This window comes from Bradyrhizobium sp. F1.13.3 (genome assembly GCF_040548265.1).
GTDB lineage: Bacteria > Pseudomonadota > Alphaproteobacteria > Rhizobiales > Xanthobacteraceae > Bradyrhizobium.
In genome coordinates this window covers 55924-112849 of the sequence record NZ_JBEPRI010000012.1, presented here as the reverse complement: position 1 = coordinate 112849, position 56926 = coordinate 55924, and the positions used below count along the sequence as shown (strand labels likewise).

The following is a 56926-nucleotide window of genomic DNA, read 5'->3' as shown; positions in this document are numbered from 1 at the left end:
CCTTCGAACTGTGCGAGGCGCCGCTCGAGTTCCGCGACGCGCTCCTTGGCGCGCTCTTCCTCGCGATCGAGCAGCTCGCGGGCGTTGGTCAGGCGCTGCAGCCCCGCCGCGGCGCGCGCTTCGGCATCGCGCAGCGCCGGCATTTCGGCGGCGCGAATCGCCTGGATGCGAGCGGCCTCGGCCTGGTGCTGGGTACGCTCGGCCATCTCACGGACCGCAAGATCGTGGGTCTGGCCGGACTCGTTGACGTCCGCATGGGCGCCGATCCAGCGCAGGTGGAACAGGGTGGCTTCCGCCTTGCGGACCTTGGCCGCGACCTCGCGATAGCGCACGGCCTGGCGGGCCTGCTTCTTCAGGCCTTCCATCTGCCCGGCGAGCTGGCCGATCACGTCCTCGACGCGGGTGAGGTTGGTTTCGGCCGCCTTGAGCCGCAGCTCGGCTTCGTGGCGGCGGGCGTGCAGGCCGGCGACGCCGGCGGCGTCTTCCAGCACGCGGCGGCGCTGCTCGGGCTTGGCCTGAATGATTTCGCCGATCTTGCCCTGGTGGACGAGGGCGGGCGAGCGCGCGCCGGTGGCGGCGTCGGCGAATAGAATCTGCACGTCGCGGGCGCGCACGTCGCGACCGTTGATGCGGTAGACCGAGCCGGCCTCGCGCTCGATGCGGCGGGAAATTTCCAGAAGCTGGCTGTCGTTCATCGCCGCCGGCGCGGTGCGATCGGAATTGTCGATCGTCATCGTCACTTCGGCGTGGTTGCGCGCGGGACGATTGCCGGAGCCGGCGAAGATCACCGCGTCCATGTCAGCGGCGCGCAACGACTTGTAGGAGGTCTCGCCCATTGCCCAGCGCAGTGCCTCGACGAGATTCGACTTGCCGCAGCCGTTGGGGCCGACCACGCCGGTCAGGCCGGGCTCAATGACGAAGTCGGTGGCCTCAACGAAGGACTTGAAGCCGTGGAGGCGCAGGCGGGTGATTTTCATAAGCACGCATCTCTGTTGGCAGGCGCGAATCCCCCTGCCGGGACAATACCATGGAAGGCAGTGTCGCTATCCGGGCGAGTCGCGCGAGGGCGCCTCATGCGGTCGGACAATGGCCGCGGTGCGCCGCGAGGGCAACCGGCGAAAGCCGTTTTTCCCAAGGGATTTATGCCGGGAAAGATACGGCTATCGAGATGCGAATCAGGATTGTGCCGTGCGAATCAGCTCTTGAGCAGCGGATTGATCTTCTTGGCGAATTCCTCGAACGAGGTCTCGCCCTTGATCTTCTCGCCGTTGACGAAGAACGTCGGCGTCGAATCGACCTTCAGAACGTCGCTGGCATATTTCTGGTCGGCGGCGATCTTGTCGAGCAGCGCCTGGTCCTTCAGGCAGGCCTCGACCTGCTGCTGGGTGAGACCGGCCTGCTTGCCGATCCGCGTCAGGGTCTCCGTGGTGTTCTTCATCACCCAGTCGTTCTGCTGGCGGAACAGCATGTCGGTGACGGCAAAGTATTTCGGGGCGTCGCCATTGGCGATGCAGCGCGACAGCATCGAGCCGGCGGCGGCTTTGATGTCGAGCGGGAACTCGCGGAAGATATAACGCACCTTGCCGGTGTCGATGTATTCCGACTTGATCTTGGGAAACACCTGCTCGTTGAAGGCCGCGCAATGCGGGCAGGTCATCGAGGCGTATTCGGTGATGGTGACGGCGGCGTCCTTCGGGCCCAGCGCCATGTCGGGCAGCGACACCGGCTTGGCCACGTCGCCAGGCGCCGCCTGCGCCATTGCTTCAGGGATCATGGCATCGGAGATGAACCGCAGCGGCGAGAACCCGGCGAGCGCGGCAAGCCCGGTCAGCGACAGCATCGACGTGAAGGCGCGGCGGGTGATGATCAAGGTCGGCTCCCGGATTGGCGTGGTCTCGCCTGAAATTCCCATTCAGACGGCCTGTCGCTAGCTTGAAACGTCGTTTGAGGCAATGGCGAGCGGCAAGGACAGGTCCAGTTTGACCGCAGAATAAGGCTCAATTTCGCTTGATGGCAGCCCCGAGGCGCGCCAGCGCCGACTTCAATTGTTCATCTTCGATGTCGCCCAGGCTCTCAGCCACCTCGGCCACCGATTTGGCGTCCGGCGGGCTGGGCCGGGTCGGCCGGCGAGCGCGCGACAGCGGTGCCTGGCGGAAGGCCAGCTTGCCGACCGCGCTCCAGCCGAAGAAGCGGTTGACCCGCTGCAGGATCACATCGGCGGAGTGCTGGATCTCCAGCGCCATCGGCCCCTCGACCCGCAGCACCAGCGTGGCCGGCTCCTGCGGCTGACCCTCGACCGGCCGCGGCCATTGCATCTTCAGCGGCTCGGCATGGGCCGCGATCTCCGGCCCTGCAATCTGCGCCCACCGCGTCACCAGCTCGCGCGCGGCAAATCCGTGCTTGGCATAGGCCTCGGCAAAGACGTCGTTGAGCAGGAGCGACAGCGGCTTGGCGCTGATGGGACCGGGTTTGATGGGGCGAAGCTTGGACATGGGACTTTATAGCACTCCGGAGCGTCGGCCACAGGCTCTTGGCCGCGAAGACAAGCTCTTGGCCGCGAAGAAAGACGTGGACGCCCGCGACAAGCGTGGGCATGACGTGGAGAGATCGGTGCATTGCCGTTACAGTGCGAACATGAGCCCCAAATCCGCCCTCAAGGCGAAATCGGAACCAGTTCAGCCGGAGACCTCGTCGCGCCCGCTCTCGCTGCTCGACTGGTACGACCGTCACCGCCGCCGATTGCCCTGGCGCGCTGCGCCCGGCGAGGCATCCGACCCTTACCGCGTCTGGCTGTCCGAGATCATGCTCCAGCAGACCACGGTGAAGGCGGTCGGGCCCTATTTCGAAAAATTCGTCGCGCGCTGGCCGGATGTCACCGCGCTGGGACGGGCCTCGCAGGACGACGTGCTGCGGATGTGGGCGGGGCTCGGCTATTATTCTCGCGCGCGTAATCTCCGTGCCTGCGCGGTCGCGGTGACGCGCGAGCATGGCGGCACCTTTCCCGACACCGAACTGGGCCTGCGCGCGCTGCCGGGCATCGGGCCCTATACGGCGGCAGCGATCGCGGCGATTGCGTTCGACCGCCGCACCATGCCGGTCGACGGCAATATCGAACGCGTGGTCTCGCGGCTCTTTGCAGTTGAAGAAGAGCTCCCGCAGGCCAAGCCGCTGATTCAGGAGTTGGCTGCGACGCTGCTCGCCGATTCTCGCGCCGGTGATAGCGCGCAGGCGCTGATGGATGTGGGGGCCTCGATCTGCACGCCGAAAAAGCCGGCCTGCTCGCTATGCCCGCTGAACGAGGACTGCACGGCGCGTAGGCTGGGAACGCAGGAAACGTTTCCCCGCAAGGCCCCGAAGAAGAGCGGCGCACTACGGCGCGGCGCCGCCTTCGTTGTCACACGCGGCGACGAGCTTCTCGTCCGCAGCCGTCCCGAAAAGGGTCTGCTCGGCGGCATGACCGAGGTACCGGGATCGGATTGGCTTGCCGGGCAGGAAGACGCCAAGGCAAAACAGCAGGCGCCCGCGCTGAAGGGGCTGTCGCGCTGGCACCGCAAGGCAGGCGTGGTCACCCACGTCTTCACGCATTTTCCGCTGGAGCTCGTGGTCTACACGGGCAGGGCGGAAGCGCGGACGCGGGCACCCGCGGGCATGCGCTGGGTGCCCATTGCCACTCTCGCCGACGAAGCATTGCCCAACGTCATGCGCAAGGTGATTGCGCGTGGATTGGACCCCTAGCTGCCCATCCTGCTGACAACATGCTGGCAGCAGGGCTGCGTTAGCTGTGGCCGGCAACGGAGGCTCGCATGATCAAGACCGCGCTCGACAATTTTCCCAGGCCGCCTTGTGCCGAGCTGCTCGGATGGCGCTTGCTCGACGCCCGTCCCGGGGAAGGCTGGATCAAGCTCGCCTTCGACGGCAAGCCGGAGTTCTGCAATCCGGCCGGCTTCATCCAGGGCGGCATGCTCTCGGCCATGCTCGACGACACGATGGGCCCCGCCGTGCTGGTGATGAGCGAGGGCCGGCTCTACACCACCACCATCAGCATGACCGTGAATTTCCTCGCGCCCGCGAAGCCCGGACCGATCATCGGCGAGGCCAAGGTGACGCAGCTCGGCAGGACGATTGCATTCGTCGAGGCCAGGCTGATGGCAGAGGACGGCACGCTGCTGGCGACGGCGACCGCGAGCGAGCGGCTGCTCGAAGCGGCGAGGGTGGTGGGCAAATAGCTGCCGCGTAGGCGCTACCCCTTCTCCCCTTGCGGGAGAAGGTGGCGCGAAGCGCCGGATGAGGGGTATCTCTCGGCGAGGTCAAATGAGAGTTAGACTCGCGAAGACAGACCCCTCACCCAAGTGAGCTTGCGTCCACCGGCGTCGCTGCCCTCTCCCACAAGGGGCGAGGGCGCATCAATGCGCATCTCGGTTCGCGCCACACACTTACACCCTCGCGCGCGCGTCTGCGCTCACGATCGGCGGCTTCGCATTCAGCGCTTCCACCTGGAAGCCGGCAACGCGCTTGTAGTTGGCGGCAACATCCTCCAGCTCCTGTTGCGACAGCACGTCAGTGACGACCTTGTAGCCATCCGGCGCGCGCTCCTCGACCAGCTGCATCACCTGCTCGGGGCCGTTCTTGCGGTTGAGCAGGACGAGACTGGTGGTTGCGGGCCGCCGCTCGGCCTCATAGGCCAGCAGGGCCGCTTGCGTCGGGCCGTGCGCCAGGATCTCGCGGGTGATGGTGCGGGCATCGAGGATTGCCTGCGAGGCGCCGTTGGATCCGATCGGGTACATCGGATGTGCGGCGTCGCCCATCAGCGTGACGCGGCCGAAAGTCCATTGTGACACCGGATCGCGATCGACCAGCGGATATTCATAGGCATGCGGGCAGTTCTTGATCAGGCCGGGCACGTCGAGCCAGTCGAACTGCCAGCTCTCGAACCAGGGCAGAAACTCCTCCAGCCGCGCGGTGCGGTTATAGTCTTCGCGCCGCCATTGATAGGTCGGCGGCATGTGGCGCTCGGCAACCCAGTTGATCAGATGGTTGCCCGCGGCGTCCGGCGCCTTCGAGATCGGATAGCAGACGAATTTCAGGATCTCGTGGCCGGCCATGATCATGGTGCGGCCGCTGAGGAAGGCTTTTGCGGGCGTGACGCCGCGCCAGAGGATGCGGCCGTTCCAGATCGGCGGGCCTTCGTTGGGATAGAGTTTTTCTCGCGCGGCGGAATGGATGCCGTCAGCGGCGATCAGGATCGTGCCGTCGTAGGTCCCCGCGGCCTTCCCGGTGGCCTTGTCGATGAAATCGGCGCGCACGCCGGCGGCGGTTTCGCTCCAGCCGGTCAGATGATGGCTGGTGAGGATGTTGTCGCGGCCGAGGCGCTCGATCGCGGTGTCGAGCAGCAATTGCTGGAGCGTGCCGCGATGGATCGAAAACTGCGGCCATTTATAGCCGGCCTCCAGCCCGCGCGGCTCGCTCCAGATCGGCTTGCCGTGCTTGGAGAAATAGGCAAGCTCACGGGTGCGCACGCCGGCGGCATCGAGCTTGTCCATCAGCCCGAGCTCGATCAGCTCCCGAACCGCATGCGGCAGCACATTGATGCCGACACCGAGCGGCCGCAGTTCGGCGACGCTCTCGAACACTTTTACGGGAATGCCGATTCCGTGCAGGCTGAGCGCAAGCGTCAGCCCACCGATGCCGCCACCGGCGATGAGTACGGTCATGGGAAAGCCCCTCCAACTCAGGGCGTCTTGGCACAGCGGGGCGCCGGTGGGCAACTGCGAAGAGCATGAGCGCTAGAGAACGCTGTGCTATGGACCTCGGGGCCCTCAGCCGTTACCTTCCGGCTTTCCCATGAGGTCCGACATGCTCAAGCTCTACTACGCCACCGGCACCTGCGCGCTCGCCACCTACATCACCCTGGAAGAAGCCGGCGCCGACTACGCGGCGGAGCGGCTGAGCTTCAAGACCAACCAGCAAAACAGCGCGGAGTACCTCGCGATCAACCCAAAAGGCCGCGTGCCCGCGCTGGTGACCGATCGCGGCGTCCTGACCGAGACCCCGGCGATGCTGGCCTATCTCGCCCAGACCTTTCCCAAGGCGAAGCTGGCGCCGCTCGACGATCCCTTTGACTTCGCCCAGGTGCAGTCGTTCAACTCCTATCTCTGCTCGACCGTGCACATCAACCATGCCCACAAGATGCGCGGCGCGCGCTGGGCGAGCGAAGAGAGCTCGTTCGCCGACATGAAGGCGATGATCCCGAAGACCATGGGCGCCTGCTTCGCCCTGATCGAGCAGAAGATGTACAAGGGACCCTGGGTGATGGGCGAGCAATACACGATCTGCGATCCTTATCTCTACACCCTGTCGACCTGGCTCGAAGGCGACAGCGTCGACATCAACGCGACGCCGAAGATCGCCGATCATTTCAAGCGCATGTCCGATCGCCCTGCCGTGCGCAAGGTGATGGACGCGCAGAAGGCGTAGGAGCGCGGCAACATATTCCCCTGTCGTCCCGGGCAAGCGTCAGCGCAGACCCGGGACCCATAACCACAGGGAGAAGTTGTGACGCAAGCTGACAATCGCGAGTCTTCGCCAAACCACGTCCTGTGGTTATGGGTCCCGGATCGGCGCTCCGCTTCGCTGCGCTTGTCCGGGACGACACCATTTGCTTTGAAATTGCATCCTATCCAGCGAGCCCTTTCTTCTCCAATTCCCGTCCCGTCTCCAGCATCAGTCGCCTGAGCCAGATCGAGCCAGGGTCCATCTGTGCGCGGGTCGGGTAGAACATGAACTGCTCGTCGATCCCGGGGTCGAGCGGCGGCGTCACCGTGACGAGGCCGAGCTGCTTGGACAGCGCCGCGATCAGCCGGCGCGGCACGAAGGCGACGAGGTCGGTGCGGGCGACGACGTGCAGCGCTTCGAGATAACCCGGGACGACGAGAGCGATGTGCCGGTCGATGCCCTTGGTGCGCAGCCAGGTGTCGATGAGGTCCTCCGGCTGGCCGCGGATGATCACGCCGACATGGCGTGCGGCCAGGAACGTCTCGCGCCGCTTCAGCTTCGTGGTCGTGGGGTGGCCGCGCCGCACCGCCAGTCCGTCGCTGTCGGTGTAGAGCAGCTGGCGGTGAAAGCCCTTGAAAGCGTTGCCGATCGAAATCACCAGATCGATGGTGCGGGCGAACTCGGCGTGGAAGATCGCCGGTCCCCGCCACGGCACCACGTCGATGCGGACGTTGGGCGCAAGGCGTGTCACCTTTTCCATCAAGGGCGGCATCAACAGCTCGACTGCGAGATCCGGCATCATCAGGCGGAATTGCCGCTCGCTGCGCGCCGCATCAAATTCATCCGATAGGAAGAGCCCGCGCACCTGATCGAGAGCCTGAGCCAGCGGTGCGCGTAGCGCTTGCGCCCGCGGCGTCAGCTCCATCCGCGCGCCTGTGCGTACCAAGAGCGGATCCCCGAAGATGTCGCGCAGACGCTGGAGTGCATGACTTGCCGCCGGCTGCGACAGACCGATCCGCAAGGCGGCACGGCTGACGCTGGCCTCGCGCAGCAGCGCGTCGAGCGCGGTCAGGAGATTGAGGTCGAGCGAGTTCAAATTCATGAGGTGAATAGATATCATATCAACTATCGATTTGAAGAATTTAGCACCGGCGGCGATAATTTGCGTGTTCTCACAAAGGAGATGCCGCCATGAGCGCGAGCGCAAACAAGAAACTGATGCAGGATATCTTTGCAGCCGCCGCCAGCCCCGATCCGGCTGCGCGCGACCGCGCCTTGTTCACCGATAGTCTTGCCGACGACGCCAAGTGGATCGTGACCGGCCAGTACTCCTGGTCGCGCACCTTTTCGGGCAAACAGGCGATCCTCAACGACCTGCACGCCTATGTGCGGACCCGCCTTGTCGACCGGACGCGGACGGTCGCCCACCGCTTTATCGCGGACGGCGATATCGTCGTCGTTGAAGCGAAGGGCGACAACGTCACGCCCGAAGGCGTGCGCTACGACAACGACTATTGTCTCGTGTTTCGGCTCGAGGACGGCAAGATCAAGGAGATCCGGGAATATTGCGACTCGGTGCTGACCGAGAAGGCCCTCGGTCCGTTTCCACAAACGGCCGTGAGGGTCGCGAGCTGAGCGCGCGGTCGGAGATCGGATACGAGCTGCGGACCCTACGGCGGACATAGCGGACGAGCGGGCCCGGGCCGCCCGTGCCCGGTTTTCCAGAGGGGTTCGGAACCTTTGGAATCCTCCTGCGTTCGTTCGGTTCCGGGGCAATCGCGCCCCGGCATTGCGCGCGTTTGGGAATTGCATGCTGGCTGGGGTTTCGGACGTTACGACACAGGTGGGCCGCAGCTTTCCAGGACTCCGCGAACGACTGAGAGATGCGACGGCGGCTGCGCACCGCGAACTCGATGCGCAGCTTTCGTCATTCGATCTCAGCGTGTTTTCCGGCTACCGCCGTTTCCTGCAAGCCAGCGCCGGGGCCTTGCTGCCGCTCGAAGCCGCGCTGATGGACGCGGATGTCGGTAAAATGTTTCCGGACTGGCCGGAACGGGCGCGCAGCGCTGCGATTGCGGACGATCTTGGCCGGCTCGGTGGTGCCGCACAGTCCACAGTGACCGTGCTGCCGCTGACACGCAGCGGCGTGCTGGGCACCATGTACGTGCTGGAGGGCTCCCGGCTCGGGGCCAAGTTCCTGCTGAAGACGGTCGCGGACGCCGGCGATCCGCGCATCAGCGAAGCCACCGCTTATCTTAGCCATGGTGTAGGCAAGCGACTCTGGCAGAGTTTCCTGGTGAAGCTCGCAAGCGAAGCGGCCTGCGATGAGGACGAGGCGATCGATGCGGCGCGCATCGCCTTCGCCGCGTTCGAGCAGGCGGCGGACCGGGCATGAACGAGGCTGTCAATCTCACCAATTGCGATCGCGAGCCGATCCACATTCCCGGCAGCGTGCAATCGTTCGGGTTCCTGCTCACGCTATTGTCGGATTTCACGATCTGCATGGCCTCGGACAATGTCGGGAGCTTTCTCGGGGCTGACGTCTCCGACCTGCTCCAGCAGCCTCTCTCGCGCGTCATCTCGGAAGCCGCGGTCGAGACCATTCGCAGCCGCGTCGATCATCTCAGCGGGCCGGACGCGACCGAGCGCCTGTTCGGCGTCGAGCTTCAGGCTGGCAAGCCGCCCTACGATCTCTCGATCCACTTCTCCGGCGCCTATCTCGTCGTCGAGGCGGAGCCCAGCGTCAACGAGCCCGGCGTCAATTCCGGCGAACTCGTCCGTCTGATGCTGGAGCGTATCCGCAAGACGCGCGGGATGACCGAGCTCGCTCGCGAGGCCGCGCGGCAGCTCAAGGTGCTGACCGGCTTCGACCGGGTCATGGTCTACCAGTTTCACCCGGACGGATCGGGCGAGGTGATCGCGGAGGCCGCGGAAGCGGGACTCGAACGGTTTCTCGGCCTGCATTATCCGGCGTCGGACATCCCGAGGCAGGCCCGCATTCTCTATCAGCGCAACTGGCTGCGCATCATCGCGGACATCGATGCGCAACCCGCCGCGCTGGTGTCGACGGCCACACACAATGCGGGGCTGCTCGACCTGTCGATGAGCGTGCTGCGCTCGGTGTCGCCGATCCACATCGAGTACTTGCGCAACATGGGCGTCGGCGCCTCGATGTCGGTGTCGATCCTGCGCGACGGCAAGCTGTGGGGCCTGTTCGCCTGCCACCATTATTCGCCGCGCTACATCTCTTTCGAGAAGCGTACGGCATCCGAGCTGTTCGGGCAGATGTTCTCCTGGATCGTGGAGGGACGCGAGCGCGAGGGCGACGTCGCCTATGAGGCGCGCGCCCACCATGTGCAGGAGCGGCTGATCGAGACCGCGGCCTCGCACGAGCACAGCCGGCGCGCGATCGTCGATTTCCTCGGCGACTACCGCAACATGATCGAGTGTGACGGCGTGGCGGTGTGGTCCGACAACAGGATCGTGCTCCAGGGCGAGACGCCGACCGAAGACGAGGTGAAGGAACTCGTCAGCTTCATCAATCGGACGTCGCCGGGACGGATCTTCGCGAGCGCCGAGATCGCCAAGGTCTATGCTGCGGGCCAGTCCTTCCGCGACCGCGCGGCGGGCTTTCTCGCCATCCCGATCTCGCGCGCCCCGCGCGATTGCCTGATCTTCTTCCGGCGCGAGGTCACGCGCTCGGTCCATTGGGCCGGCGATCCCAACAAGGTCTACGACCAGGGTCCGAACGGGCCGCGCCTGACGCCACGCAGGAGTTTCGAGCTGTGGCAGGAGACGGTGGCGGGCCAGTCGAAGCCGTGGTCGGCGGCCGACATCCGCATTGCCGAGAGCCTGCGGGTGACGCTGCTCGAGGTGATCCTGCAACTGTCCGATCTTGCCGCACGCGAGCGGCGCGGCGCGCAGGAGCGGCAGGAGTTGATGATCGCCGAGCTCAACCACCGCGTTCGCAACATCCTGAGCCTCGTCCGGGCGCTGGTGGCGCAGAGCAAGGATACCGCGACCACCGTCGAGGAGTTCGCCGGCGTGCTCGGCGGCCGCATCCAGGCCTTGGCGCGCGCGCATGACCAGATCACCAATCTGAACTGGGCGCCGGTCGCATTGCGCTCGCTGCTCGAGTCCGAGGCAGGCGCCTATCTCGGCGCGCGCGCAGACCGGGTCAAGATGGGCGGCCCCGACGTGGCGCTCGATCCCAAAGCGTTCGCGACGCTGGCCCTGGTCGTGCACGAGATGATGACCAACTCCGCCAAGTATGGCGCGCTCGCCGATTCCACCGGCAGCGTAGAGGTGGCGTGGCGGCTCGATCCGTCGTCGAGCCTCGTGATCGACTGGAAGGAGACCGGCGGTCCGCCGGTGCAGCCGCCGTCGCGCCGCGGCTTCGGGACCACCATCATCGAGCGCTCCGTGCCGTTCGACCTCAAGGGCGAAGCCGAAATCCGGTTCGACCTGCTGGGGGTGCAAGCAACGTTCGTCATTCCCCCCAACTTCGTCGAACTCGTCCCATCCATCGCGGGAGCCGCCATGCGAATAGAAGAACAGCAATCCTCGCGTCCCAGGATTTCCGACACGGCGCTGATCGTCGAGGACAACCTCATCATCGCCATGGCCGCCGAGGTCATCCTGCTCGATCTCGGCGCCCGACATGTCGATACCGCCGCAAGCGTCGATCAGGCGCTTCGGGCGATCGAGCGCACGCGCCCGGGCTTTGCCTTGCTCGATCTCAACCTCGGCAACGAGAGCAGCATAAGGGTGGCGCAGAAGCTGACGGAAATCGGCGTGCCCTTCATGTTCGCGACCGGCTATGGCGAGCGGGCGCCGATCCCAACGGAGCTGGCCGCCGCGCCTGTGATCCAGAAGCCCTACACGCTGGAAGTGGTCGAAAACGCGCTCGGCAAATTGCAGCAGGCCGGCAGCTGACAGATCGTCATCCGGATAAGCTGCAGCGGCCTGCACGGCGCTGCGGGCATCGCGTCGAACCCTTGCTCACCTGCCGATAAAATCAGCAGATGTTGTGTCATCTGACGCATGCGCGCGCGAAAAATTTGAAGGTTCAATTAACGAGTGTCCCCCATTGTGTCGCGGTGCAGCGTGGGTCGCGAAAGACGCGACGCGCGGCTGCCAGGGTGGCCGGTGACAATCGCCGGATTAGGCCGGCCGCTCGAATTGACATGCATCTGGGTGGACAGTGGGAATGCCGAAGTTTCGTTTGCGGATCAGGGGACGCCTGTACGCAGGTTTCATGGCCTTGGTGGCGGTTGGTCTCGTGATGGCGGTGGTCGCCATCTGGAATTTGCGGTCCGTCCAGGATCAGGTTGCAAAACTCTCCACGTTGTCGGACAGCACGGCGCGCGTCCTGGAGATATCGACCCATCTTCAGGCCATCCAGCGGGCCAATCTGCGCTACATTTACGACGCCAACGAGCCTGCGATGCGGGAGGCTGCCGAGCGAGAGACCGCGGCGACCGGGCTGTTGCAGCTCGGAGCAAAGGGCACCCTCTCGGAGGAGCGGCGGAAGCTCTACAACGATCTGATCGCCGACATCGCCAAAATGAAAAGCCTGCGTGACAGTCTCGGCGACGCCGTCAACGAGGCGCGGACCGGCAAGGCGACGCTGTTGCCGAGTGGCGAAGAGCTGACCGTCAAGATGGCCAAGCTGGTCGATGTGGCCCGCGCGGCCGCCGATGACGACACGGTGTCGCTCGTCGCGGACGTCGAATCCCGGGTCCTGCTGGTTCGAATCGCGAACTGGCGCTTCCTCGCTCTGCGCGACACCAACGGGCCCACCGTCTTCAGAACCAATGTCGACAGGGCGGTGCAGCGGCTGGCAGCCGTCGAAAGGAGCCCGCAGGCGGCGGACCTTCGGTCGTCTCTGACGCCTGTGAAGACCGCGCTCGGTATCTACAAATCCGCGTTCGAAACGACCTCCGCCGCGATGCTGCGGTCCGACGAGATCTACCACAAGGATCTCGCACCGCTCATCTCCGCGAGCATCGCCAAGCTCAAGGTCACGGAAACCGCCTTGAAGACGGATTACAAGGATTCGCGTAGCGCGGCCGATGCTGTGATCGACGGCACGACGTCGCTACAGGGGATCGCGGGCGGCCTCGCCGTCCTGTTCGGACTGATCGTCGCCTTCCTGACCGCCCGCAGCATCGTGGGGCCGCTGACCTCGATGACGCGCGCAATGGGACTGCTTGCCGGGGGCAATCTCGCCGTCGAGATCCCCTCGCGCGGCAAGGCCGACGAGATCGGCGACATGGCCAAGGCGATCGACGTTTTCAAGAACAACATGATCGAGACCGAACGGCTGCGCCATGAGCAGACCGCAACCGAGGCCCGGCAGGCCGAGAGCCGCAAGGCCGATATGGCCCGGCTCGCCAGCCAGTTCGAGCAGGCGGTGGGCGAGATCGTCGATACCGTATCCTCGGCATCGCACGAGCTCGAGGGCTCGGCCGGCACCCTGACCGCGACCGCGAGGCGCGCTCAGGATCTCTCCACCGAAGTGCAATCCGCCTCCCAGGAAGCCTCGGCCAATGTGCAGGCGGTCGCCTCCGCGACCGAGGAGCTGTCCTCCTCGGTGACGGAGATCGCGCGCCAGGTGCAGGAATCGGCGCGGATCGCGGGCGAAGCCGTCGGTCAGGTGAGCAAGACCAACGCGCGCGTCAGCGAGCTCTCCAAGGCCGCGGCCCGCATCGGCGACGTGGTCGAACTGATCAGCACCATCGCCGGCCAGACCAACCTCCTGGCGCTGAACGCCACCATCGAGGCGGCGCGCGCGGGTGAAGCCGGCCGGGGCTTTGCCGTGGTGGCCTCGGAGGTCAAGGCGCTCGCCGAGCAGACCGCGAGGGCCACCGGTGAGATCGCCCAGCAGGTCTCGGGCATCCAGGCCGCGACGGAGGAGTCGGTCGGCTCGATCCGGGAGATCAGCGGCACCATCGAGCGGCTGTCGGAGATCTCGTCGACGGTCGCCGCTGCCGTGGAACAGCAGGGTGCGGCGACGCAGGAGATCTCCCGCAACGTGCAGCAGGCCGCCCATGGCACCCAGCTCGTGTCGTCCAACATCGGTGACGTGCAGCGCGGCGCGTCCGAGACCGGCTCGGCCTCTTCGCAGGTGCTCTCGGCGGCACGCTCGCTGTCGGCCGACAGCAACCGCTTGAAGCAGGAAGTCGCCAACTTCCTGAACTCGGTCCACGCCGCCTGAGCCTCGAAAGCAAAAGGCCACGCGCATGCGCGTGGCCTCGCATTGCGACGTGCCGCGATCAGGCCACTTTTGTCGTCATGTGCTTGAACATGTTGCTGCGGGCCTCGTCGTCCATCTCCGCCTTGAAGGTGAACTTGTCCTTCAGCGCGATCGCGCGCGCCGCTGCAGGCCGCGCCGTGACCTCGTCCACCAGCCGCTTCACGTTCGGGTATCGCGCGAAGGCGTCGTCGCCGAGCTTGAACGGCACCATCCGCGCCCAACCCCACAGCGCCATGTCCACGATCGAATAACTGTCGCCGACCATGTAGCTGCGGCCTTTGAGGTGACCGTCGAGAATTTTGTAGTGGCGATCGGTCTCGAACTGGTAACGGTTATGCGCGTAGTCGTGGTTCTGGTCTTTCGGCGCAAAATGCTTGAAGTGCACGGCCTGACCAGAATAGGGCCCGACGCCGGTGGCGATGAACATCAGCCATGACAGCATCTCGCCGCGAACATTGGCGGCAGGCAGGAATTTGCCGGTCTTCTCGGCCAGATAGAGCAGGATGGCGTTGGAATCGAACACGATAGTGCCGTTGTCGTCGATCGACGGCACCTTGCCGTTCGGATTGATCTTCAGATAGTCCGGCGTGAACTGCTCGCCCTTGCGGGTGTCGATCTTCACCGGCTCGAAGGGCAGGCCGGCCTCTTCGAGATAGAGCGCGACCTTGGTCGGGTTCGGCGAACCGTTGAAATAGAATTTGAGCATCGGGCATCTCCCCTGTGTTTGTTGGCCGAAAGTGGAGGCAGCAACATGTCCGCTAGCGGCCTTGTCTTGCCTGAACCTTATCGGGGAGGGCAACCGGCGAGTTTGCCGGGCGGTATCTGCGTGTCACGCAGATCAGCCGGCGTAACAAAGGCCGATCGCCGCCGTAATGACCATGGCCGCGCCCACGACCTCCAGGCGCAGCCCGAGCCGGGTAGCGATATGCATGTCGGAGGCCCGCGCCGCGCGCTCGGATCCGCGCGCGTAGCCGTGCACGATGACATCGTGATTGAAGCTGTCATGGGCCTCGTTGCTGCTGGCGAGCCCGACACAGACCACGAGCACGCCAAACAAAGCGAGGCCGAAAAATCCCAGCAGCGCGATCAGGAACATCGGAAACATGCCGACCAGGAAGATCGGCAGCAGCGGCACCAGCAGCAATGTCTCGGACTGTCGTCGCATGGGAGCCGGCCGGGACGGGGACTGACTCGTCAAATCTAGCCCCGGCCATCGCGTCATTCAAGGCACCGTAGGGTGGGCAAAGCGAAGCTTGCCCACCAAATCTGTATCCCCGAGGCGCGATGGTGGGCACGGCGCAAGAGCGCCTTTGCCCACCCTACGCGACTGTTGGACTGAGCTACCCCGCCGCCATGCCGGCGCGGATCTCGGCACGGAGCTCGTCGATCAGCTTGAGACCCTTCTTGGTCTCGATGTGCCAGAAGGTCCAGCCGTTGCAGGCTTGCGCGCCTTGCGCCACCGCGCCCATGCGGTGGATGGAGCCGACCTTGTCGCCGAACATGATGGCGCCGTCGGCGCGGACCAGCGCGCCGAGTTTCTTCTTGGCGTCGAACAGCTTGGTGCCGGGCATGATCATGCCACGCTCGATCAATTCCGAGAACGCAACCCGCGGCGCTTCGCGCGCCGTCATGAACGGGGCGAGGCTTGCCTCCGGCAGCGGCTCGACCGCGGCGATGCGCGCTTGTGCCGCTTTCGCATAGGTCTTGTCGCGCTCGAAGCCGATATAGGAGCGGCCGAGGCGCTTTGCGACCGCGCCGGTGGTGCCGGTGCCGTTGAAGGGATCGATCACGAGATCGCCGGGTTTGGAGGACGACAGCAACACGCGCGCGAGCAGGCCTTCAGGCTTCTGCGTCGGGTGCACTTTCTTGCCATCGGCGCCCTTGAGGCGCTCCTCGCCGGTGCAGAGCGGGATCAGCCAGTCGGACCGTGCCTGCACGTCCTCGTTGGCGGCCTTCAGCGCCTCGTAGTTGAACGTGTAGCCCTTGGCCTTCTCGTCGCGCGCGGCCCAGATCATGGTTTCGTGCGCGTTGGTGAAACGGCGGCCGCGGAAATTCGGCATCGGATTCGTCTTGCGCCAGACGATGTCGTTCAGGAGCCAGAAGCCGAGGTCCTGCATGATCGCGCCGACGCGGAAGATGTTGTGATAGGAGCCGATCACCCAGATCGTCGCCGATGGCTTCATCGCGCGGCGGGCGGCAAGCAGCCAGGCGCGGGTGAAATCGTCATAGGCGGAGAACGAATCGAACTTGTCCCAATCGTCGTCGACCGCATCGACATGGGATTCGTCGGGGCGCTTGAGATCGCCCTTGAGCTGAAGATTGTAGGGTGGATCGGCGAACACCAGGTCGACCGAACCAGCCTGAAGCTTCGACATCTCGGCGACGCAATCGCCGAGGACGATGCTGTGCGAAGGAGACTCAAAATTTGTGCGGGGCGCCCTTGCAGACGCCCCGCGACGCGACTCTACCATGACTCAAGAACTCTGACTCAGGCGACGCTGTCGGCGACGCGGGACCAAACAACCGACTGACCGTTACATTGAAGCGGCAAAGTAAAAATCGACTTAACCCGCCGCTTTCGTGAGCAGCCTTCACCTCGCGCCTCGCACGCGGTTCGCTCCGCGCATTCGCCGTGTTTTGCAGTGTATTTGGTGTTTGTTCGCGTTGCGGGAGTGGCCAGAGCGCAAAAAAGACTCCAAATTTCTCTCGGAAAAAATTGCACGACGCCCGGAAAAAATTGCTGGCATTGCCATGCTGTCGCACTAGGCAATAATTGCCCAGCGGGATATTGATTAATGCAATGGAAATTTTACGTGTATGGCGCGTTGAGCTTTCGCGCTCTTGCGCCGGATTGAGCCAGGACCGAGGGAAGCCGCCATGCGCTACGATGATTTCCGCCGCAGCGACGACATCGAGGATCGTCGCGACGATGGTGGCGGCGGCGGTGGAGGAGGCGGGTTCGGCCTCCCCATGGGCGGCGGCGGGCTCGGGATCGGCACCATCATCGTGCTCGGCCTGGTCGGCTACGCCTTCGGCATTGATCCGCGAATCCTGATCGGCGGCGCCGAGATCCTCACCGGCGGCGGCCAGGCGCCGTCCTACCAGACCGATCGCCAATCGTCGTCCAACGCCAAGCGCGGCGCGCCGACCGACGAGATGGGCAGCATGATCTCCGGCATCCTCGGCGAGATCGACGATCGCTGGAGCGAGATCTTCCAGGCCTCGGGCCAGACCTTTACCGGTCCGAAGGTCGTGCTGTTCCGCAACGTCACCAATGGCGGGCGCTGCGGCCGGGCGGAGTCGGCGATGGGACCGTTCTATTGTCCGCCCGACAGGACCATCTTCCTCGACACCGGTTTCTTCCGCGAGGTCGAGACGCGTTTTCGCGGCTGCTCCGGCAAATCCGCCTGTAACTTCACCACCGCCTACATCATCGCCCATGAGGCCGGCCATCACATCCAGAACCTGCTCGGCATCATTCCGCGCGTGACGCGGCTGCAGCAGCAGGCCGGCAGCAAGGCGGAGGCCAATGCGCTGCAGGTAAAGGTCGAATTGCAGGCCGACTGCCTGTCCGGCGTCTGGGTCAACCGCGAGGCGAAGAAGCGGCCGAACTTCCTGGAGCCGGGTGATATCGACGCCGCACTCACCACTGCGAGCGCGATCGGCGACGATACGCTGCAGCGCCAGGCCACGGGCCGCGTCGTGCCCGATTCCTTCACCCACGGCTCGGCGGCGCAACGCAAGCAGTGGTTCATGACCGGATATCAGCAGGGCACCGTCCAGGCCTGCAACACGTTTGGCGGTGGACAGTAGGGGTTATCCGTCATCCTGAGGTGCTCGCCAATTGGCGAGCCTCGAAGGATGCGAGCCCGTGGCCCATCCTTCGAGGCGCGCAAGAGCGCGCACCTCAGGATGACGTCAGCGGGCGGGAAGAGAAGGTGCGTTGCAATGACCTCCATCGACGAAACAAAACAATTCGTTCCGCTCAATATCGCGGTGCTCACCGTGTCCGACACGCGCGCGCTCGCGGATGATAAATCCGGCCAGACGCTCGCCGACCGCCTCCTTGCGGCTGGCCATCATCTCGCCGCGCGCGAGATCGTCACCGACGACGTCGAGGCGATCCGCGCCATCATCCGCCGCTGGATTGCGGATGCGGGCGTCGATGTCGTCATCACCACCGGCGGTACCGGCTTCACCGGGCGCGACGTCACGCCGGAGGCGGTCGAGCCCTTGTTCGAGAAGCGCATGGACGGTTTCTCGATCGCATTCCACATGCTGAGCCACGCCAAGATCGGCACATCGACGATCCAGAGCCGCGCCACCGCAGGCGTGACCGGCGCGACCTACATCTTCTGCCTGCCAGGTTCGCCCGGTGCCTGCCGCGACGGCTGGGACGGCATCCTCAAAGCCCAGCTCGACTACCGCACGCGTCCCTGCAATTTCGTCGAGATCATGCCGCGGCTGGACGAGCACCTGCGCCGGCCGAAGTCGCAGGGCGCGACGGTGTGAGCGCTTGCTTCCCTTCCCCCCTTATGGGGGAAGGTGGCGCGAAGTCCCGCAAGGGGCGAGGCACATTTATGCGCATCTCGCCCGCTGTTGCAGCATCAGAGATCCCGCTCCCATGTTTCCCCAATCAGATGCTGCCCGAAGCTGTGATGCGGCTCGGTAGCGACGAGCTTGAATCCTGCACTTTGATAGATGCCACGCGCGGCGACCAGGATGCTCTGCGTCCACAGCGTCATCCTGCTGTAGCCCCTCTCGCGTGCGCCCTGAATGCATTGCTCGACCAGCGCGCGGCCGACACCGAGCCCGCGCGCTTTCTTCTCCACCTGCAACAGGCGCAGCTTGGCAATCTCGTCCGTGGCCTTGACTAGAAAGATCGAGCCGACCGGCTCGCCATCCACTTCCGCAATCCAGCAGTGCTCGCGCGCGGCGTCATAATCCTTGATGAACTGTGCGCAGATCTCGGCGACCAGGGCCTCGTAGCTGATATCCCAGTTGTAGTCGGCCGCGTAGGCGGTGGCCTGCCGCGAGATGACCCAGCCCATGTCGCCGACGCGATGGCTGCGCAGCATGAAAGCCGCGGGCTGGCTTCGACGCTCCAGCACAGCCTCGATGGTCGCCATGGCCTGCGTGAGCCGCGTCGCATCGCTAGCCGAAAGCTGAGCCAGCATTGCGGCGACCTCATTTTGCGAGCCCAGGTTCAGCTTGGCAAAGGTCTGGCGCCCCTTGGCGGTGAGGCTGAGCTGGTATTGCCTGCGATCCGCGGGCAGGGGCCTGCGGGTGATCAGGCCTTTTTCGTCGAAGCTTTGCACGATCCGGCTGAGATAGCCGGGGTCGAGGCCAAGCTCGTTGCCGATCTCCTTTGCGGCAAGGTCGTCGCGTTGCGCGAGCTCGTAGAGCACGCGGGCCTCGCTAAGCGAGAACGGGCTCTTTCCGAGGTGCTGGTCGAGCACGCCAAGCTTGCGGGTGTAAAAGCGGTTGAAGGCGCGGACCGCCGCGATGTGGTCGTCGGTACGGTTGAACGACATGGGGCACCTCGATACTTGCCATTGTCAAATAACTATTTGACTTTGGCAAGTATCCAAGTGCCTCAGCCGACCATGACGATCCGGCTGCGCAGCATGATTCGTGATGAGCGGCCGAGCCGCCGGAGCAACCTCGCCTCGGAGCGGCGGGCCTGGGGCGGGTAGCCGCCGATGCGATCGTAGTGATCACGCGCGATCAAAAGTCCCTGATCGCCGAAGGGACCGACGAGCTTCCGCATCAGGGCCCGCAGGATATCGCGGAAGCCGGCATCGGCGTAGGGCGAGCGCGCATAGCGGAACACGGCCGCACGATCCCGGCCGCTGGTCGAGACGGACTGGATGAACTGGGTGGTTTCCTCGATCCAGCCGGTTTCCAGCACGGCGCCCGCAGGGAGGAACATCAGCCAGGACGAACGGGCCTGGAGTGCGCCGGCGGCGAGCGCGGCTCCTTGCGTGGATCCTTCGAAGCCGATGAAACGGCAGCCCGCGACGTCGGCAACGCGCTCGATGACTCCATTGCGGGTGCCGTCGACCAGGAGCACTTCCCGGATGATGCCTGCGGCGGCGCCCGGTACCAACGCGGCCAGAGTTGCGACCGCCGTCTGCTCGACGCCTTCGGTCGGAATAATTACGCTTAGCATGATTGAGGCTTCAGTCTCCGCACTTCGGGAGAAACGTAGCTGTTATACGTAGCTGTTATGATGTTGTCATAAACACGCGGCGCTGCCGAGTGCAACTTTTCGGACGGGCCGCGGTCTACGATGGTAAACCGCTGTAGCGATCGCATCCAAATATGTCCCGTGCGGGGTGGCAATATTGCCGAATGTTTCGGCGCCAGCTGTCCTGGACCGTATTAATCCAGAGGAGCCGCGATATTGCGCGATGGGCGGGCCGTTCGCAATCCTGCAAAGGGAGGATGCGCCAGCGGACGAGCGCGAGAACGTGAACGTGCAATCACGCTGCTGACAAGGGCTTCGAAATGAACGCCGATCAACTTGCTGTTAACTCGCCGGCAACATCGCCCAGGCCGGACGGCGCGGCGGCCTTGCGGATCCGCGCCGTGATGCTGGGCGAACGCATCAATCCCTCCGGCCTCGAGATGGGGGCGACCGTCTCCTCGACGCCGGCCGCCTTCCGCGTTCATGCCGGCCTTGCGGTCATTTTCCGCTACGGCGTCGTGGTGCTGATCGGTCTCCTCCCATCGGAGGAGAAGGTGCTGATCGACAGCCTGAAGACCCGCGTGATCGGCGAGCTCAGCCCCTACGAGGAGGAGATCGCGCATGCGCAACTCTGCAAGGACGAAAGCGCCGAGGCGATCCAGCCGGGAGGCCCGATCTGCCTCGCCAAATTCTCCGACGACCGGCTGCTGCTGATCGCGGACGCGCTTGCCAAGAGCACCTCGCTCGCGCGTGACGAGCGCCGCGTCGCCGCGGTCTTCGACGTGATCGAGCCGTTTGCGCGCATGCTCGCCGAGCAGGGCCGCACGCCGCCCCGGCGCAAGGGCATCCTGCAATTGATCGGCAATGCGCTTCTCGTCCAGCAGCGCGTGGCCGGCCGTGTTGCGGTGGCCGAGAAACCCGACGTGCTCTGGGAGAAACCCGAACTCGACCGGCTCTATGCTCGCCTTGAAGACGAGTACGAACTGAAGGAGCGCCTCGACACGCTCGAGCGCAAGCTCACCGCCGTGTCCGAGACCGCCAACGCGCTCACCGACATCATCGACACCCAGCGCTCGCTCCGCCTCGAGGTCGCGGTGGTGGTGCTGATCGTGATCGAGGTCGCGATCGGGTGTTTCCAGATTTGGTCGGGGACGCATTAGAACACGCGGGCCGCTGGATCAATTTACCCCGCGAGCGAGATGCTCGTGACTGCGCCCTCGCCCCTTGCGGGAGAGGGCAGCACCGCAAGGAGACACAACCTCACAGGCGTGAGGGGGTATTCCTCCGCATACTCACATGCATACGTGAGCGACGAAAGAACCCCTCATCCGGCGCTTCGCGCCACCTTCTCCCGCAAGGGGAGAAGGGAAGCAACGCCGATCCTACGCCGTTGATTACGAGCTGACGGCCCGCAGCACCGCCGCACAATGTCGTGCGATCATCAGTTCCTCATTCGTTGGAATGACGAAAACATCGACTGCGCTATCGCCATGGTTGATGCGCTCGCGCGCTGAATCATTCGCAGCGGGATCGATGCGCACACCGAGCCAGTCGAGACGCTCACCGATCGCGCTGCGGATTTCCCCGGCATGCTCGCCGATGCCGCCGGTGAAGACCAGGCAGTCCAGCCCGGCAAGCGTCGTCGCCATCGCCGCCACCTCCTGCGCGGCGCGGAAGGTGAAGAGCTCGACCGCCTCCCGTGCCGCAGCTTCGCTGCTCGCAAGCAGCGTGCGCATGTCCGAAGCGATGCGGGAGACGCCGAGCAGGCCCGATTCGTGATAGAGCAGGTGCTGGACGTCTTCGACCGACATCTTCTCGTGCTGTTGCAGATAGAGCAGCACGCCAGGGTCGATCCTGCCGCAGCGCGTGCCCATCACCAGCCCATCGAGCGGCGTCAGTCCCATCGTCGTGTCGATGCTGCGGCCGTCGCGCAAGCCGCACAGGCTCGCGCCGTTGCCGAGATGCGCGATCACGGTGCGCTTCGCAACGAGCTGCGGCGCGATTCGGGCGAGCCGTCCCGCGACATATTCGAACGAGAGACCATGAAACCCGTAGCGCCGGACGCCGCGCTCTTCATAACGTCGCGGAATGGCGAAGCGGCTCGCGGGCGGCGCAATGCCGTAGTGGAAAGCGGTGTCGAAGCAGGCGATCTGCGTCAGGTCGGGCCTTATCGCCTTGATAGTGCGGACCGGCGCCAGACACCGCGGCTGGTGCAGCGGCGCCAGCGGCGTCAGCTCTTCAAGTTTTGCGGTGACATCGTCCGTCAGCTCGACTGGGGCGGAATAGTCCGGACCGCCATGGACGACGCGATGGCCGACGGCGCCCAAGCGATGGTCGCCGAAACGATCCTCGATGAAGCCGAGCACGTCGGCGAACAGATGATCGCTGTCCGCATCCGATGCTTCCCGCCGTTTCTCGAACAGGTCTTCGCCCGCGGGGCTCTTCACGACGAGCCGCGGCTTCGTCTCGTGCTCGTCGAGCAGGCCCTTGCAGAGCAGGGTGGGCTCGGCCGCCGAGATATCGAACAGGCCGAATTTGATGCTCGACGATCCCGAGTTGAGAACGAGAACCGTGTTCAACATGGCTGCCGTCAATCGCCTGCCTCCGCCGGCGTGTTGCCGCCGGCGCTGTTCTGCCAGACCCATTCCTGGATTTCCGGCATGTCCTCGCCGTATTCGCGCACATAGCGCGAATGCTCGATCAGCTTGTCGCGGAATTGCTGCTTCACCTGCGCCGCCTTGGTCGCGAGCCCCGCCACGCGCTCGATCGCCTCGATCGCGAGGTGATAGCGGTCGAGCTCGTTGAGCACGACCATGTCGAACGGCGTCGTCGTGGTGCCTTCCTCGGCAAAGCCGCGCACGTGCATGCCGGCGTGGTTGGTGCGGTTATAGGTCAGCCGGTGGATCAGATAGGGATAGCCGTGATAGGCGAAGATCACCGGCTTGTCGCGGGTGAACAGGCCGTCGAAGTCGCGGTCGGACAAGCCGTGCGGGTGCTGCTCCCTGGGTTGCAGCGTCATGAGGTCCACGACGTTGACAACGCGGATCTTCAGCTCGGGCAGCGCCTTGCGCAGCAGGTCGACGGCGGCGAGCGTCTCCAGTGTCGGCACGTCGCCGGCGCAGGCCATCACGACATCGGGCTCGCCATTCGCATCTTCGGTGCCGGCCCAGCTCCAGATGCCGATGCCGGCATCGCAATGCGTGGCTGCCTCCTGCATCGACAGCCATTGCGGCGCCGGCTGCTTGCCGGCGACGATGACGTTGATGCGGTCATAGGTGCGCAGGCAATGATCGGCGATCCACAGCAGCGTGTTGGCGTCCGGCGGGAAGTAGATGCGAACGATGTCGGCCTTCTTGTTGGCGACGAGATCGACGAAACCGGGATCCTGATGGCTGAAGCCGTTGTGGTCCTGACGCCAGACATGCGAGGTGAGCAGGTAGTTGAGCGAGGCGATCGGGCGCCGCCACGGCAGATGCCGCGTCACCTTCAGCCATTTGGCGTGCTGGTTGAACATGGAATCCACGATGTGGATGAACGCCTCGTAGCAGGAGAAGAAGCCGTGCCGTCCGGTGAGCAGATAGCCCTCTAACCAGCCCTGACAGAGATGCTCGCTCAGGACTTCCATCACGCGTCCGTCCTGGGCGAGATGCACGTCGTAAGGTTTTGTCGGCTCCATCCAGACGCGTTCGGTGGCCTCGAACACCGCATCGAGCCGGTTTGACGCGGTTTCGTCCGGGCCCATGATGCGGAAATTGCGGGCCTCGGCGTTGAGGCGGATGACGTCGCGCAGGAATTTTCCGAGCTCGCGGGTTGCCTCCGCCGCGACGCCGCCCGGCTGAGCGACCTCGACGGCGAAGCTGCGGAAGTCCGGCAGCTTCAGCTCCTTCTTCAGAAGGCCGCCATTGGCGTGTGGATTGGCGCCCATGCGGCGATGGCCTTCGGGCGCGAGCGCCTGGAGCTCGGCAATGAGCGCGCCGTTCGCGTCGAACAGCTTTTCCGGCTCGTAGCTGCGCATCCACTCTTCGAGAATATTCAGATGCGCCGGGTTCTCGCGACAGTTCGCGACGGGCACCTGATGCGCACGCCAAAAACCTTCGACCTTCTTGCCGTCGACTTCCTTGGGGCCGGTCCAGCCCTTCGGGCTGCGCAGCACGATCATCGGCCAACGCGGGCGTTCGACGCTCTTGCGGCCGTCGCGGGCGTGCTGCTGGATCGACCGGATACTGGCGAGCGCGACGTCGAGCGCGTCCGCCATGATCTGGTGCATCAATCTGGGATCGTCGCCCTGGACGAACAGCGGCTCGTGCCCGAGCCCGCGGAAGAGATCGCGGATCTCGTCGTCGCGCATCCGCCCAAGCACGGTCGGATTGGCAATCTTGTACCCATTGAGATGCAGGATCGGCAGCACCGCGCCGTCATGCGCAGGATTGAGGAATTTGTTGGAATGCCAGGACGCCGCGAGCGGGCCGGTCTCGGCCTCGCCGTCGCCGACGACACAGGCGACGATCAGGTCGGGATTGTCGAATGCCGCACCATAGGCATGCACCAGCGCGTAACCGAGCTCGCCGCCTTCGTGGATCGAGCCCGGCGTTTCCGGCGCCGCGTGACTGGGGATGCCGCCGGGGAAGGAGAACTGCCTGAACAGCTTGCGCAGTCCGTCGGTATCGCGCGCGATATCGGGATAGATCTCGCTGTAGCTGCCTTCGAGATAAGTGTTGGCGACCATGCCGGGGCCGCCGTGGCCGGGACCGCAGACATAGATCATGCTCAGATCCAGCGCACGGATGACGCGGTTGAGATGGGCATAAATGAAGTTCAAACCGGGCGTCGTGCCCCAATGGCCGAGCAAACGCGGCTTGATGTGCTCGGGCCGTAACGGCTCGCGCAGCAGCGGGTTGTCGAGCAGGTAGATTTGCCCGACGGAGAGATAGTTCGCGGCGCGCCAATAGCGATCGAGGAGATCGAGGTCGCCGCTCGCGGCGGCCGATTGTTGTTGATTTGTCATATTGCTGCCGACCTTCACCCGGGATCGTCACCAACCGAGTTCCGGCGAGATCGATCCTTCGGCAGCATCAAACGGGATCGCCGTGACGCCACTGTTGCGTGAGGTCAAAAGCAAGCGCGCGAAGTTTGGGCAGCTCTACTGTGCATGGGGTTGTTTTCACGTTTTTTGTTTGTGTTCTTGATTTGTTCCTGCGGCGTGCTATCTTGGCTTCATGAGTCCAGCATCCTCTCATGCTCTCAAGCACCCGCCGGTCACGGCGCCCTCCGAGCCGGCGGGTGCGCCTTCTGACTTCCCTGAGCTGGCGGTCGCCATCGACCGCCAGCGCAGGCGAGGCCGGGGCGCGCAGTCCAACGCCAGCGGCCGCTTCGAGGCCGAGGCGCGCGTCGCCTTCGACGATGGCTGGCAGAGCCTTGAAGAACTGCCGCCGTTCAAGACCACGGTCGCGGTCGACACTTCGCGCAAAGTGATCACCCGCAACGATTCTCCCGACATAGGCTTCGACCGCTCGATCAATCCCTACCGCGGCTGCGAGCACGGCTGCGTCTATTGCTTCGCGCGGCCGACGCATGCCTATCTCGGCCTGTCGCCGGGGCTCGACTTCGAATCGAAGCTGTTTGTAAAGCCCGAGGCGCCGGCGCTGCTCGAGAAGGAGCTTGCGGCGCCCGGCTACGAGCCGCGGATGATCGCGATCGGCACCAACACTGATCCCTATCAGCCGATCGAGCGCGAGCGCAAAATCATGCGCGGCATTCTGGAGGTGCTGGAGCGCGCCGGCCATCCCGTCGGGATCGTCACCAAGTCGGCGCTGGTGACCCGCGACATCGACATTCTCGCGCGCATGGCCAAGCGCAACCTCGCCAAGGTCGGGATCTCCGTGACCTCGCTCGATCCGAAATTGGCGCGCACAATGGAGCCACGGGCGTCAACGCCGCCGAAGCGGCTGGAGGCGCTGAAGCAGCTTTCCGAGGCCGGCATTCCGACCACCGTCATGGTCGCGCCCGTGATCCCCGCGCTGAACGATTCCGAGATCGAGCGCATCCTGGATGCTGCCGCCCATGCCGGCGTCAAGGAAGCCTCCTACGTGTTGCTGCGGTTGCCGCTCGAGGTGCGCGATCTCTTTCGCGAATGGCTGATGGCGAACTATCCGGACCGCTATCGCCACGTCTTCACACTGATCCGCGACATGCGCGGCGGCCGTGACTACGACGCGAAATGGGGCGAGCGCATGAAGGGGACCGGCCCGATGGCCTGGACCATCGGTCGCCGCTTCGAGATCGCCTGCGACAGGCTCGGGCTGAACAAGCGGCGCCCCAAGCTGACGACGGATCATTTTGCCAAGCCGAAGCGGAACGGCGATCAGCTCAGCCTGTTCTGAGGGACGAAGTGGAAGAGGCGTCGTATGAGTCAGGAACTGGCAGCTCCAATCCCGCGGCTCACCGTCATCACGCTGGGCGTGAACGACATCCGCGCCAGCATTGCCTTTTACGACGCGCTCGGTTTCTCGCGCCGGCTGAAGGTGACCGGTGAGGCCGTTGCGTTCTATGATACTGGCGGTCCGGTGCTCGCGCTGTTTCCGTGGGATCAGCTCGCGGTCGACGCCAAATTGCCTGATCACCCGAGGCCATCGACGTTCCGCGGCATGACGCTCGCATGGAACTGCCGCGCGCGTGAGGAGGTGGACGCGGTGCTGGCTTTCGCCGTCGGCGAGGGAGCCGCGCTGCTGAAGGCCGCGCATGAGACCGATTACGGCGGCTATTCCGGCTATTTCGCCGATCCTGACGGCCATCCATGGGAAGTCGTGGTCGCGCCCGGCATCGAGGTCGGCGAGGACCGGCGGGTGCATCTGGCGGAATAGGGCGGCTGACTTGAATAACGGGAATTGTCCGAGGTTCCCGGTTGCGCAGGCCATTCCGCTTGCGCACGATCCCGGCCATGATTCGGGATCAATCCGCCAAGAAGCTGGCCAAAGACGCGCCCAAGAAGGCTGCGCCTGAGAACAAGAAGGCCGCGCCTAAGAACGACAAGGCTGCGCCCAAGAAAATGGCCAAGGCGCTGGCGGGCACAAAGAGCGCCATCATCGTTGCTCCAAGCTTCCGCCGCGAGCGCGCGCTGATCAAGCGTGGCGTCTGGCCGGTGGCAGGCTGCGATGAGGCCGGCCGCGGGCCGTTGGCCGGACCTGTGGTGGCGGCGGCGGTGATTCTCGATCCCGACCGCATCCCGCGCGGCATCGATGATTCCAAGCGCCTGACGGCCGAGGAGCGCGAAAGGCTGTTCGACAAGATCTGCGCCACCGCCCAGGTCTCGGTGGCAGTCGCCTCGCGCGCCCGCATCGACCGCGATAACATCCTGCGCGCCTCGCTGTGGGCACTGAAGCGCGCCGTGGTGGCGCTGCCCGAGCAGCCCCGGCATGTCTTCGTCGACGGCCGCGACCGGCTGGATACGGAATGCGATTGCGAGGCCGTGATCGGCGGCGACGGCATCGTCCTGTCGATCGCAGCGGCCTCGATCATCGCCAAGGTGACGCGGGACCGCCTGATGTGCGCACTGGCTCAGGACTGTCCCGGCTACGGTTTCGAGCAGCACAAGGGCTACGCCGTGCCCGAGCACCTTGATGCGCTCAACCGCCTCGGCCCCACCGTCCACCACCGCAGCTTCTTTGCCCCTGTCGCCGCCGCACGCGCCAAGCACATGCCCTGGACGGTCGAGCCGGCGCAGGATCTGTTTGCGGTGACCGAGATCGAGCTGCAGGTGGATACGGGCTTGGAAGTCGACGCGTCGGCCAATCTCTAGCCGAGACTCGGTTGCCACGACGCGTCACGCCCTTTATCAAAACAGTCGTGAGCGAATAGGGCCGGCTTGACGGGTTGGCTGCATCTTTCGGACGTTGCATGCGGTTTACCTCCCTGGTCATCGAGCTCATTCGCGCGCGGCCGCGGCTGATCGTCTGGATCGTCGTGCTGCTCCAGGCCGCGATGTGGCTGTTCGTGGCGCTGGTGTTTTATCGCAGCCCGCCCGGCAGCCTCGCGACCCTGCTGGCCTTCGGCCGCGAATACCAGGTCGGCACTGATTTGGGCCCGCCCTTGCCGGTCTGGCTCGCCGACATCGCCTATCGCGCCGCCGGCGGCCACGTGTTCGGCGTCTATGTCCTGGCCGAGCTCTGCGGGATCGCGACCCTCATCACGCTCTATCATCTCTCCCGCGCGGTGGTCGGCCCCCAGCAGGCAGTGCTGGCCGTGCTGCTGACCATGACGCTGCTGGCCTTCTCCTCGCCCACACTCGACTTCAGCCCCCTGGTGCTGGCGCGGCCACTCTGGGCGTTGCTGCTGCTGCACTCCTGGCAGATCATCGGCCAGCGCCGCGGCAACGCCTGGTTCGCCTGGTCGATCGAGGCCGGCCTCTTGCTGCTGACGACGCCGGCTGCGATCTTCCTGCTGCCCCTGATCGTCGTCTTCGCGCTCGCCACCGCGGGTGGCCGCCGTACATTGCGCGCATTCGACCCGCTATTTGCGCTGGTGGTCGTCGCGGTGCTGGCTTTGCCCTATGCGGTGTGGCTGATGCGGGCCGAGGCACTCGTCTTGCCGGCCTTGCCGCAGGTTGCCGAGCTCAATGCCCGCGCACTGCACGCGGCCTGGCTGCTCGGGGGACTCCTGCTCGGTGCGGCGGCGATCCCGGCGCTGACGGTCCTCAACACCGGCTTGTTCGTTCCCAAGAGCGAGGAGGCGCCGATCATCTTCCGCCCGCCGGTCGAGCCGCTCGCGCGCAATTTCGTCTATTTCTTCGCACTCGCGCCGGCGCTTGGCGCGGTGCTGATCTCCGGTCTGCTGGGCCTCGACGCCGTCGTCGGCGGCGCCGGCGTCGTGCTGGTCTTGTCGGGGCTTGCCGTGGTCGTGGGGGCCGGCGACCTCATCGCGATGCGCCGCGCGAGAATGCTGCGGATGGTCTGGGCGGCCGCCGTCATCGCGCCCGCAATCGGCGTCGTGCTCGCCGTCCTGCTCCTGCCGTGGACCGGTGCCAACGAGATCGCGACCTCGATGCCGGCGCGCGCGATTTCGGACTTCTTCGACGAGAGCTTTGCCCGCCGCACCAATCATCGTCTGCGCGCAGTCGCCGGCGAGACCCAGCTTGCGAGCTTGATCACGCTGCATTCCGGCCGGCCGCATCTCTTCATCGATGCCGAGCCCGCGCGTACGCCCTGGATCAATCAGGCCAAATTCAGCGAGACCGGCGGCGTCGTGGTCTGGCGGGCCTCCGATACCGCCGGGACCCCGCCGCCGGACATCCTCGCGCGCTTTCCGGGCATCGTCCCGGAAGTCCCGCGCGCCTTCGAGTGGCTGGTGACTGGACGCCAGCAACTCCTGCGCATCGGCTGGGCCATCGTGCGGCCGAAGGGGACTTAGTCGCTCGCCCTTTCCCTCGTCATTGCGAGGAGCGCTTGCGACGAAGCAATCCAGAGTCCCTCCGCGGAAAGATTCTGGATTGCTTCGCTGCGCTCGCAATGACGGGGAGAGGTCGTACGGCTCCTCACGCGCCCGCCAGCGCCTTCGCGATCGCGCGCAGATCCTGCCAGGCCAGCCGCTTGTACGACGGCGAGCGCAACAGATAGGCCGGGTGGAAGGTCGGCAGCGCGCGGATGGTGCGCGCGCCCGTCTCGTAGTCGAACCAGCGGCCGCGGGTGCGCATGATGCCTTCGCGGGTCGACAGCAGCGTCTGCGTCGAGGGATTGCCGAGCGTCACCAGCACATCCGGATTCACCAGCTCGATCTGGCGCTGGATGAATGGCAGGCAGATTTGCGTTTCCTGCGGCGTCGGCGTGCGATTGCCGGGCGGCCGCCAGGGGATCACGTTGGCGATGTAGGCGGTGCTGCGGTTGAGGCCTATGGCTCCTATCATCAAATCGAGCAGCTTGCCGCTGCGTCCGACGAAGGGCAGCCCCTCGATGTCCTCGTCGCGGCCCGGTGCCTCGCCGACGAACATGATGCGCGCCTGCGGATTACCGTCGGCGAAAACCAACCGTGTCGCTGTGTGCTTCAGCGCGCAGCCGTCAAAGCTCTGCATCAACTCGCGCAGCGCCTCCAAGGTCGGCGCGGTGCGTGCGGCCTCGCGCGCCGAGGCGATCGCGATGTCGGGCGCGGGTGCCGCCTCGCCGCGGATGACCGCGGGAGCCGCAACCGGCCGTGGCGCCTCGAGCGGAGGTGCGGCGCGCGGGGCCGCAGGCGGGGCGTCGACTTCCGCCAGGCGGTCAATCGGTTCCTCCACGAGCGCGCAATCGACACCCGCCTCCAGATAGAAGGCGAGAAGCTCTCGGACGGTGGGCGCGGGTTCGGGGATCATTTGGAAAGTCAGACTTTTATATCAGTTTGGAGCGCCTTGCACCCCGGCGGAACGCGATTCCGAGGTTGTCCTACCCGGAAAAATCGGAAACAAGAGGGCGCAATCGACCAAGGACCGTCTCAAGGGCTGAGATCAGATGAGCACCGAAGAACTTCCCCCGCGCGAATCCATGGAATTCGACGTCGTCATCGTCGGCGCCGGCCCCTCGGGCCTGGCTGCGGCGATCCGGCTGAAGCAGATCAATGCCGATCTCAATGTCGTCGTGGTGGAAAAGGGCTCCGAGGTCGGTGCGCATATTCTCTCCGGCGCCGTGATCGACCCGGCCGGGCTCGACAAGCTGATCCCGGACTGGCGCGAGGATTCCGATTGTCCGCTCAAGACGCAGGTCAAGGACGATCGCTTCTACTGGATGACGGGCGGCGGTGCGATCAGGCTGCCGAACTTCATCATGCCGCCTCTGATGGACAACCATCACTGCTATATCGGCTCGCTCGGCAATGTCTGCCGCTGGCTCGCGCGCAAGGCAGAGGCGCTCGGCGTCGAGATCTATCCGGGCTTTGCCGCCGCCGAAGTGCTCTATGACGAGCAGGGCGCGGTGAAGGGCATCGCCACCGGCGACATGGGCATCGGCCGGGACGGCAAGCCGAAGGACTCCTTTACCCGTGGCATGGAATTGCTTGGCAAGTACACGCTGTTCGCGGAAGGCGCGCGCGGCAGCCTGACCAAGCAGCTCATCGCGAAGTTCGCGCTGGATACCAAGAGCGAGCCTGCGAAGTTCGGCATCGGGCTCAAGGAAGTCTGGCAGATCGATCCCGCCAAGCACCAGAAGGGCATGATCCAGCATTCGTTCGGCTGGCCACTCGATCTGAAGACCGGCGGAGGCTCGTTCCTCTATCACTACGACGACAACCTCGTTGCCGTCGGCTTCGTCGTGCATCTCAACTACGACGATCCGTATCTGTCGCCGTTCGACGAGTTCCAGCGTTTCAAGACCCATCCGTCGATCCGCTCCACCTTCGAAGGTGCCAAGCGGCTCGCTTATGGCGCACGCGCCATCACCGAGGGCGGCTATCAGTCGGTGCCGAAACTCAGCTTCCCCGGCGGCGCGCTGATCGGCTGCGCGGCCGGCTTCGTCAACGTTCCCCGCATCAAGGGCGTGCACAACGCGATGGGCACGGGCATGCTCGCCGCCGAGCACGTTGCGTCAGCCATTGCCGCCGATCGCGCCAATGACGAGATCGTCGACTACGAGAATGCCTGGCGCTCCTCCTCGGTCGGCAAGGATTTGTTCCTGGTCCGCAACGTCAAGCCGCTGTGGTCGAAGTTCGGCACGGTGCTCGGCGTTGCGCTCGGCGGCTTCGACATGTGGTGCAACACGCTGTTCGGCGGCTCGCTGTTTGGCACCCAGTCGCATGCGAAGCCCGATCGCGCGACGCTCGATCCGGCCAAGACCCACGCGCCGAGGGCCTACCCGAAGCCGGACGGCAAGATCTCCTTCGACAAGCTTTCGTCGGTGTTCCTGTCCAATACCAATCATGAGGAGGATCAACCGGTCCATCTCAAGGTCACGGACATGAACCTCCAGAAAACCTCCGAGCACGACGTGTTCGCCGGTCCCTCGAATCGTTATTGCCCGGCCGGCGTCTATGAGTGGATCGAGGAAGGTTCGGGCCCGCGCTTCCAGATCAACGCCCAGAACTGCGTCCACTGCAAAACCTGCGACGTGAAGGATCCCAACGGCAACATCACCTGGGTTCCCCCGGAGGGCGGCGGCGGTCCAAACTACGAGGCGATGTAGGCGGGGTCAGCAAGCCACGATCCATGTGACCCAAGCCCAATGTGACCAATATTGCGTGACATTGGCCCTATGACGCACGTTCGCGTGAGAACCCGGCCGCGGTCGCGGTCCGTGGTCACGATAAGGCCATACTGGCGGCGTCTTGGGGCGCTCTTGACCGGTGACTTGGCCGATTTGGGGCGTGCGGAGGCGATCGCCCGGCCCGAATCCTTGCGGTGAAGCGCCAAAAGCGGCATTGTCGGCCCGACAGTTCCGGGTCCCCATGCCACCGGCCGCGTTCGCATGCGATACGGCCTTCTGCAAACCCAGGCACTACCAACTCAAGGCGAGCCCTGATGCTTTCAAATCGTTTCAACCGTTGGACTGTTGCCGCCATTGCCCTCATGGGCTCAGCGATCGCGACGGTCCCCGGCGCGGTCCTGGCGCAGACGCCGGACCATCCGTCCGACACGGCGGCGCAGTTTCCGACCCGAAACGATCTGAAGGCGCTGACCACTTCCGGCAGCTATCTCGCCGCCCGCCACGCCAGCGTCGAGCGCGATGCGGCCTCTGCCGCCGCGTTCTATCGCTCGGCCCTGCGCACCGATCCCAAGAACAACGAGCTGCTTGACCGCGCTTTCATCTCCTCGGTTGCAGACGGCGACATCGATGAGGCCGTCAAGCTCGCCGAGCGCATCCTGACCATCGACAAGACCAACCGCGTTGCACGCCTCGTCGTCGGCGTGCACGATCTCAAGTTCAAGAAGTATGCGGCCGCGCAGACCAACATCAACCAGTCGATCCGCGGTCCGATCACCGATCTCGTCGCCACGCTGCTGTCGGGCTGGGCCGCCTATGGTGCGGGCGATGCCAAGGGCGGCGTCGCCACCATCGACAAGCTGGCCGGTCCGGAATGGTATCCGCTGTTCAAAGACCTCCACGCCGGCATGATCCTCGAACTCGCCGGCAAGGAGAAAGACGCGGGCACCCGGTTCGAGCGTGCCTACAAGCTCGACGATTCCATGCTGCGCGTCACCGAGGCCTATGCGCGCTGGCTGTCGCGCAACAAGGACTCGGCCGCCGCGACCACGGTCTACCAGGCTTTCGACAAGAAGCTCGCCCGCCATCCGCTGATCGTGGAAGGGTTGCGCGACACCAAGGCCGGCAAAAAGATGCCGCCGCTGGCCGATAGCGCGCAAGCCGGCGCCGCAGAAGCACTCTACGGCATCGGCGCCACGTTGACCCGCCGCGGCGGCGAGGATCTGGCGCTGGTCTATCTCCAGCTCTCGCTCTACCTCCAACCCACCCATCCCCTGGCGCTGCTCTCGCTCGCCGATCTCTATGAATCGGTGAAGCGGCCGCAGATGGCGATCAAGGTCTATGAGCGGGTGCCGTCGTCCTCGCCGCTCAAGCGCAACGCCCAGATCCAGCTCGCCATCGATCTGGATTCCGCCGACCGCACCGACGAGGCGATCAAGATCCTCAAGGGCGTCACCACTGAGGACTCGAAGGATCTCGAAGCGATCATGGCGCTCGGCAACATCGAGCGCGGCCGCAAGAAGTTTGGCGAATGCGGCGCAACCTATTCGCAAGGCGTCGACGTGCTGCCGGCCGGCAACGACAAGGCCAACAGCGTCTGGTACTATTATCGTGGCATCTGCGAGGAGCGCTCCAAGCAGTGGGGCAAGGCCGAAGCCGACATGAAGAAGGCGCTCGAGCTGCAGCCCGACCAACCGCACGTCCTCAACTATCTCGGCTATTCCTGGATCGACCAGGGCATCAATCTCGACGAAGGCATGAAGATGATCAAGCGGGCGGTCGAGCAGCGCCCGGATGACGGCTACATCGTCGATTCCCTCGGCTGGGCCTATTACCGCATCGGCAATTACGAAGACGCGGTGAAGAACCTCGAGCGCGCCATTGACCTCAAGCCCGAGGATCCCACCATCAACGACCACCTTGGCGATGCCTATTGGCGCGTCGGCCGCACGCTGGAAGCCAAGTTCCAGTGGGCCCACGCCCGCGATCTCAAGCCCGAAGCGGATGAGCTTCCGAAGATCGAGGCCAAGATTGCAAACGGTATGACCGACGACAATTCGAACTCCTCGGCTGCGCAGGCGGAGAAGGAGAAGAAGAAGGACGACGGCAAGGGCGGCTGAGTGAGTTGAAGTTGGGGGCGTGTCGTCAATGCCGGCGTTGATTGAAGAAGGGCGCGCGAAGGTCAATCTGAGCCTTCGTGTGGTCGGCCGTCGTACCGATGGCTATCATGATCTCGAAAGCGTCGTCGCCTTTGCCGACTGCGCCGACCGGCTCACACTGGAGCCCGGCGGCGAGCTGAAGCTCACCACGACGGGGCCGCTTGCGGCGGCCTGCGGCGATATGGCCGACAACCTCGTGTTCAAGGCGGCCAAGCTCCTGGCCGAAGCCGTCCCGAACCTGAAGCTGGGCGCCTTCGCGCTCGACAAGGTGCTCCCGGTTGCGGCCGGTATCGGCGGCGGCTCGGCCGACGCCGCGGCGGCGCTGCGGTTGCTGGCGCGTCTCAACAATCTGGAACTCGACGACCCGCGGCTGCAGAAGGTTGCGCTTGCGACCGGTGCCGACGTGCCGGTGTGTCTGTTCTCGCGCGCCTGCGACATGACCGGTGTCGGCGAGCAGCTGCTGCCCTTGATGCTGCCGAGCATGCCCTGCGTGATGGTCAACCCGCGCGTGCCGGTCGCGACCAAGGATGTGTTCCAGGCGCTGGGCCTGCGCAACGGCGAGCTTCTGGTCGGCGCCACGTCCGTCTTCGACGCCCCGGCCTGGCCGGGCGAGGGCGCCTCCATTGACGATTGGGTCGACTCGCTCAAGGCCGTCGCCAACGACCTCGAAGCGCCTGCGATGCGCATCGAGCCGGTGATTGGGGACGTGCTGGAAGCCTTGCGTGGCTCCGCCGGCGTCAAGCTTGCCCGCATGTCCGGCTCGGGTGCGACGTGCTTTGCGATCTGTGGCGCATCTGCCGAGGCGCATGCCGCCGCTGAGAAGATCCGCAGGGATCATTCCGGCTGGTGGGTGCATTCGGGGACGTTGAGCTAGGCCAGCGAGAGAAACTCCCGGATCTCACTCAACACCTCCTGCGGCTTGTCATGTTGCAGCCAGTGTCCGGCCCCGGCGATGGTCTCGACGCGCGCCTGCGGGAAGTAGCGCTCCAGGCCCGCGGCCCTCGCGCCAGCCAGAAAGCTTTCGCCGGCATTCAAGAGCAGCGTCGGACAGGTGATGCGCGACCACAGCCCGATGTGATCGTCCGGCCAGAGCCGGTGCGGCGCAGAGGCGCGCTGGTAGGGATCGAACTTCCAGCTATAGGTGCCGTCCTCGTTCTGCCGCGCGCCGTGGGTGGCGAGATGCAGCGCGAGGTCGCGGGACAGCCGCTTATTGTGAAGCACCATCTGCGCCGCAGCGTCTTCGAGGGTCGAATAGCGGCGCGGTGCGCGGTCGTGCAGCTTGTCGAGCTGGCCGACCCATTTGCCGATGCGCTCATGCACCGGCGGTTTTGGTGTATCCGGCAACATCGTCACGCCGTCGAGCACGACCAGCTTCGAGACCTGTTCGGGGAATGCCCCTGTAAAGATGAGGCTGACCATGCCGCCCATGGAATGGCCGATGAGAGTGACTTGAGGTGCTGCGATGGCACGGACGAGCTGGGCGAGGTCGTACACATACTCCGTCAGCGCGTAGCTGCCGCCTTTTGTCCAGTCGGAATCGCCGTGACCGCGCAGGTCGGGTGCGAGCACGTGAAAATGCGGCTGCAGCGACCGGGCGATGACGTCCCAGCTCCGGCAGTGATCGCGGCCGCCGTGAACCAGGATGGCGACAGGCGCGCCGTCGTTGCCCCAGTCGGCATAGTGCAGCCGCAGGCCGTGAGACTCGTAACTGCGGCTTTGCGGAGCGAGCATGGTGGCGCTATCCATTCACGGGCCGTCGGGCCAGTGCGAGCGACAGGCCGAGCCCTGCGATGAAGACGCCGGAGCCCTGGGTGAGACGTCGCATCAAATGCGGCCTTCCGATCAACTGCGTGCGTGTCGCGGAAGCCATCAGCACCACCACGATATCGGCGAGTGTGTTCAGCGTCACCGAGATCGCACCCAACGTGATGAATTGCAGCGTCGGGTTCGATCCCGCCGGGTCAAGGAACTGCGGAATGAAGGCGAGGAAGAATGCGGCGGTCTTCGGGTTCAGCGCCTCGACCAGCACGCCGTCGCGGAAGGCGCGCTTGTCGCCGACGGGCTCGCTGTCGAATGACAGCACACGACCGGCGCTGCGAAATGTCCTGATCCCGAGCCAGACCAGATAGAGTGCGCCGACAAATTTCACGGCGGCGAACAGCTCGGCGCTGGCAAGGATGATCGCGGAGATGCCGAGGCTGCCCGCGACCACATGAACCAGCCCGCCGAGCGCGGTGCCCGCGGTCGATGCAAAACCGCTGGCGCGCCCTTCCGACAAGGTCCGTGCCGCCACGTAGAAAATACCGGGGCCGGGAATGGCGGCGATGAGACAAGCGGCGGCCAGGAACAGCCAGAAATTCGTGTTGATCATCCTGCTTTGGTAGCGATGCTTGCCGCGATTGCAAGGCCCGTCAATTAAGGCCCGTCGTTTAGCCCATCCGGCGGAAGATCACGCTGGCATTCACCCCGCCGAAGCCGAACCCGTTCGAGATCGCGTGCTGCATCGGCATCGGGCGCGCCACACCGGCGACGATGTCGATGCCGTCAGCGCCGGGATCAGGGTTTTCGAGATTGAGCGTCGGCGGCGCGATCTGGTCGCGCAGGGCGAGCACGGTGAAGACCGCTTCCAGTCCACCGGCAGCACCGAGCAGATGGCCGGTGGCCGATTTGGTCGCGCTCACGGCGATGCCGCGGTTGCGGCCGAACAGCGCGGCAATCGCGCCAAGCTCGCTCTCGTCGCCGGCCGGCGTCGATGTCGCATGCGCGTTCAGATGCTGCAAATCCGCGGGCGCAAGCTTGGCCTGCCGGAGCGCGATCTCCATCGCGCGCCGGGCGCCGTCGCCGTCAGGCGGACCCGACGTCATGTGATAGGCGTCGGCGGTCGTACCGTATCCGACGATCTCCGCAATCGACGTCGCGCCACGCGCCAACGCATGCTCCAGCTCTTCGATCACCAGGATGCCGGCGCCTTCGCCCATGACAAAACCGTCGCGGTCGCGGTCGAACGGGCGCGAGGCGCGCGCGTCATTGAACCCGCTCGACAGAGCACGGGCCGCAGCAAAGCCGCCGAGGCTGACGATGTCGATGCAGGCTTCCGCGCCGCCGCAGATCGCCACATCAGTCTCGCCCGCGCGGATCATCCGCGCAGCATCGCCGATCGCCTGAACGCCGGCGGCGCAGGCCGTGACCGGTGTGCCCAGCGCTCCCTTGTAGCCGTATTTGATCGAGATGTGGCCGGCGGCGAGATTGGCGAGGAAGGAGGGGATCGTGAACGGCGACAGCCGGCGCGGGCCGCGGTGTTCGGTGATGCGCACCGCCTCCGCCATGGCCGGAAAACCGCCGACGCCGGAGGCGATGATCGTCGCGGTTCGTTCCTGCGCCACCGCGTCCTGCGGCATCCAGCCGGCCTGCGCAATCGCTTCTGCGGTGGCGAGCAGCGCGAACAGGATGAAGCGGTCCATCTTGCGCTGGTCTTTCGGCGCGGCGGCCTGCGCGGGATCGAAGCCGCCGTCCGCGTCATCGGCCTTGTCGGGCACGAGGCCGGCGATGCGTGCGGGCAGCGCCTGCGACCATTCAGGCAGCGGGCGCAGCCCGCTTTGACCGGCCAGTAGCCGGCGCCACGACAGTTCGACACCGCAGCCAAGCGGCGATACCGCGCCCATTCCCGTCACGACGATACGACGCATGTCAGTCTCCAGCCGGCGCGACGGCCGGGTTCATGGCTTTGAGCGAGGTCAACCGTTTGCGCATGACACGGCTGGCGCGGGGACCCGCGATAATGACCGCATTGGTGAGCGTGATCGGCTGCATGTCGGCGGCATCGACCACGACAGGATTAAAGGGGCGACGATTGCGCCGGTTCGCGAGCAGGATGGCTTCGCCCTTCGGGGCGAGATGCTTGTTGCCCCAGGCGAGCAGGGTTGCGACCACGGGGAAGAAGTCCCGCGCCTTGTCGGTCAGCACATATTCATAGCGCGGCGGCCGTTCATTGTAGCGGCGGCGGACGAACATGCCGCTTTCGGTGAGATGGGCCAACCGCCGCGACAGGATATTCGGCGCGATCCCGAGGCTTTGCGAAAATTCGTCGAACTTCGTTGCGCCCTGGAACGCATCCCGCAGGATCAAGATGCTCCACCATTCGCCGACCGTCTCCACGGCGCGGCCGACCGGACATTCCTGGATGGAAGGGGATTTGGGCTGCATGGGGGGAAGGTAGGAGAGTTACTTGCAAAATGCAAGTTACTAGACGAACCGTTGGAACACTCCGACGGGTGTGTGCCGCAAGATGGCGCATAGGATTTGACTGCAAGTTGGAAGGCGGCCCTCGCACACCTAGCTCGTCATTGCGAGCGCAGCCAAGCCATCTAGAGTCCCTCTGCGGGAAGATTCTGGATTGCTTCGCTGCGCTCGCAATGACGCTGTTGATGCAGTGGTGGCTCGTACCTCAACGATGTCGTCCCGGCGAAGGCCGGGACCCATACCCACGACTGTTGTTGTGATGCACGATGGTGGCCACAGCCGCTAAGACAACGCCGACCGGGGTAATGGGTCCCGGCCTTCGCCGGGACGACACTGAGGGTGTGGTTACTAGCAAGCGCTAAGGATGCGAGAAGCTAATGCGACCGTGCCAGGCAGAACGCCACGACCTGCTCCAGCGCGCTCTTCATTGGCGAGGACGGGAACAGCGCCAGCGCGTCCACCGCCATGGCGCCGTAGTGCTGGGCGCGGCTGCGCGTGTCTTCGAGCGCACGATGCTTGTTCATCAAGCCGATGGCGTGGTCGAGGTCGGTGTCGCCGATCTCGCCGCGCTCGAGCGCGCGGATCCAGAAGGCGCGCTCGGTGTCGTTGCCGCGGCGGAAGGCGAGCACGACGGGCAGCGTGATCTTGCCCTCGCGGAAATCGTCGCCGGTGTTCTTGCCGAGCTTGGCGCTCTTGCCGCCATAGTCGAGCACGTCGTCGACGAGCTGGAAAGCGATGCCGAGATTCATGCCGACCGAGCGGCAGGCGGTCTGCTCCGCCTTCGGACGGTTGGCGATCACGGGGCCGACCTCGCAGGCGGCCGCGAACAGCTCGGCGGTCTTGCCGCGGATCACGGCGAGATATTCGTCCTCGGTGGTCGCGGTGTTCTTGGCGGCGGCAAGCTGCATCACCTCGCCCTCGGCGATAGTCGCGGCGGCCGCGGAGAGAATGTCGAGCGCACGGAGCGAGCCGACCTCGACCATCATGCGGAAGGCCTGGCCGAGCAGGAAGTCGCCGACCAGCACGCTCGCCTCATTGCCCCAGAGCATGCGTGCCGACAGCTTGCCGCGGCGCATCTCGCTCTCGTCCACGACGTCGTCATGGAGCAGGGTGGCGGTATGCATGAACTCGACGCTGGCGGCGAGCTTGATATGGCCGTCGCCGGTGTAGCCGGCGAGGTTGGCCATGGCCAGCGTCAGCATCGGCCGCAGGCGCTTGCCCCCGGAGGAGATCAAATGGTTGGCGACCTCCGGGATCATGGTCACGTCCGAACCGGTCCGCGACAGGATCGTGGCGTTGACGCGCTCCATGTCACCGGCGACAAGGGCAACCAGCTCTTCGATCGACGCGCCGGGAGTTTCGAAAGGTACGATGACGGCCACGCCGGTCTCCAATATTTGCCCCGGAAGGGCTATTCTGATGGAAAGACAATAGAAACTGGACGGGGATGCGGCAAGGGCCGTGGAACCATTGACATTTGGCGCTTAATCCCCGTCAGGCAGGAGGCCTGTGTTTTGCGAGAACTGGTTCGGACCAACGATATGGTGCTGGTGTCGGCGATCGGCGCGCTGCTCGACGGCGCCAACATCCATCATCTGGTGCTGGACCAGAACATGAGCATCATCGAGGGCTCCCTCGGCATTTTGCCGCGGCGGATCCTGGTCCATGAGGACGACGCCCTCGAGGCCCGGCAGCTCCTGACCGAGGCCGGCCTCAGCCACGAACTGCGCGGCGATGAGTGAAGCGCTGGCAGACCTCACCGAGGACGCCTTTCTCGGCGGGCAATTGCGGCTGAAGCAGAAGCGGTCCGGCCATCGCGCCGGGCACGACGCCATTCTGCTCGCGGCGGCGACGGAGGCGAGGGCGGGCGACCGCGTCGTCGATCTCGGCGCCGGCATCGGCGCGGCGGGCCTTGCGTTGGCGCGGCGCGTTCCGGGGATCAGGCTCGGCCTGGTCGAGATCGATCCCGAGCTGGCGGAGCTTGCGCGCGCCAATGCGGCAGCGAATGCGATTGCCGCCGAGACGATCGTGCTCGACGTCACCGCGGACGCGCAGGCCTTCGTAGCCAGCGGGCTCGCGCCGGACAGCGTCGACGTGGTGCTGATGAACCCGCCCTTCAACGATCCCGCTCGCCATCGCGGCTCGCCCGATCAGGCGCGCCAGATCGCGCATGTGGCGACGGATGAGACGCTGAATGCCTGGGTGCATGCGGCGCGGCGCATCCTCCGATCGAATGGCGCGCTGACATTGATTTGGCGCGCAGATGGGATCGCGGAGGTTTTGGCGGCGCTGTCTCGCGGCTTCGGCAGTCTCGCGATTCTGCCGGTTCACGGTGAAGCAGGACGGCCTGCGATCCGCGTGCTAGTGCGCGCGATCAAGGGCGGGAGGGCCCCGGCACGATTGCTGCCGGGCCTCATGCTCAACGAGGAGTCACGTGTGCCGAAAAAAGAGGTGATGGATATTCTGGAGGGAAGAGCGGTTCTACCCCTGGTGGAACCGTGCTGAGCTATTGCGGAAGCGATTCCGACTGCTGCTCTTGGGGAGTCGTCAAGCGGATCGCCATGAACAGCGCACCGATCAGCAGCATCAGCAGATAGATTTTCATGGTGTTCTCCGCTGGCCCATTGCAGCCTCTCAACGGGGTTTCTGCAAAACACGTTCCGGGCCCTTCCAATGACAGTCGCGTGATAAGAAATAGTTAATCAGAGGTAACGGCATGGCCGAACAATTGAACGATCGTGAGAGTTCCGGCCTGGCCGACAAGCTCATGCAATATCTGCCGGCGCGCTTCCGTCCCGGCACGGCCGTGGTGCCGGTGGTGCGGTTGTCCGGTGTGATCGGCGCAGTGACGCCGCTGCGCCCGGGTATGACGCTCGCGACCGTTTCGCGGGTGCTGGAGCGGGCGTTTTCGACCCGCAACGCCAAAGCGGTGGCGCTGGTGATCAATTCGCCCGGCGGCTCGCCGGTGCAGTCGCGCCAAATCTACCTGCGCATCAAGCAGCTCGCGGCGGAGAAGAAGCTGCCGGTGCTGGTGTTCGTCGAGGACGTCGCGGCTTCCGGCGGCTACATGATCGCCTGCGCCGGCGACGAGATCATCTGCGATCCGTCCTCGATCCTCGGCTCGATCGGCGTGGTTGGCGGCAGCTTTGGTTTCCAGGAAGCGATCAAGCGACTCGGCATCGAGCGGCGCCTCTACACCGCCGGCGCGCACAAGGCGATGCTCGACCCGTTTCTCCCCGAAAACCCCGACGACGTCGCCAAGCTGAAGGCGCTCCAGCGCGAGATCCACCAGATCTTCATCGCCCTGGTGAAGGAGAGCCGCGGCGCGCGGTTGAAGGGCTCCGACGACACCCTGTTCACGGGCGAATACTGGGCCGGCGAGAGTTCGATCGCGCTGGGGCTCGCCGACAGCATTGGCGATCTCCGCTCAACTCTTCGTGCCCGCTTTGGCGAGAAGGTTCTCACCCCCGTGATTGCCCAGCCGACCGGTCTGCTCTCCAGCCTTTTGGGCCGGAAATCGCCCGGCGCGGGGCAGCTTTCGGCCATGGAATCAATGGCCGGCCTGCCGGACGACCTGATCTCGGCAGTCGAGACGCGGGCGATCTGGGCGAAATTCGGGTTCTAGATGGAGCCCTGCCGCGCCATTTGGCCCCAAGGAGACTTGAAGCCGAGCCAATTGCGGCGCGGCCCGGTCTGCGCAAGAATGTGCGTGGGGGCTGAGCACTGAACAAGGAACGACCGATGCCGCCGTTCGTCGCATTCGCGGGCGTCCTGGGCGGGCTTGCCGTGGTCCGCTGGGCCTACAAGACCGCTGTCAGGATCAACCAGGAGCTGGAGGAGATGCGCCTCTCGCGCGTCGCCGAGGCCGCCCATATGGGAGCCGTCCAGACCCTGAAACAGGATCCCGTGACTGGAGCCTATCGGCCGGGTTAGTTGGTGCAGTCGTCATGGCCGGGCTTGTCCCGGCCATCCGCGTCTTGCCTGACGCACGAAGAACGTGGATGCCCGGGCCTTCGCCTCGCCGAAGCGGCTTCGGCCGCGCAGGCGGGACAAGCCCGGGCATGACGGACAACTGGGCCCGAATCCACCCCCTTTGCCTTGATTCCCACCCCTGCCGTCGATACGGTCCCGCGCGATTCAACCCCCCGCGAGAGCCCGATCTGACGATGGACGCCTCCTTGCCCGCCCATATGCGCCCGGAACGCTCGTTCCAGGGTTTTATCCTCGCGCTCCAGCGGTTCTGGGCCGAGCAGGGCTGCGTGATCCTGCAGCCCTATGACATGGAGATGGGCGCGGGTACCTTCCATCCGGCGACGACGTTACGCGCACTCGGGCCAAAGCCCTGGAATGCGGCCTATGTGCAGCCCTCGCGGCGGCCCAAGGACGGCCGCTACGGCGAGAATCCGAACCGGCTGCAGCACTACTACCAGTTCCAGGTGATCATGAAGCCGTCGCCGCCGAACCTTCAGGAGCTGTACCTGAAGTCGCTCGCCGCGATCGGCATCGATTCCGCCATGCACGACATTCGCTTCGTCGAGGACGATTGGGAGAGCCCGACGCTGGGCGCCTGGGGCCTCGGCTGGGAGTGCTGGTGCGACGGCATGGAAGTCAGCCAGTTCACCTATTTCCAGCAGGTCGCGGGTGTCGAATGCGCGCCGGTCGCGGGCGAACTCACCTATGGGCTCGAGCGGCTCGCGATGTACGTGCAGGGCGTCGATCGCGTCTACGACCTCAACTTCAACGGCCGCGACGGTGACGCCAAGGTCACCTATGGCGATGTCTTCCTGCAGGCCGAGCGGGAATATTCGAAACACAATTTTGAGATCGCGGACACCGCGATGCTGTTCGAGCAATTCAAGATGGCTGAAAGCGCGTGCAGAAAGTACCTAGAAGCTGGCTGGAAGGACGGCAAGCGCGAGGCCCATCTGATGTCGCTGCCGGCCTATGACCAGTGCATCAAGGCGAGCCATGTGTTCAACCTGCTCGACGCGCGCGGCGTGATCTCGGTGACCGAGCGGCAGAGCTACATTCTTCGCGTGCGCGAATTGGCAAAAGCTTGCGGCGAGGCCTGGATCCATACTGAAGCGGGCGGAGCTGCCTGATGCCCGATCTTTTGCTTGAACTGTTTTCCGAAGAAATCCCCGCGCGCATGCAGGCCAAGGCGGCGGAGGATTTGCGCCGCATGGTCACCGACAAGCTCGTCGCCGAAGGTCTCGTCTACGAAGGCGCCAAGGCGTTCGCGACGCCGCGCCGCCTCGCGCTGACCGTGCACGGCATCCCTGCGCGCCAGCCTGACCTGAAGACCGAACGCCGTGGACCGAAGATCGGCGCGGCCGATGCCGCCGTGCAGGGTTTTCTGAAAGCGACGGGTTTGACGTCGCTGGATGAGGCCAAGATCCAGCGCGACCCGAAGGGCGACTTCTACATCGCGCTGATCGAGAAGCCCGGCCGCGACGCCATCGACGTGCTCGCGGAAATCCTTCCCGTCATCATCCGCACCTTCCCCTGGCCGAAATCGATGCGCTGGGGCGCGCGCTCCGGCAAACCAGGATCGCTGAGCTGGGTGCGCCCGCTGCACGCGATCATTGCGACGTTCGGGCTCGAAACCGAAGAGCCCGATGTCGTCAAATTCTCGGTGGACGGCATCGAGGCCGGCCAGACCACCTACGGCCATCGCTTCATGGCACCTAGCGCGATTTCCGTGCGCCGCTTCGAAGACTACGAAGCGAAGCTGAAGGCGGCAAAAGTCATCCTCGATCCGCAGGCGCGCAAGGACATTATCTTTGCCGACGCCAAGGAGCTGACCTTCGCGCAAGGGTTCGAACTGGTCGAGGACCAGGTGCTGCTCGATGAGGTTTCGGGCCTCGTCGAATGGCCCGTCGTCATGATGGGATCCTTCGAAGCGGAATATCTCGCGATCCCCGATGAGGTGATCCGCGCCACCATCCGCAACAACCAGAAGTGCTTCGTCGTCAAAGATCCCAAGACGGGCAAGCTGACCAACAAGTTCGTCCTCACGGCGAACATCGAGGCGCCCGACGGCGGCAAGACCATCGTCGCCGGCAACGAGCGCGTGATCCGTCCGCGCCTGTCGGATGCGAAGTTCTTTTATGAGACGGATCTGAAGACGAAGCTGGAAGACCGGCTGCCGAAGTTCGAGCAGATCGTGTTTCACGAGAAGCTCGGCACCCAGGCCGCGCGCATCATGCGGATCGAACGCCTCGCCGCTGAGATCGCGCCGCTCGTCGGTGCCGATGTCGCCAAGGCAACGCGCGCCGCGCATCTGGCGAAGGCGGATTTGCTGACGGAAGTCGTCGGCGAATTCCCCGAGGTGCAGGGCCTGATGGGCAAGTACTACGCGCTGGCCCAAGGCGAGGATGCCTCCGTCGCCGCGGCCTGCGAGGAGCACTACAAGCCCCAAGGGCCAGCTGATCGCGTGCCGACCGATCCGGTCAGCGTCGCAGTGGCGCTCGCGGACAAGCTCGACACCCTTGTTGGCTTCTGGGCGATCGATGAGAAGCCGACGGGCAGCAAGGACCCGTATGCGCTGCGTCGCGCGGCGCTGGGTGTGATCAGGATTGTGCTCGAAAATCAGGCCAAGATTAGTTTGCGAGAACTCGCTTGGGGGCACTTAGAGCGCTCGTACGACAAACAATACTTGGAAGTTGCAGAAAAGCTTGATGACCTAATGGTCTTTTTCGAAGACCGGCTTAAGGTCCAATTGCGAGATCAGAAGGCGCGTTACGATCTCGTCGATGCGGTTCTCAACACTGGTTCGTTGGTTCAAGGGCATCCAATAGTGGCAGTCGTCCGCCGCGTCGAAGCACTCGGAAAATTCCTCGACACTGACGACGGCAAGAATCTGCTGGCAGGCACCAAGCGCGCCAGCAACATTCTCTCGATCGAAGAGAGGAAGGATAAGCGCTTGTTCGACGGCGCACCCGATGCCTCACTCTACGCTCTTAGCGAGGAGAAGGCGCTGGCCCAGGCGATCGATGAAGTGACGGACGAAGCCCGTACCGCCGTCGCCAAGGAAGATTTTGCTGCCGCGATGAGCGCGATGGCAAAGCTCCGTCCGCCGGTCGATGCGTTCTTCGAGAAAGTTCGCGTCAACGACGAGGATGCGAAGGTGCGCGAGAACCGCCTGAAGCTGCTCAACGAGATCCGCAGCGCCACGCGTGCGGTGGCGGATTTCTCGAAGATCCAGGATTGATCTCGTGCCCCGGACGCAGCGCAGCGCTTCTTAGCAGTGCGCTGCAGAGCCGGGGCCCATGCTGCTGCGTGCTCGCGGCTTCTGGGGCCCGGGTCTGCGCTTCGCTTGCCCGGGACACGAGAGCAGCACCCACACACGAAGCACAAAAAAGCCCCGCCCGGCGGGGGGAGGACCGGGCGGGGCCTGATGTCCGACTAAACTGCTCGCGTCAGCCTGATTGATGTGACGCGCCGGACACCTAGTTGATCCCTCACAACGCTAGTCCATCACCTCGACGATGCGCCGCGAGCGCGGCTCGACCAGCACGGTCTCGCCGTTCACGACGGTGTAGCGATAGGTGGTGGCGCCGAAACGTTGCGGCACGTCATAATAGGTGACGCCGCTTTCAGGTAAGGTGGCACCGACCACCACGCGATCCGGGATGCGGAAAGCCGGCACACGTTGTTCAACGACATAGTCGCGGAAAGCCGGCCGCTGCTCGACCGCAATGGTCGGGCCACTGTCGACGACGACGGGCGCGCGTCCCACGGTGACGCTGCTTTGCGCCTGCGCCGCAAGGGGCGAGCCGATCGCGGCCGCGAGCGCTGCAAGAGCAAGAATCCTGTTCCGCATGGGCAACTCCTTCGAGAAGGTTTTCGGGAAGCGCCAATGGCGCGACCGGTTGCCAATGCATGCGTCTTCGCGATGTTCCGGAAAATGCCCGCCGCATTCGCGGCATTTTCGGGCAGTTTTCGCGAAGCCGGGAACTCGCGCGTGCCCAGTGCGTCTCTACCCGCGGAACCCAGTCCGCTATGATCCCGCCGCGATTCGCCCCCACCCCACGGAAAGAAAATTCATGCACATCACCGTCGCCCACATCTCGCCGATCCTGTCGCTGCTTGCGGGTGTGCTCATCCTGATCATGCCACGCCTGTTGAACCTGATCGTCGCGATCTTTCTCATCATAAATGGTGCGATCGGGCTCGGATTGTTGAAGTGGCTCCATCTCTAGGCCTTCATTCTACGGAACTCTCCGACTTGCGCGGACCTGCCCAAAGTGGTGTAAGGCCCGCAATTACCCATTCCTCTCGCAGGTTGTGTGCAAGCTATGGCCAAAGCCGCCTCGAAAACTCCAGCGAAAATGCCAGCGAAATCAAAGTCCTCCGCCAAGGCGAAAGCCGCGCCGGCGGCCCGCAAGGCACTTGCCAAGCGCGCTCCGAAGCCGATGGCCAAAGCCGCTGTTAAGCCGGTTGCCAAGGCTGCTGCCAAGCCGGCTGTGAAGCCTGCCGCCAAGGCTATTTCCAAGGCTGTTGCAAAGGCACCGACGAAGCCGGTTGCGCCGAAGGTCGCCGTGAAGTCGGCACCGAGCAAGGCTGCCCTAACCAAGGCTGCGCCTGTTGCGGCCAAGGCCGGCAAGTGGGTGTTCACCTTCGGGGACGGCAAGGCCGAAGGCAAAGCGGAGATGCGCGACCTGCTCGGCGGCAAGGGCGCCAACCTCGCCGAGATGGCCAATCTCGGCCTGCCGGTGCCTCCGGGCTTCACCATTCCGACCTCGGTCTGCACCTACTTCTATGCGCACGACAAGTCCTACCCGAAGGAATTGAAGTCGCAGGTTGAGAAGGCGCTCGACCATGTCGGCAAGTTGACCGGCAAGATCTTCGGCGATTCCAGGAACCCGCTGCTCGTCTCCGTGCGTTCCGGCGGCCGCGCCTCGATGCCGGGCATGATGGACACGGTGCTCAATCTCGGCCTCAACGACGAGACGGTGGAAGCGCTGTCGGAACTGTCCGGCGATCGCCGCTTCGCCTATGACAGCTATCGCCGCTTCATCACCATGTATTCGGACGTGGTGCTCGGCTTTGAGCATCATCATTTCGAGGAAATCCTCGACACCTTCAAGGACAGCCAGGGCTACACGCTCGACACGGATCTCACCGCCGACGACTGGGTCGATCTGGTCGGCAAGTACAAGGACGCGGTCGCGCGCGAAACCGGCAAGGATTTTCCGCAGGATCCGCACGACCAGCTCTGGGGCGCGATTGGCGCGGTGTTTTCATCCTGGATGAACGCCCGCGCGGTGACCTACCGCAGGCTGCACGACATTCCGGAATCCTGGGGCACCGCGGTCAACGTGCAGGCCATGGTGTTCGGCAACATGGGCGAGACCTCGGCGACCGGCGTTGCCTTCACGCGCAATCCCTCGACCGGCGAGAGCAAGCTCTACGGCGAGTTCCTGATCAATGCGCAAGGCGAGGACGTGGTCGCGGGCATCCGCACGCCGCAGGACATCACCGAGGAAGCGCGCAAGGACTCGGGCTCCGACAAGGCGTCGATGGAATCGGCGATGCCGGAGGCATTCAAGGAGCTGACGCGGATCTACACGCTGCTCGAGAAGCACTACCGCGACATGCAGGACATGGAGTTCACGGTCGAGCAAGGCAAGCTCTGGATGCTGCAGACCCGCGGCGGCAAGCGCACCGCGAAAGCGGCGCTGCGCATCGCGGTCGAACTCGCCAATGAAGGCCTGATCACCAAGAAGGAAGCGGTGACGCGGATCGACCCCGCCTCGCTCGACCAGCTGCTGCATCCGACCATCGACCCCAACGCCAAGCGCGACGTGATCGCGACCGGCCTGCCGGCCTCGCCGGGTGCGGCCTCCGGCGAGATCGTGTTCTCCTCGGACGAAGCGGCCAAGCTTCAGGCCGACGGCCGCAAGGTGATTCTGGTCCGGATCGAGACCAGCCCCGAAGATATCCACGGCATGCACGCCGCCGAAGGCATCTTGACCACCCGCGGCGGCATGACCTCGCATGCTGCGGTGGTCGCGCGCGGCATGGGCAAGCCCTGCGTCTCCGGCTGCGGCACCATCCGCGTCGATTACGGCCGCGGTACCATGAGCATCGGCTCGCGCACCTTCAAGACTGGCGACGTCATCACCATCGACGGCTCGCTAGGCCAGGTGCTCGCCGGCCGCATGCCGATGATCGAGCCCGAGCTGTCCGGCGAGTTCGGCACGCTGATGAAATGGGCCGACCAGGTCCGCAAGATCGGGGTGCGCGTCAACGCTGACACGCCGGAGGACGCGCACACCGCGATCAAGTTCGGCGCGGAAGGCATCGGCCTCTGCCGTACCGAGCACATGTTCTTCGAGGAGACGCGCATCCGCACGGTGCGCGAGATGATCCTCTCCGAGGACGAGCAGTCGCGACGCGCTGCGCTGGCAAAGCTGCTGCCGATGCAGCGCGCCGACTTCGTCGAGCTGTTCGAGATCATGAAGGGCCTGCCCGTCACGATCCGCTTGCTTGACCCGCCGTTGCACGAGTTCCTGCCGCACACCCATGCCGAGGTCGAGGAAGTGGCACGCGCCATGAACACCGACCCGCGACGCCTGGCCGACCGTGCGCGCGAGCTCTCGGAATTCAATCCGATGCTCGGCTTCCGCGGCTGCCGTATCGCGATCGCCTATCCCGAGATCGCCGAGATGCAGGCGCGTGCGATCTTCGAAGCGGCGGTCGAGGCCGAGAAGCGCACCGGCAAGGCCGTCGGCCTTGAGGTAATGGTGCCGCTGATCGCCACCAAGATGGAGCTCGACCTCGTCAAGGCGCGCATCGATTCCACCGCGAAGGCAGTGATGCGCGACACCAACACCAAGCTGACCTATCAGGTCGGAACCATGATCGAGCTGCCGCGCGCCTGCCTGCTCGCGGCCGAGATTGCGGAGAGCGCCGAGTTCTTCTCGTTCGGTACCAACGACCTCACGCAGACGACGTACGGCATCAGCCGTGACGATGCCGCGAGCTTCCTCGGGACCTACGTGTCCAAGGGCATCCTGCCGATCGATCCCTTCGTCGCGCTCGACCAGGAAGGCGTCGGCGAGCTCGTCAAGATCGGCGTCGCACGGGGTCGTAAGACGCGCGCCTCGCTGAAGGTCGGCATCTGCGGCGAGCACGGCGGCGATCCCGCCTCCGTCGCCTTCTGCCACGCGATCGGTCTCGACTACGTCTCCTGCTCGCCCTACCGCGTCCCGATCGCTCGCCTCGCCGCCGCGCAAGCCGCGCTCGGCAAGGCGGTCGCGAGCCAGGCATAAGCGACGAGTTGAAATGTTGAGAGCGAAAGAGGCGGGGCAAAACCCCGCCTCTGTCATTTGAAGCGATGCTCTCGCCACACCGTCATCGCGACCACCACACACTCGCTGTCATCGCCCGGCTCGACCGGGCGATCCAGTACGCCGAGACGTCAGTGCTTGAACGCAGAAGCCTCGGCGTACTGGATGCCCGCCTTCGCGGGGCATGACAGCGGTTGTTGATGTGACGATGGAACCGAACCGCGCGGCCCGTAGCGATACGTGCGCGCAAGGGTTCCTTCACCATTCGCGTTGACCAATTGTTTACCCCGTCGCGTGAGGGCGCATTTACCAAGGCGCATCGTCACCCCGTGAAAACACCTGCGATTGCTTGCGTGTGCCGCATGCGCAACGCCGATTAACGCCCCGGCAACCTAAATTAGATACTCACGATAAAGATCGAATTGCACGGATGTACTGCGGCTCGATTTTTCTAGCGTAAGCGTAGCGTGAGCGTATCGATGTTTTTGTTGCGTACCCATCCGAAGGGCGCGCGGTTCGCGTCCTTCGGCATCGGTCTCTGCATCTTCGCATTGATGCCGAGAGAGACCGGCTATCAGGACATTGCCTCGCTGCTGGCGCGCCAACCCGGCGTCGCGGAGCGTTGGCAGAGGCAGGTGTTCTCTGCTGCGTCCTCCATCCAGCTCGCCACTTACAGTTTTTCCCGGCCGATCGGCACTTCGGCGCCGCAGAGCGCGATGGTTCGCCTCGCGAGCCTCGACGGCCGCGACGTCACCGGCGGGATCAGCCGCAATCCGGCGCTTCAGGCGCCGCCGCGCTACCAGGCCGCCGATTTTCCCAAGGTCGATCGCTCCATGAAGGGTGATCGCCTCGCAACGGTCATACCGACGCAGGCTCCCGAAGCGGGCGCGCCGACGGCAGCGCCGACGCAGGAAGATCCCGCGACGTCGAACAGCTCGGTGTTCGGCGCCAAGACTGTCGCTTTGCCACAGGCGATGTCGCCGGAGTCCGCGGCCGTGCTCGACCCCGAACTCGCGGAAGCGCTGCGCGCGCCGCCGTTGCCGCAATACACCAATGCGCCACAAGCCAGCGACGCTGCGCGCTCGCTCGCGCTCCAGCCGCTCGAAGCGCTGAAGCAGGCCACCATTCCGGCTGCACCGCCGCGCGATCCATTCCGCGTCAAAACCTCGAACCTGTTCTTCGGCAGCTCCTCGCTCGGCGGCAATGTCGAGAGCATCGAGAGCTGGCAACCTGGTGCGGAGCCGCTGATCGTGATGCCCGACCCCGACATGAAGGTGACGGCCTCGCTGTCGCCGCCGTCGGTGGATATTGCGAGGGATATCGAAAGCGGCGAGAGCGTCGCGCCGAAGGGTGAGGTCAACGTCGACAACCAGCGCGCCAGATCGCCGGCGGAGCGGCTCGCACTCGACGACAAGTCGCGCGCGAAGTCCGAAAAATGCCTCGCGGAAGCCGTCTATTTCGAGTCTCGCGGCGAGGCCGTGCGCGGCCAGATGGCGGTTGCGCAGGTGGTGATGAACCGCGTGTTCTCCGGAAAATATCCGGACACGGTGTGCGGCGCCGTCTATCAGAACAAGCACCGCCATCTCGCCTGCCAGTTCACCTTCGCCTGCGACAACAATGCCGACGTGATCCGCGAGCCCGAGATGTGGGAGCGTGCGAAAAAGATCTCGAAGGCCATGCTCGACGGCCAGATCTGGCTAGCCGAGGTCGGCAAGTCCACGCACTACCACGCCTATTGGGTGCGCCCGTCCTGGGTCGCCGAGATGAAGAAGATGTACAAGACCGGCGTCCACACCTTCTATCGCCCGCGCGCCTGGGGCGACGGCAGCGAGGAACCGAGCTGGGGCACCCCCGCGCAGACCGCCGCGCTCTCCGCCGAGCTCACCCAGGAAGCCAAGAGCTCCGCCGAGATGGGCGTAAGCGAACGAAGGTAGGCGTTCACAAGAATTCGTCATGCCCGGGCTTGTCCCGGGCATCCACGTTCTTTGCACCGAGTCGCAAGGCGTGGGTGGCCGGGACAAGCCCGGCCATGACGGAGAGGTAAGACCGACCTCACGCCTCGATATCCAACGCGCAGTCGAAATTCGGCGCCGAATGCGTCAGCGCGCCGGCTGAGGCGTAGTCGACGCCGGTCGCCGCGATGGCTGGGATCGAGTCCAGGGTGACACCGCCAGATGCCTCCAGCTCGAGGCGTCCCTCGTTGATCCCAACGGCTTCGCGCAGCGTCGCAATGTCCATGTTGTCGAGCAGCGCGGCATCGGCAAGGCCGGTGTCGAGCACCTCGCGCAACTGCGGAAGCGTGTCGACCTCGATCTCGATCTTGACGAGATGGCCGGCATGGGCGCGGGCGCGCTCCAGCACCGGGCGGATGCCGCCGGCGACCGCGATGTGGTTGTCCTTGATCAGGATCGCGTCGTCGAGCCCGAAGCGGTGATTGAAGCCGCCACCGCAGCGTACCGCGTATTTCTCCAACGCGCGCAGCCCAGGCGTGGTCTTTCGCGTGCAGCAGATTCGCATCCGGGTGCCCTCGGTGCGCGCAACATAGTCCGCCGTGAGCGTCGCAACGCCCGACATGCGGCCGACGAAGTTCAGCGCGGTCCGCTCCGCCGTGAGGATGGCGCGTGCCGGCCCCGAGATCGTCAGCACCTGCTGTCCGCGGGCGACGCGCGCGGCGTCGCGAACATGTGCGCGTACCTCGATGTCTGGCGAAAGCTTTTGCAAGGTGGCGAGCGCCAGCAGCAAGCCGGCGATCACGCCGGATTGGCGTGCGACCAGGATCGCTTGCGCCTTCGTTGCCTCGGGAATCGTCGCAAGGGAGGTGATGTCGCCGGCGCGGCCGAGATCCTCGCCAAGCGCGCGGAGCACGGCCTCATCGATCGCGAGCGGGGAGAGGAAGGCGTCGGGATATTGCAGAGAGGTCGGGGTGATCATGGGAAGACTCCGTCAGACGGTCAAGGGTTGCGCGGTTCGTGGTTTCGGGCGTTCGGTCAGGCTGTCCGCGATCTCGCGCACTGCTGCGAGCGTGGTCATGGTGCGTTGCGCGAGGGCGGGAACGTCCGCGGAATGGTCGGAGCGGAAATGCGCGCCGCGGCTCTCGCACCGGTTCGAGGCCGACGCCGCCACGAGCAGGGCTGCCGTTGCCATGTTGCGGACCGCAATGCTCGTGGCCTCGCGTTCGAGCGCGGCGAAGCTGCGAACCGCGTCCGCAAGCCCGTCACCATCGCGGATCACGCCGACATGCGTGCTCATCAGCATCCGCAGCCGCTTCACGGCCGCAGCATCCGGCGCGCCGCCCCGCGGCGTCGTCACGTCCGCAAGGCGGGCGGGCGAGGGAATGGCGCGGCCGGCGATGTCGTCGGCGATGCGCGCGGCGTAGACCACGGCCTCCAGCAGCGAATTCGACGCCAGCCGGTTCGCGCCATGCGCGCCGGTGGACGAGACTTCGCCGCCGGCCCAGAGCCCGTCGATCGAGCTGCGGCCGCGATCGTCGACCGCGATGCCGCCCATGTGATAGTGCGCCGCCGGTGCGATCGGGATGGCCTGCGTGGCGGGATCGATGCCGGCGGCGATGCAGCTTGCATGAACGGTCGGGAATTTGTCGGCAAAACGTGCGCCCAGCGCCTGCCGCGCATCGAGGAAGGCGCCGCGCCCCGCCGAAATCTCCGCGAACACGCCGCGGGCCACGATGTCGCGCGGAGCGAGCTCGGCGAGCGGATGGCGCGCCGCCATGAAACGCTCGCCACGGCCGTTGATCAGCGTCGCGCCTTCACCGCGCAACGCTTCGGTGGCGAGCGGCGCGGGATCGCGACCGACCATGATGGCGGTCGGGTGAAATTGCACGAACTCGGGATCTGCGATCACCGCGCCGGCGCGTGCGGCGATCGCAAGGCCGGATCCGCTGGCCTCGCGCGGATTGGTGGTGACGGCATAGAGATGGCCGATGCCGCCCGTCGCGAGCACCACCGTCCGCGCAGCGAGCAGGATCGGGCGTGCTGCGGCCTCGCCGGTTTGGCGCAATTGTAGGCCGGTGACGGCGCCATCCCCGGTCAACAGCGCTTCGGCGACGAAGCCTTCGATCAGCCGGATCGACTGCGCGCGCCGCACGGCATCGCTCAGCGCCGCGATGATGGCGGCGCCCGCGCCATCACCGCGCACATGCACGATGCGGCGCGCCGAATGTGCGGCTTCGCGCCCGACTGCGAGCCGGCCTTCGGGATCGCGGTCGAACGGCACGCCGTAGGCGAGAAGATCGTGAATCCGCGGCGCGGCTTCCCGTGCGATGCCGAGCGCGACCGCTTCGTCGACGATGCCGCCGCCGACCGCGATCGTGTCCGCGGCGTGCGCCTCCGGCGTATCGCCTTCAGCCATTGCCGCGGCGATGCCGCCTTGCGCCCATGCGGACGACGCGCCCTGTCCGAGCGGCGCGGCCGAGATCAATGTCACGGGCCGCGGCGCGAGCTTGAGCGCGCAAAACAATCCCGCAAGGCCGCCGCCGACGATGATGACGTCGTCGGAGCGGGGGAAGTCGTGGATGGTATTTGTTGTCATAGCTTTCTCCAAGCTCTCGCCGTCGTCCCGGCCTAGTGCGCAATTGCGCACGGGGGGCCGGGACCCATACGTCGCAGTAGCTGTTGTTTGGCTCAGCTGTTTGACGCTGTCCTTTGCAACGACGGCGTTCGGTGGTTATGGGTCCCGGCCTTCGCCGGGACGACGGATGTGTGTCGCTAGTTCTTCAGATTGATCATCCGCTCGACCGAGCGCCTTGCACGTTTCGCAAGTGCGGGATCGATCGTCACTTCCTCACGAAGCGTCAGCAGGCTCTCCAGAATGTTGGCGAGCGTGATGCGCTTCATGTGCGGGCAGATGTTGCAGGGGCGCAGCATTTCCACATCCGGCAGCTCGGCGCGCACATTGTCGGCCATCGAGCATTCCGTGATCATCACCAGCCGCCGCGGCCGCCGCTCGCGCACCCAGTTGATCATGTGCGCGGTCGAGCCGGTGAAGTCGGCCTCGGCCAGCACGTCCGGTGGGCATTCGGGATGGGCGATGATCTGCACGGAGGGATCGGCCTCGCGGTAGCTGCGCAGCTCGGCGCCAGTGAAACGCTCGTGCACCTCGCACGCACCCTTCCAGGCGATGATCTTCACGTCGGTCTTCGAGGCCACGTAAGTGGCGAGATATCGGTCCGGCAGGAAGATCACACTCGGCACGCCGAGGCTCTCGACCACCTGCACCGCGTTCGACGAGGTGCAGCAGATATCGACCTCGGCCTTCACCTCCGCGGAGGTGTTGACATAGGCAACGACAGGCACGCCGGGAAATTTTTCGCGGAGCAGGCGAACGTCGGCGCCGGTGATGCTGGCGGCGAGCGAGCAGCCGGCGCGCGTATCGGGAATCAGCACCGTCTTGTCCGGATTGAGCAGTTTCGACGTCTCCGCCATGAAGTGCACGCCGCACTGGACGATGGTGCCGGCCTTCACCCTGGTGGCTTCGACCGCGAGCTGGAGCGAATCACCGCCTATGTCGGCGACGCAGTGGAAGATCTCCGGCGCCTGGTAATTGTGCGCGAGGATCACCGCGCCCCGCGTCTGCTTCAGCTCGTTGATGGCCTTGATCGTCGGGGCCATCAGCGGCCATTCGATCGGCGGGATGACGTGTTTCACGCGCTCGTAAAGCGCTGCGGTGGCTCGCTCGACCTCCGGAGTCCATTCCAGCGAAGGCATCGGCAGCGAAGGTCCGGTTCGCGCCTGCTCGGCCCGTGCCGTGGTGATGACGTGGCCCTGGGGCCGGTTGGCAAAATCGTCGGGACCGTAAATTCCAGTTAGCGGCATCCAAGCCTCCCGTGCATGTAGGTTATACTCATTATGAGCATATATAGAGCCTGAGAAATCCGGGCGAGGGCCCGGTGGACTATCAAATATGCTCAGCTTGAGTAAATCGTAGATAACACGCCGCGCGGCGAGCCGCCAGATCTTGCCGCACACATTTCCGTCAAGTCGAAGCCCCGGCTCCGTCAGGTCGGGCTCCCGGCGCGTCGGCTGACGCCGCGAGGAAAATGCAATGCTCCCGCGCCAGCCCTTCGCGGGATGCAATCGTTTTTGACTTGGGATTTTCATGCAGATGCATTAAACGAGCTGGCTCGCGGCTGCCATTTGCGAATCCGCGACGACGCACGAGGAACAGCATGTCGGCACAAATTGGCGAGCTCGGTTCGGTCTCCCGTTCCTCCACCTGGCGCACGCCGGCGATCATCATTCTCTGCGGCTGCGCGATCGGGATGCTCGGCTTCGGCCCGCGCTCGGCGCTCGGCTTCTTCGTGCAGCCGATGAGCCATGAATATGCCTGGGGCCGCGACGTGTTCGGGCTCGCGATCGCGTTTCAGAATTTGCTGTGGGGATTGGGCCAGCCCGTCGCCGGCGCGGTCGCCGATCGCTTCGGCCTGTTCCGGGTGATGTGCGTCGGCGCTCTGCTCTATGCCGGCGGCTTGCTCCTGATGCGCTATTCCTCGACTCCGCTGTCGCTGAACATCGGCGCCGGCGTCATGGTCGGCTTCGGTCTCGCCGGCTGCTCGTTCAATCTGGTGCTCTCGGCGTTCACCAAGCTCTTGCCGGCCGAGAAGCGCGGCCTTGCGCTCGGCGCCGGCACTGCGGCGGGATCGTTCGGGCAGTTCCTGTTCGCGCCGATCGGTGTGGCCTTGATCGACAATTTCGGCTGGCAGCAGGCGCTCACCGTGTTCGGTTTCCTGATGCTGCTGATCATCCCGCTGGCGCTGGCGCTCTCGACGCCGCCGGTCGCAAGCACGGCAAACGCGGCGCCTGCGGACCAACAGACCTTCACCAAAGCACTCGCGGAAGCCTTCGGCCATCGCTCCTACGTGCTGCTTGTCCTCGGCTTCTTCACTTGCGGCTTCCAGCTTGCCTTTATCACGGTGCATTTGCCGGCCTTCCTGGTCGATAGCGGCATCTCCACGCAAATCGGCGGTTGGGTGATCGCGGCGATCGGCTTGTTCAACATCATGGGATCGCTGAGCGTCGGCTATCTCCAGAACAGCCTGCCCAAGCGCTACATCCTCTCGACCATCTATTTCACCCGCGCGCTTGCGACGCTTGCCTTCATCTCGTTCCCGATCACGCCGTTCT

49 protein-coding genes (2 of these 49 running past the window's edge) are annotated in these 56926 nt (G+C 64.9%); 27 read left to right on the top strand and 22 right to left on the bottom strand.

Translation table 11 applies throughout. The features are described 5' to 3' along the window. From smc to ABIB66_RS28655, 3 genes are all read right to left on the bottom strand, one after another. Positions 1-977 carry the 5' end (the start) of a chromosome segregation protein SMC gene (gene smc, locus ABIB66_RS28665; RefSeq protein ID WP_354209105.1) on the bottom strand. It extends 2488 nt beyond the left edge of the window, so 977 of the gene's 3465 nt are visible here — the first part of the coding sequence; the start codon lies at positions 975-977; the stop codon falls past the left edge of the window. 218 nt (positions 978-1195) lie between these two features. Next, positions 1196-1870, bottom strand: coding sequence for a DsbA family protein (locus tag ABIB66_RS28660; RefSeq protein WP_354057564.1), 675 nt, complete (start codon positions 1868-1870; stop codon positions 1196-1198). Between the two features lie 127 nt (positions 1871-1997). Then, positions 1998-2492, bottom strand: coding sequence for a DUF721 domain-containing protein (locus ABIB66_RS28655; RefSeq protein ID WP_354256327.1), 495 nt, complete (start codon positions 2490-2492; stop codon positions 1998-2000). A gap of 142 nt (positions 2493-2634) precedes the next feature. On the opposite strand from ABIB66_RS28655, the gene mutY reads away from it, so the two are divergent. Together mutY and ABIB66_RS28645 are read left to right on the top strand one after the other, a co-directional pair. Beyond that, positions 2635-3735 (top strand): A/G-specific adenine glycosylase, encoded by a 1101-nt coding sequence (gene mutY / locus ABIB66_RS28650; RefSeq protein WP_275171558.1) that lies wholly within the window; start codon positions 2635-2637, stop codon positions 3733-3735. A gap of 68 nt (positions 3736-3803) precedes the next feature. Beyond that, entirely contained in the window at positions 3804-4226 is a 423-nt protein-coding gene (locus ABIB66_RS28645; protein WP_354209104.1) for a PaaI family thioesterase, read from the top strand. Between the two features lie 207 nt (positions 4227-4433). Here ABIB66_RS28645 and ABIB66_RS28640 read toward each other — a convergent pair whose 3' ends face one another. Further along, positions 4434-5711 (bottom strand): flavin-dependent oxidoreductase, encoded by a 1278-nt coding sequence (locus ABIB66_RS28640; RefSeq protein WP_354209103.1) that lies wholly within the window; start codon positions 5709-5711, stop codon positions 4434-4436. Positions 5712-5853: 142 nt separating this feature from the next. On the opposite strand from ABIB66_RS28640, the gene ABIB66_RS28635 reads away from it, so the two are divergent. Beyond that, complete coding sequence (locus tag ABIB66_RS28635; protein ID WP_354209102.1) at positions 5854-6474, top strand: glutathione S-transferase family protein; 621 nt, start codon at positions 5854-5856, stop codon at positions 6472-6474. Positions 6475-6673: 199 nt separating this feature from the next. Here ABIB66_RS28635 and ABIB66_RS28630 read toward each other — a convergent pair whose 3' ends face one another. After that, positions 6674-7594 carry a LysR family transcriptional regulator gene (locus ABIB66_RS28630; RefSeq protein WP_354209184.1) on the bottom strand — a complete coding sequence of 307 codons (921 nt, stop codon included), beginning with the start codon at positions 7592-7594 and terminating at the stop codon, positions 6674-6676. An 89-nt stretch (positions 7595-7683) separates the two neighbouring features. Here ABIB66_RS28630 and ABIB66_RS28625 point away from each other — a divergent pair, with 89 nt between their 5' ends. The 4 genes from ABIB66_RS28625 to ABIB66_RS28610 all read left to right on the top strand — a co-directional run bounded on the left by ABIB66_RS28625 (position 7684) and on the right by ABIB66_RS28610 (position 13711). Then, positions 7684-8127, top strand: coding sequence for a nuclear transport factor 2 family protein (locus tag ABIB66_RS28625; protein ID WP_354057238.1), 444 nt, complete (start codon positions 7684-7686; stop codon positions 8125-8127). Positions 8128-8302: 175 nt separating this feature from the next. After that, entirely contained in the window at positions 8303-8887 is a 585-nt protein-coding gene (locus ABIB66_RS28620) for a biliverdin-producing heme oxygenase (protein WP_354209101.1), read from the top strand. Beyond that, positions 8884-11427, top strand: a complete 2544-nt coding sequence (locus tag ABIB66_RS28615; protein ID WP_354057234.1) for an HWE histidine kinase domain-containing protein — start codon at positions 8884-8886, stop codon at positions 11425-11427. The genes ABIB66_RS28620 and ABIB66_RS28615 overlap by 4 nt, the downstream gene beginning before the upstream one ends. A gap of 274 nt (positions 11428-11701) precedes the next feature. Continuing rightward, positions 11702-13711 (top strand): HAMP domain-containing methyl-accepting chemotaxis protein, encoded by a 2010-nt coding sequence (locus ABIB66_RS28610; protein WP_354209100.1) that lies wholly within the window; start codon positions 11702-11704, stop codon positions 13709-13711. Between the two features lie 58 nt (positions 13712-13769). On the opposite strand, the gene ABIB66_RS28605 is transcribed toward ABIB66_RS28610, so the two are convergent. From ABIB66_RS28605 to ABIB66_RS28595, 3 genes are all read right to left on the bottom strand, one after another. Continuing rightward, the gene (locus tag ABIB66_RS28605; RefSeq protein ID WP_354057230.1) at positions 13770-14456 is read right to left on the bottom strand and encodes a glutathione S-transferase family protein; all 687 of its coding nucleotides are present in this window, start codon (positions 14454-14456) and stop codon (positions 13770-13772) included. A 132-nt stretch (positions 14457-14588) separates the two neighbouring features. After that, a complete protein-coding gene (locus ABIB66_RS28600) occupies positions 14589-14915 on the bottom strand; it encodes a hypothetical protein (protein WP_018454920.1) in 327 nt (108 codons plus the stop codon). Positions 14916-15090: 175 nt separating this feature from the next. Next, a complete protein-coding gene (locus tag ABIB66_RS28595; RefSeq protein WP_007607106.1) occupies positions 15091-16221 on the bottom strand; it encodes a site-specific DNA-methyltransferase in 1131 nt (376 codons plus the stop codon). A gap of 406 nt (positions 16222-16627) precedes the next feature. Between ABIB66_RS28595 and ypfJ the strand changes: the two genes are divergently transcribed. Both ypfJ and moaB read left to right on the top strand, forming a co-directional pair. Further along, entirely contained in the window at positions 16628-17563 is a 936-nt protein-coding gene (gene ypfJ / locus ABIB66_RS28590; protein ID WP_275171573.1) for a KPN_02809 family neutral zinc metallopeptidase, read from the top strand. Between the two features lie 135 nt (positions 17564-17698). After that, the gene (moaB, locus tag ABIB66_RS28585; RefSeq protein ID WP_354209098.1) at positions 17699-18262 is read left to right on the top strand and encodes a molybdenum cofactor biosynthesis protein B; all 564 of its coding nucleotides are present in this window, start codon (positions 17699-17701) and stop codon (positions 18260-18262) included. Positions 18263-18357: 95 nt separating this feature from the next. On the opposite strand, the gene ABIB66_RS28580 is transcribed toward moaB, so the two are convergent. Together ABIB66_RS28580 and ABIB66_RS28575 are read right to left on the bottom strand one after the other, a co-directional pair. Continuing rightward, positions 18358-19284, bottom strand: a complete 927-nt coding sequence (locus ABIB66_RS28580) for a bifunctional helix-turn-helix transcriptional regulator/GNAT family N-acetyltransferase (RefSeq protein ID WP_354057225.1) — start codon at positions 19282-19284, stop codon at positions 18358-18360. A gap of 62 nt (positions 19285-19346) precedes the next feature. Further along, complete coding sequence (locus tag ABIB66_RS28575; RefSeq protein WP_007607113.1) at positions 19347-19922, bottom strand: glycosyltransferase family protein; 576 nt, start codon at positions 19920-19922, stop codon at positions 19347-19349. A gap of 338 nt (positions 19923-20260) precedes the next feature. Between ABIB66_RS28575 and ABIB66_RS28570 the strand changes: the two genes are divergently transcribed. Beyond that, positions 20261-21100 (top strand): RMD1 family protein, encoded by an 840-nt coding sequence (locus ABIB66_RS28570; RefSeq protein WP_354057223.1) that lies wholly within the window; start codon positions 20261-20263, stop codon positions 21098-21100. Between the two features lie 234 nt (positions 21101-21334). On the opposite strand, the gene ABIB66_RS28565 is transcribed toward ABIB66_RS28570, so the two are convergent. Continuing rightward, positions 21335-22522 (bottom strand): acetate/propionate family kinase, encoded by a 1188-nt coding sequence (locus tag ABIB66_RS28565; RefSeq protein ID WP_354057221.1) that lies wholly within the window; start codon positions 22520-22522, stop codon positions 21335-21337. 8 nt (positions 22523-22530) lie between these two features. Further along, positions 22531-24945, bottom strand: a complete 2415-nt coding sequence (locus ABIB66_RS28560) for a phosphoketolase family protein (RefSeq protein ID WP_354209096.1) — start codon at positions 24943-24945, stop codon at positions 22531-22533. 211 nt (positions 24946-25156) lie between these two features. Here ABIB66_RS28560 and ABIB66_RS28555 point away from each other — a divergent pair, with 211 nt between their 5' ends. From ABIB66_RS28555 to ABIB66_RS28540, 4 genes are all read left to right on the top strand, one after another. Then, positions 25157-26320: a PA0069 family radical SAM protein gene (locus ABIB66_RS28555; protein WP_354057217.1), complete on the top strand. Its 1164-nt coding sequence runs from the start codon at positions 25157-25159 to the stop codon at positions 26318-26320. A gap of 24 nt (positions 26321-26344) precedes the next feature. Then, the gene (locus ABIB66_RS28550) at positions 26345-26800 is read left to right on the top strand and encodes a VOC family protein (protein ID WP_354057215.1); all 456 of its coding nucleotides are present in this window, start codon (positions 26345-26347) and stop codon (positions 26798-26800) included. Positions 26801-26877: 77 nt separating this feature from the next. Beyond that, positions 26878-27735, top strand: coding sequence for a ribonuclease HII (gene rnhB / locus ABIB66_RS28545; RefSeq protein WP_354057213.1), 858 nt, complete (start codon positions 26878-26880; stop codon positions 27733-27735). A gap of 98 nt (positions 27736-27833) precedes the next feature. Next, on the top strand, positions 27834-29342 hold the full coding sequence (locus tag ABIB66_RS28540) for a glycosyltransferase family 39 protein (RefSeq protein WP_354209094.1): 1509 nt from the start codon (positions 27834-27836) through the stop codon (positions 29340-29342). A 124-nt stretch (positions 29343-29466) separates the two neighbouring features. On the opposite strand, the gene ABIB66_RS28535 is transcribed toward ABIB66_RS28540, so the two are convergent. After that, the gene (locus ABIB66_RS28535; protein ID WP_354209093.1) at positions 29467-30276 is read right to left on the bottom strand and encodes a uracil-DNA glycosylase; all 810 of its coding nucleotides are present in this window, start codon (positions 30274-30276) and stop codon (positions 29467-29469) included. Positions 30277-30412: 136 nt separating this feature from the next. Between ABIB66_RS28535 and ABIB66_RS28530 the strand changes: the two genes are divergently transcribed. From ABIB66_RS28530 to ABIB66_RS28520, 3 genes are all read left to right on the top strand, one after another. Beyond that, a complete protein-coding gene (locus ABIB66_RS28530) occupies positions 30413-32074 on the top strand; it encodes an electron transfer flavoprotein-ubiquinone oxidoreductase (RefSeq protein ID WP_275171588.1) in 1662 nt (553 codons plus the stop codon). 335 nt (positions 32075-32409) lie between these two features. Continuing rightward, positions 32410-34212, top strand: a complete 1803-nt coding sequence (locus tag ABIB66_RS28525; protein ID WP_354057208.1) for a tetratricopeptide repeat protein — start codon at positions 32410-32412, stop codon at positions 34210-34212. A gap of 28 nt (positions 34213-34240) precedes the next feature. Next, entirely contained in the window at positions 34241-35125 is an 885-nt protein-coding gene (locus ABIB66_RS28520) for a 4-(cytidine 5'-diphospho)-2-C-methyl-D-erythritol kinase (protein WP_354209092.1), read from the top strand. Here ABIB66_RS28520 and ABIB66_RS28515 read toward each other — a convergent pair. From ABIB66_RS28515 to ABIB66_RS28495, 5 genes are all read right to left on the bottom strand, one after another. Continuing rightward, positions 35122-35982, bottom strand: coding sequence for an alpha/beta fold hydrolase (locus ABIB66_RS28515; RefSeq protein ID WP_354256322.1), 861 nt, complete (start codon positions 35980-35982; stop codon positions 35122-35124). The genes ABIB66_RS28520 and ABIB66_RS28515 overlap by 4 nt on opposite strands. Positions 35983-35989: 7 nt before the next feature. Next, complete coding sequence (locus ABIB66_RS28510; RefSeq protein WP_354209090.1) at positions 35990-36622, bottom strand: LysE family translocator; 633 nt, start codon at positions 36620-36622, stop codon at positions 35990-35992. A 58-nt stretch (positions 36623-36680) separates the two neighbouring features. Next, the gene (gene fabF, locus ABIB66_RS28505; protein ID WP_354256319.1) at positions 36681-37937 is read right to left on the bottom strand and encodes a beta-ketoacyl-ACP synthase II; all 1257 of its coding nucleotides are present in this window, start codon (positions 37935-37937) and stop codon (positions 36681-36683) included. Between the two features lies 1 nt (position 37938). Further along, complete coding sequence (locus ABIB66_RS28500) at positions 37939-38454, bottom strand: winged helix-turn-helix transcriptional regulator (protein ID WP_354209088.1); 516 nt, start codon at positions 38452-38454, stop codon at positions 37939-37941. Between the two features lie 410 nt (positions 38455-38864). Next, a complete protein-coding gene (locus tag ABIB66_RS28495; protein ID WP_007594965.1) occupies positions 38865-39872 on the bottom strand; it encodes a polyprenyl synthetase family protein in 1008 nt (335 codons plus the stop codon). Between the two features lie 132 nt (positions 39873-40004). Here ABIB66_RS28495 and ABIB66_RS28490 point away from each other — a divergent pair, with 132 nt between their 5' ends. The 6 genes from ABIB66_RS28490 to glyS all read left to right on the top strand — a co-directional run bounded on the left by ABIB66_RS28490 (position 40005) and on the right by glyS (position 45703). Beyond that, entirely contained in the window at positions 40005-40232 is a 228-nt protein-coding gene (locus ABIB66_RS28490) for a putative signal transducing protein (RefSeq protein ID WP_007594964.1), read from the top strand. Next, the gene (locus ABIB66_RS28485) at positions 40225-40995 is read left to right on the top strand and encodes a tRNA1(Val) (adenine(37)-N6)-methyltransferase (protein ID WP_354209087.1); all 771 of its coding nucleotides are present in this window, start codon (positions 40225-40227) and stop codon (positions 40993-40995) included. The genes ABIB66_RS28490 and ABIB66_RS28485 overlap by 8 nt, the downstream gene beginning before the upstream one ends. A gap of 211 nt (positions 40996-41206) precedes the next feature. Next, complete coding sequence (locus ABIB66_RS28480) at positions 41207-42115, top strand: S49 family peptidase (protein WP_354209086.1); 909 nt, start codon at positions 41207-41209, stop codon at positions 42113-42115. Positions 42116-42231: 116 nt separating this feature from the next. Next, positions 42232-42423, top strand: a complete 192-nt coding sequence (locus tag ABIB66_RS28475) for a hypothetical protein (RefSeq protein WP_085352613.1) — start codon at positions 42232-42234, stop codon at positions 42421-42423. A 233-nt stretch (positions 42424-42656) separates the two neighbouring features. Further along, a complete protein-coding gene (locus ABIB66_RS28470) occupies positions 42657-43592 on the top strand; it encodes a glycine--tRNA ligase subunit alpha (protein ID WP_354057194.1) in 936 nt (311 codons plus the stop codon). After that, positions 43592-45703, top strand: a complete 2112-nt coding sequence (gene glyS, locus ABIB66_RS28465; protein ID WP_354209085.1) for a glycine--tRNA ligase subunit beta — start codon at positions 43592-43594, stop codon at positions 45701-45703. The genes ABIB66_RS28470 and glyS overlap by 1 nt, the downstream gene beginning before the upstream one ends. A 258-nt stretch (positions 45704-45961) precedes the next feature. On the opposite strand, the gene ABIB66_RS28460 is transcribed toward glyS, so the two are convergent. Next, positions 45962-46315 carry a DUF1236 domain-containing protein gene (locus ABIB66_RS28460; RefSeq protein ID WP_007594952.1) on the bottom strand — a complete coding sequence of 118 codons (354 nt, stop codon included), beginning with the start codon at positions 46313-46315 and terminating at the stop codon, positions 45962-45964. Positions 46316-46538: 223 nt separating this feature from the next. On the opposite strand from ABIB66_RS28460, the gene ABIB66_RS28455 reads away from it, so the two are divergent. The 3 genes from ABIB66_RS28455 (at position 46539) to ABIB66_RS28445 (ending at position 51721) form a co-directional block, all read left to right on the top strand. Further along, entirely contained in the window at positions 46539-46694 is a 156-nt protein-coding gene (locus tag ABIB66_RS28455; RefSeq protein ID WP_007594951.1) for a DUF3096 domain-containing protein, read from the top strand. A gap of 96 nt (positions 46695-46790) precedes the next feature. Then, entirely contained in the window at positions 46791-49769 is a 2979-nt protein-coding gene (gene ppdK, locus ABIB66_RS28450) for a pyruvate, phosphate dikinase (protein ID WP_354209084.1), read from the top strand. Positions 49770-50266: 497 nt separating this feature from the next. Continuing rightward, positions 50267-51721 carry a cell wall hydrolase gene (locus ABIB66_RS28445; RefSeq protein WP_354209083.1) on the top strand — a complete coding sequence of 485 codons (1455 nt, stop codon included), beginning with the start codon at positions 50267-50269 and terminating at the stop codon, positions 51719-51721. Positions 51722-51839: 118 nt separating this feature from the next. Here the strand turns inward: ABIB66_RS28445 and nadC are convergent, their stop codons facing one another. The 3 genes from nadC to nadA all read right to left on the bottom strand — a co-directional run bounded on the left by nadC (position 51840) and on the right by nadA (position 55618). Continuing rightward, entirely contained in the window at positions 51840-52718 is an 879-nt protein-coding gene (gene nadC / locus ABIB66_RS28440) for a carboxylating nicotinate-nucleotide diphosphorylase (protein ID WP_354209082.1), read from the bottom strand. A 12-nt stretch (positions 52719-52730) separates the two neighbouring features. After that, a complete protein-coding gene (locus tag ABIB66_RS28435) occupies positions 52731-54335 on the bottom strand; it encodes an L-aspartate oxidase (RefSeq protein ID WP_354209081.1) in 1605 nt (534 codons plus the stop codon). Positions 54336-54511: 176 nt separating this feature from the next. Further along, the gene (nadA, locus tag ABIB66_RS28430) at positions 54512-55618 is read right to left on the bottom strand and encodes a quinolinate synthase NadA (protein ID WP_354209080.1); all 1107 of its coding nucleotides are present in this window, start codon (positions 55616-55618) and stop codon (positions 54512-54514) included. A 353-nt stretch (positions 55619-55971) separates the two neighbouring features. Here nadA and ABIB66_RS28425 point away from each other — a divergent pair, with 353 nt between their 5' ends. Next, positions 55972-56926 carry the 5' portion of an MFS transporter gene (locus ABIB66_RS28425; RefSeq protein ID WP_354209079.1) on the top strand. It continues 299 nt past the right edge of the window, so only the first 955 of its 1254 coding nucleotides appear in the window; its start codon is at positions 55972-55974; the stop codon falls past the right edge of the window.

Coding starts and splice junctions, on each gene's coding strand:
- ABIB66_RS28655 (WP_354256327.1), bottom strand. CDS start 2,492: ATGTCCAAGCTTCGCCCCATCAAACCCGGTCCCATCAGCGCCAAGCCG.
- mutY (WP_275171558.1), top strand. CDS start 2,635: ATGAGCCCCAAATCCGCCCTCAAGGCGAAATCGGAACCAGTTCAGCCG.
- ABIB66_RS28645 (WP_354209104.1), top strand. CDS start 3,804: ATGATCAAGACCGCGCTCGACAATTTTCCCAGGCCGCCTTGTGCCGAG.
- ABIB66_RS28640 (WP_354209103.1), bottom strand. CDS start 5,711: ATGACCGTACTCATCGCCGGTGGCGGCATCGGTGGGCTGACGCTTGCG.
- ABIB66_RS28635 (WP_354209102.1), top strand. CDS start 5,854: ATGCTCAAGCTCTACTACGCCACCGGCACCTGCGCGCTCGCCACCTAC.
- ABIB66_RS28630 (WP_354209184.1), bottom strand. CDS start 7,594: ATGAATTTGAACTCGCTCGACCTCAATCTCCTGACCGCGCTCGACGCG.
- ABIB66_RS28625 (WP_354057238.1), top strand. CDS start 7,684: ATGAGCGCGAGCGCAAACAAGAAACTGATGCAGGATATCTTTGCAGCC.
- ABIB66_RS28620 (WP_354209101.1), top strand. CDS start 8,303: ATGCTGGCTGGGGTTTCGGACGTTACGACACAGGTGGGCCGCAGCTTT.
- ABIB66_RS28615 (WP_354057234.1), top strand. CDS start 8,884: ATGAACGAGGCTGTCAATCTCACCAATTGCGATCGCGAGCCGATCCAC.
- ABIB66_RS28610 (WP_354209100.1), top strand. CDS start 11,702: ATGCCGAAGTTTCGTTTGCGGATCAGGGGACGCCTGTACGCAGGTTTC.
- ABIB66_RS28605 (WP_354057230.1), bottom strand. CDS start 14,456: ATGCTCAAATTCTATTTCAACGGTTCGCCGAACCCGACCAAGGTCGCG.
- ABIB66_RS28600 (WP_018454920.1), bottom strand. CDS start 14,915: ATGCGACGACAGTCCGAGACATTGCTGCTGGTGCCGCTGCTGCCGATC.
- ABIB66_RS28595 (WP_007607106.1), bottom strand. CDS start 16,221: ATGGTAGAGTCGCGTCGCGGGGCGTCTGCAAGGGCGCCCCGCACAAAT.
- ypfJ (WP_275171573.1), top strand. CDS start 16,628: ATGCGCTACGATGATTTCCGCCGCAGCGACGACATCGAGGATCGTCGC.
- moaB (WP_354209098.1), top strand. CDS start 17,699: ATGACCTCCATCGACGAAACAAAACAATTCGTTCCGCTCAATATCGCG.
- ABIB66_RS28580 (WP_354057225.1), bottom strand. CDS start 19,284: ATGTCGTTCAACCGTACCGACGACCACATCGCGGCGGTCCGCGCCTTC.
- ABIB66_RS28575 (WP_007607113.1), bottom strand. CDS start 19,922: ATGCTAAGCGTAATTATTCCGACCGAAGGCGTCGAGCAGACGGCGGTC.
- ABIB66_RS28570 (WP_354057223.1), top strand. CDS start 20,261: ATGAACGCCGATCAACTTGCTGTTAACTCGCCGGCAACATCGCCCAGG.
- ABIB66_RS28565 (WP_354057221.1), bottom strand. CDS start 22,522: ATGTTGAACACGGTTCTCGTTCTCAACTCGGGATCGTCGAGCATCAAA.
- ABIB66_RS28560 (WP_354209096.1), bottom strand. CDS start 24,945: ATGACAAATCAACAACAATCGGCCGCCGCGAGCGGCGACCTCGATCTC.
- ABIB66_RS28555 (WP_354057217.1), top strand. CDS start 25,157: ATGAGTCCAGCATCCTCTCATGCTCTCAAGCACCCGCCGGTCACGGCG.
- ABIB66_RS28550 (WP_354057215.1), top strand. CDS start 26,345: ATGAGTCAGGAACTGGCAGCTCCAATCCCGCGGCTCACCGTCATCACG.
- rnhB (WP_354057213.1), top strand. CDS start 26,878: ATGATTCGGGATCAATCCGCCAAGAAGCTGGCCAAAGACGCGCCCAAG.
- ABIB66_RS28540 (WP_354209094.1), top strand. CDS start 27,834: ATGCGGTTTACCTCCCTGGTCATCGAGCTCATTCGCGCGCGGCCGCGG.
- ABIB66_RS28535 (WP_354209093.1), bottom strand. CDS start 30,276: ATGATCCCCGAACCCGCGCCCACCGTCCGAGAGCTTCTCGCCTTCTAT.
- ABIB66_RS28530 (WP_275171588.1), top strand. CDS start 30,413: ATGAGCACCGAAGAACTTCCCCCGCGCGAATCCATGGAATTCGACGTC.
- ABIB66_RS28525 (WP_354057208.1), top strand. CDS start 32,410: ATGCTTTCAAATCGTTTCAACCGTTGGACTGTTGCCGCCATTGCCCTC.
- ABIB66_RS28520 (WP_354209092.1), top strand. CDS start 34,241: ATGCCGGCGTTGATTGAAGAAGGGCGCGCGAAGGTCAATCTGAGCCTT.
- ABIB66_RS28515 (WP_354256322.1), bottom strand. CDS start 35,982: ATGCTCGCTCCGCAAAGCCGCAGTTACGAGTCTCACGGCCTGCGGCTG.
- ABIB66_RS28510 (WP_354209090.1), bottom strand. CDS start 36,622: ATGATCAACACGAATTTCTGGCTGTTCCTGGCCGCCGCTTGTCTCATC.
- fabF (WP_354256319.1), bottom strand. CDS start 37,937: ATGCGTCGTATCGTCGTGACGGGAATGGGCGCGGTATCGCCGCTTGGC.
- ABIB66_RS28500 (WP_354209088.1), bottom strand. CDS start 38,454: ATGCAGCCCAAATCCCCTTCCATCCAGGAATGTCCGGTCGGCCGCGCC.
- ABIB66_RS28485 (WP_354209087.1), top strand. CDS start 40,225: ATGAGTGAAGCGCTGGCAGACCTCACCGAGGACGCCTTTCTCGGCGGG.
- ABIB66_RS28480 (WP_354209086.1), top strand. CDS start 41,207: ATGGCCGAACAATTGAACGATCGTGAGAGTTCCGGCCTGGCCGACAAG.
- ABIB66_RS28475 (WP_085352613.1), top strand. CDS start 42,232: ATGCCGCCGTTCGTCGCATTCGCGGGCGTCCTGGGCGGGCTTGCCGTG.
- ABIB66_RS28470 (WP_354057194.1), top strand. CDS start 42,657: ATGGACGCCTCCTTGCCCGCCCATATGCGCCCGGAACGCTCGTTCCAG.
- glyS (WP_354209085.1), top strand. CDS start 43,592: ATGCCCGATCTTTTGCTTGAACTGTTTTCCGAAGAAATCCCCGCGCGC.
- ABIB66_RS28460 (WP_007594952.1), bottom strand. CDS start 46,315: ATGCGGAACAGGATTCTTGCTCTTGCAGCGCTCGCGGCCGCGATCGGC.
- ABIB66_RS28455 (WP_007594951.1), top strand. CDS start 46,539: ATGCACATCACCGTCGCCCACATCTCGCCGATCCTGTCGCTGCTTGCG.
- ppdK (WP_354209084.1), top strand. CDS start 46,791: ATGGCCAAAGCCGCCTCGAAAACTCCAGCGAAAATGCCAGCGAAATCA.
- ABIB66_RS28445 (WP_354209083.1), top strand. CDS start 50,267: ATGTTTTTGTTGCGTACCCATCCGAAGGGCGCGCGGTTCGCGTCCTTC.
- nadC (WP_354209082.1), bottom strand. CDS start 52,718: ATGATCACCCCGACCTCTCTGCAATATCCCGACGCCTTCCTCTCCCCG.
- ABIB66_RS28435 (WP_354209081.1), bottom strand. CDS start 54,335: ATGACAACAAATACCATCCACGACTTCCCCCGCTCCGACGACGTCATC.
- nadA (WP_354209080.1), bottom strand. CDS start 55,618: ATGCCGCTAACTGGAATTTACGGTCCCGACGATTTTGCCAACCGGCCC.